38 protein-coding genes and 7 tRNA genes (2 of these 45 running past the window's edge) are annotated in these 57671 nt (G+C 61.3%); 11 read left to right on the top strand and 34 right to left on the bottom strand.

Going from position 1 to position 57671, the window contains the following annotated elements:
* Both aceE and QZ822_RS01520 read left to right on the top strand, forming a co-directional pair.
* Nucleotides 1-2481, top strand: the 3' portion of a protein-coding gene (gene aceE, locus QZ822_RS01515) for a pyruvate dehydrogenase (acetyl-transferring), homodimeric type (RefSeq protein ID WP_294642058.1). 252 nt of this gene lie to the left of the window's left edge; 2481 of the gene's 2733 nt are visible here — the last part of the coding sequence; its start codon lies off the left edge, out of view; it ends in the stop codon at nt 2479-2481.
* 618 nt (nt 2482-3099) lie between these two features.
* Nucleotides 3100-3969 carry a hypothetical protein gene (locus QZ822_RS01520; protein ID WP_294642060.1) on the top strand — a complete coding sequence of 290 codons (870 nt, stop codon included), beginning with the start codon at nt 3100-3102 and terminating at the stop codon, nt 3967-3969.
* Nucleotides 3970-4044: 75 nt separating this feature from the next.
* On the opposite strand, the gene QZ822_RS01525 is transcribed toward QZ822_RS01520, so the two are convergent.
* From QZ822_RS01525 to QZ822_RS01645, 25 genes are all read right to left on the bottom strand, one after another.
* Nucleotides 4045-8370, bottom strand: coding sequence for an amino acid adenylation domain-containing protein (locus tag QZ822_RS01525; RefSeq protein ID WP_294642062.1), 4326 nt, complete (start codon nt 8368-8370; stop codon nt 4045-4047).
* A 256-nt stretch (nt 8371-8626) separates the two neighbouring features.
* A complete protein-coding gene (locus QZ822_RS01530) occupies nt 8627-8854 on the bottom strand; it encodes a phosphopantetheine-binding protein (protein WP_005507422.1) in 228 nt (75 codons plus the stop codon).
* A 66-nt stretch (nt 8855-8920) separates the two neighbouring features.
* On the bottom strand, nt 8921-10621 hold the full coding sequence (locus QZ822_RS01535) for a (2,3-dihydroxybenzoyl)adenylate synthase (protein WP_294642064.1): 1701 nt from the start codon (nt 10619-10621) through the stop codon (nt 8921-8923).
* Nucleotides 10622-10889: 268 nt separating this feature from the next.
* Nucleotides 10890-12278, bottom strand: a complete 1389-nt coding sequence (locus tag QZ822_RS01540) for an enterochelin esterase domain-containing protein (RefSeq protein ID WP_294642065.1) — start codon at nt 12276-12278, stop codon at nt 10890-10892.
* Between the two features lie 546 nt (nt 12279-12824).
* Entirely contained in the window at nt 12825-13667 is an 843-nt protein-coding gene (locus QZ822_RS01545) for an ABC transporter ATP-binding protein (protein WP_070634751.1), read from the bottom strand.
* Entirely contained in the window at nt 13667-14767 is a 1101-nt protein-coding gene (locus QZ822_RS01550) for an iron chelate uptake ABC transporter family permease subunit (RefSeq protein ID WP_294642067.1), read from the bottom strand. Before QZ822_RS01550 ends, QZ822_RS01545 begins: the two co-directional genes overlap by 1 nt.
* On the bottom strand, nt 14767-15834 hold the full coding sequence (locus QZ822_RS01555) for an iron ABC transporter permease (RefSeq protein WP_083303488.1): 1068 nt from the start codon (nt 15832-15834) through the stop codon (nt 14767-14769). The genes QZ822_RS01550 and QZ822_RS01555 overlap by 1 nt, the downstream gene beginning before the upstream one ends.
* A 144-nt stretch (nt 15835-15978) precedes the next feature.
* Nucleotides 15979-17025 (bottom strand): plasmid partitioning protein, encoded by a 1047-nt coding sequence (locus QZ822_RS01560; protein WP_294642070.1) that lies wholly within the window; start codon nt 17023-17025, stop codon nt 15979-15981.
* A gap of 165 nt (nt 17026-17190) precedes the next feature.
* On the bottom strand, nt 17191-19236 hold the full coding sequence (locus tag QZ822_RS01565) for a peptidase (RefSeq protein WP_294642071.1): 2046 nt from the start codon (nt 19234-19236) through the stop codon (nt 17191-17193).
* A 115-nt stretch (nt 19237-19351) separates the two neighbouring features.
* Nucleotides 19352-20431 (bottom strand): iron-siderophore ABC transporter substrate-binding protein, encoded by a 1080-nt coding sequence (locus tag QZ822_RS01570; protein ID WP_294642073.1) that lies wholly within the window; start codon nt 20429-20431, stop codon nt 19352-19354.
* Between the two features lie 412 nt (nt 20432-20843).
* Entirely contained in the window at nt 20844-21545 is a 702-nt protein-coding gene (rpe, locus tag QZ822_RS01575; protein ID WP_294642074.1) for a ribulose-phosphate 3-epimerase, read from the bottom strand.
* 54 nt (nt 21546-21599) lie between these two features.
* Entirely contained in the window at nt 21600-23594 is a 1995-nt protein-coding gene (locus QZ822_RS01580; RefSeq protein WP_294642077.1) for an RsmB/NOP family class I SAM-dependent RNA methyltransferase, read from the bottom strand.
* On the bottom strand, nt 23591-24559 hold the full coding sequence (fmt, locus tag QZ822_RS01585) for a methionyl-tRNA formyltransferase (RefSeq protein WP_294642078.1): 969 nt from the start codon (nt 24557-24559) through the stop codon (nt 23591-23593). Before fmt ends, QZ822_RS01580 begins: the two co-directional genes overlap by 4 nt.
* 6 nt (nt 24560-24565) lie before the next feature.
* The gene (gene def, locus QZ822_RS01590; protein WP_294642080.1) at nt 24566-25162 is read right to left on the bottom strand and encodes a peptide deformylase; all 597 of its coding nucleotides are present in this window, start codon (nt 25160-25162) and stop codon (nt 24566-24568) included.
* Between the two features lie 319 nt (nt 25163-25481).
* Nucleotides 25482-26330 (bottom strand): cytochrome, encoded by an 849-nt coding sequence (locus QZ822_RS01595; RefSeq protein ID WP_294642082.1) that lies wholly within the window; start codon nt 26328-26330, stop codon nt 25482-25484.
* Between the two features lie 108 nt (nt 26331-26438).
* A tRNA-Val gene (locus tag QZ822_RS01600) sits at nt 26439-26513 on the bottom strand.
* A gap of 237 nt (nt 26514-26750) precedes the next feature.
* Nucleotides 26751-26823 (bottom strand) — tRNA-Glu (locus QZ822_RS01605).
* A gap of 22 nt (nt 26824-26845) precedes the next feature.
* Nucleotides 26846-26917, bottom strand: a tRNA-Gln gene (locus tag QZ822_RS01610).
* 564 nt (nt 26918-27481) lie between these two features.
* Nucleotides 27482-27557, bottom strand: a tRNA-Gly gene (locus QZ822_RS01615).
* A 263-nt stretch (nt 27558-27820) separates the two neighbouring features.
* The gene (locus tag QZ822_RS01620; RefSeq protein WP_294642084.1) at nt 27821-28246 is read right to left on the bottom strand and encodes a hypothetical protein; all 426 of its coding nucleotides are present in this window, start codon (nt 28244-28246) and stop codon (nt 27821-27823) included.
* 2 nt (nt 28247-28248) lie between these two features.
* On the bottom strand, nt 28249-29760 hold the full coding sequence (gene gltX / locus QZ822_RS01625) for a glutamate--tRNA ligase (protein WP_294642085.1): 1512 nt from the start codon (nt 29758-29760) through the stop codon (nt 28249-28251).
* A 57-nt stretch (nt 29761-29817) separates the two neighbouring features.
* A complete protein-coding gene (locus tag QZ822_RS01630) occupies nt 29818-30570 on the bottom strand; it encodes a fumarylacetoacetate hydrolase family protein (RefSeq protein ID WP_294642087.1) in 753 nt (250 codons plus the stop codon).
* 169 nt (nt 30571-30739) lie between these two features.
* Nucleotides 30740-31837, bottom strand: a complete 1098-nt coding sequence (locus QZ822_RS01635) for a branched-chain amino acid aminotransferase (RefSeq protein ID WP_294642089.1) — start codon at nt 31835-31837, stop codon at nt 30740-30742.
* A 354-nt stretch (nt 31838-32191) separates the two neighbouring features.
* The gene (locus tag QZ822_RS01640; protein ID WP_294642091.1) at nt 32192-33247 is read right to left on the bottom strand and encodes a 3-isopropylmalate dehydrogenase; all 1056 of its coding nucleotides are present in this window, start codon (nt 33245-33247) and stop codon (nt 32192-32194) included.
* Between the two features lie 270 nt (nt 33248-33517).
* Nucleotides 33518-34948 carry a transcriptional initiation protein Tat gene (locus QZ822_RS01645; protein WP_294642093.1) on the bottom strand — a complete coding sequence of 477 codons (1431 nt, stop codon included), beginning with the start codon at nt 34946-34948 and terminating at the stop codon, nt 33518-33520.
* A gap of 589 nt (nt 34949-35537) precedes the next feature.
* Here QZ822_RS01645 and QZ822_RS01650 point away from each other — a divergent pair.
* Both QZ822_RS01650 and QZ822_RS01655 read left to right on the top strand, forming a co-directional pair.
* Nucleotides 35538-36947, top strand: coding sequence for a sensor histidine kinase (locus QZ822_RS01650; protein WP_294642094.1), 1410 nt, complete (start codon nt 35538-35540; stop codon nt 36945-36947).
* A gap of 41 nt (nt 36948-36988) precedes the next feature.
* Nucleotides 36989-37825, top strand: coding sequence for a response regulator transcription factor (locus tag QZ822_RS01655; protein WP_294642097.1), 837 nt, complete (start codon nt 36989-36991; stop codon nt 37823-37825).
* 156 nt (nt 37826-37981) lie between these two features.
* Here the strand turns inward: QZ822_RS01655 and QZ822_RS01660 are convergent, their stop codons facing one another.
* The 8 genes from QZ822_RS01660 to QZ822_RS01695 all read right to left on the bottom strand — a co-directional run bounded on the left by QZ822_RS01660 (nt 37982) and on the right by QZ822_RS01695 (nt 48342).
* Entirely contained in the window at nt 37982-38299 is a 318-nt protein-coding gene (locus QZ822_RS01660; RefSeq protein WP_005505534.1) for a nucleotidyltransferase family protein, read from the bottom strand.
* A gap of 200 nt (nt 38300-38499) precedes the next feature.
* Nucleotides 38500-41253, bottom strand: a complete 2754-nt coding sequence (locus QZ822_RS01665; protein WP_294642099.1) for an FtsX family ABC transporter permease — start codon at nt 41251-41253, stop codon at nt 38500-38502.
* Nucleotides 41254-41256: 3 nt separating this feature from the next.
* Entirely contained in the window at nt 41257-42024 is a 768-nt protein-coding gene (locus QZ822_RS01670; RefSeq protein WP_005507396.1) for an ABC transporter ATP-binding protein, read from the bottom strand.
* Between the two features lie 327 nt (nt 42025-42351).
* Complete coding sequence (metG, locus tag QZ822_RS01675; RefSeq protein ID WP_294642101.1) at nt 42352-43896, bottom strand: methionine--tRNA ligase; 1545 nt, start codon at nt 43894-43896, stop codon at nt 42352-42354.
* A 593-nt stretch (nt 43897-44489) separates the two neighbouring features.
* Nucleotides 44490-44562, bottom strand: a tRNA-Lys gene (locus QZ822_RS01680).
* A gap of 211 nt (nt 44563-44773) precedes the next feature.
* Nucleotides 44774-45802 carry a ketol-acid reductoisomerase gene (gene ilvC, locus QZ822_RS01685; protein WP_294632917.1) on the bottom strand — a complete coding sequence of 343 codons (1029 nt, stop codon included), beginning with the start codon at nt 45800-45802 and terminating at the stop codon, nt 44774-44776.
* 237 nt (nt 45803-46039) lie between these two features.
* On the bottom strand, nt 46040-46540 hold the full coding sequence (gene ilvN / locus QZ822_RS01690) for an acetolactate synthase small subunit (protein WP_060824598.1): 501 nt from the start codon (nt 46538-46540) through the stop codon (nt 46040-46042).
* Entirely contained in the window at nt 46540-48342 is a 1803-nt protein-coding gene (locus QZ822_RS01695) for an acetolactate synthase large subunit (protein WP_294642102.1), read from the bottom strand. The genes ilvN and QZ822_RS01695 overlap by 1 nt, the downstream gene beginning before the upstream one ends.
* A 461-nt stretch (nt 48343-48803) precedes the next feature.
* Between QZ822_RS01695 and QZ822_RS01700 the strand changes: the two genes are divergently transcribed.
* Nucleotides 48804-49343, top strand: coding sequence for a hypothetical protein (locus QZ822_RS01700; protein ID WP_005505516.1), 540 nt, complete (start codon nt 48804-48806; stop codon nt 49341-49343).
* Between the two features lie 656 nt (nt 49344-49999).
* Here QZ822_RS01700 and QZ822_RS01705 read toward each other — a convergent pair.
* A tRNA-Lys gene (locus QZ822_RS01705) sits at nt 50000-50072 on the bottom strand.
* Between the two features lie 211 nt (nt 50073-50283).
* Here QZ822_RS01705 and bcp point away from each other — a divergent pair.
* The 6 genes from bcp to QZ822_RS01735 form a co-directional block, all read left to right on the top strand.
* On the top strand, nt 50284-50760 hold the full coding sequence (gene bcp / locus QZ822_RS01710) for a thioredoxin-dependent thiol peroxidase (RefSeq protein WP_294642106.1): 477 nt from the start codon (nt 50284-50286) through the stop codon (nt 50758-50760).
* Between the two features lie 199 nt (nt 50761-50959).
* Nucleotides 50960-51041 (top strand) — tRNA-Leu (locus tag QZ822_RS01715).
* A gap of 149 nt (nt 51042-51190) precedes the next feature.
* Nucleotides 51191-53317, top strand: a complete 2127-nt coding sequence (locus QZ822_RS01720) for an ABC transporter substrate-binding protein (protein WP_294642108.1) — start codon at nt 51191-51193, stop codon at nt 53315-53317.
* 326 nt (nt 53318-53643) lie between these two features.
* A complete protein-coding gene (locus tag QZ822_RS01725; RefSeq protein WP_294642110.1) occupies nt 53644-55125 on the top strand; it encodes a malate:quinone oxidoreductase in 1482 nt (493 codons plus the stop codon).
* A 262-nt stretch (nt 55126-55387) separates the two neighbouring features.
* Entirely contained in the window at nt 55388-56755 is a 1368-nt protein-coding gene (locus QZ822_RS01730; protein ID WP_294642112.1) for a YihY/virulence factor BrkB family protein, read from the top strand.
* A gap of 151 nt (nt 56756-56906) precedes the next feature.
* On the top strand, nt 56907-57671 hold the 5' portion of the coding sequence (locus QZ822_RS01735; protein ID WP_294642114.1) for an alpha/beta hydrolase. It continues 276 nt past the right edge of the window; 765 of the gene's 1041 nt are visible here — the first part of the coding sequence; it begins with the start codon at nt 56907-56909; the stop codon falls past the right edge of the window.

Here is a 57671-nt window from a genome sequence, read left to right on the forward strand (position 1 = left end):
GATGAGGAACTCGAGCGCCAGTACCGCGCATGGATTCGTTGGAACGCAGCAATTATGGTTCAGCGTGCCCAGAAGAAGGGCATCGGCGTTGGCGGTCACATCTCCACCTTCGCAGGTGTGGCTGACCTCTACGAAATGGGCCAGAACCACTTCTTCCGCGGCCGTAACCACCCCGGTGGCGGTGACCAGGTCTTCTTCCAGGGTCACTCCTCCCCCGGTGTCTACTCCCGCGCATTCGTTGAAGGCGTCCTGACCGAAGAGCAGATGGACGGCTTCCGCCAGGAGAAGACCAAGGGCGCAAACGGTATTCCTTCGTACCCGCACCCCCGTTGCATGCCCGAGTTCTGGCAGTTCCCGACCGTTTCCATGGGTCTGGGTCCCCTGAACGCTATCCACCAGGCATCCTTCAACAAGTACCTGCACAACCACAAGATCAAGGACACCTCCGAGCAGCACGTCTGGGCATTCCTGGGCGACGGCGAGATGGACGAGCCCGAGTCGCGTGGTGCACTGCAGCTGGCTGCAAACGAGCACCTGGACAACCTGACCTTCGTCGTCAACTGCAACCTGCAGCGTCTGGACGGTCCTGTTCGCGGTAACGGCAAGATCGTTCAGGAGCTCGAGGCATTCTTCCGCGGCGCAGGCTGGCACGTCATCAAGGTCCTGTGGGGCTCCGACTACGACGAGCTGCTCAAGAAGGACAAGAGCGGCAAGCTCATCCAGCTGATGAACGAGACCCTCGACGGTGACTACCAGACCTTCCGTGGCGAAGACGGTGGCTACATCCGCGAGCACTTCTTCGGCAAGTACCCCGAAACTAAGGAACTCGTTGCAGACCTGACCGACGAGCAGATCTTCAACCTGCGCCTGGGTGGCCACGACGACAAGAAGCTCTACGCAGCCTACAAGGAAGCTATGGAGACCAAGGGCAAGCCCACCGTCATCCTGGCACAGTCCATTAAGGGTGCGGAGCTCGGCCCCTACTTCGAGGCACGTAACTCCACCCACCAGATCAAGAAGTTCACCATGGAAGCACTGAAGGGCTTCCGTGACCACCTGAACATCCCCATCTCCGACGAGGAGCTGGAGAAGGATCTGTACAACCCGCCGTACTACCTGCCCGAGGCAAACCACCCGGCACTGCAGTACATGCAGGCACGCCGCAAGGAACTCGGCGGTTACATCCCCGGCCGTGCAAACACCCAGCCTGAGATTATCCTGCCCGAGTCCAAGGTCTACGCACAGACCAAGAAGGGCTCCGGCAAGCAGACCGCTGCTACCACCATGGCGTTCGTCCGCCTGATGAAGGACCTCATGCGCGTGAAGGGCTTCGGTCACCGTATCGCTCCCATCACCCCCGATGAGGCACGTACCTTCGGTATGGACTCCTTCTTCCCCTCGGCTAAGCTGTACAACCCCAACGGTCAGAACTACGTGCCCGTTGACCACCAGCTCATGCTCACCTACACCGAGTCCCCCGAGGGCCAGATCGTTCACGTGGGTATTAACGAGGCAGGCGCAACCGCTGCGTTCATCGCACTGGGCTCCTCCTACGACACCCACGGCGAGCCGATGATCCCGATTTACATCTTCTACTCGATGTTCGGCTTCCAGCGCACTGGCGACGGCTTCTGGGCTGCTGCCGACCAGCTGTGCCGCGGCTTCGTCATCGGTGCAACCGCAGGTCGTACCACCCTGTCCGGTGAGGGTCTGCAGCACAACGACGGCCACTCCCCGATTCTGGCGTCCACCAACCCGGCGTTCAAGATCTACGACCCGGCTTACGGCTACGAGATTGCTCACATCGTGGAGCGCGGTATCGAGCAGATGTACGGCACCAAGGACGAAGACCACAACGTCATGTACTACCTGACCGTGTACAACGAGCCGATTCACCAGCCTGCTGAGCCGGCAAACGTTGACGTTGAGGGCATCATCAAGGGTATCCACAAGATCAGCGAGTCCCCGCTGACCTCCGGTCCCAAGGCACAGTTGCTGGCATCCGGCGTTGCTGTTCCGTGGGCTGAGAAGGCTCAGAAGCTGCTGGCTGAGGACTGGGGCGTCTCCGCAGACCTCTGGTCTGTCACCTCGTGGACCGAGCTGCGCCGCGACGGCATTGCCGCTGAGGAAGAGGCTCTGCTGAACCCGAACCAGCCCGCTCGCGTTCCTTACGTGACCCAGAAGCTGGCAGGCGCTGCTGGCCCGATCATCGCGACCACCGACTTCGCTTCGGAGGTTCCCGACCAGATCCGCCAGTTCGTTCCGAACGACTTCGCAACCCTGGGTGCTGACGGCTTCGGCTTCGCAGACACCCGCCCGGGTGCACGTCGCTTCTTCCACATCGATGCAGAGTCGGTTGTTGTCCGTACCCTGCAGATGCTGGCAAAGCGCGGCGAGGTTGCAGCAGACGTTCCCGCGAAGGCATTCGCTAAGTACGACCTGCTCAACGTGAACGCTAACTCCGAGCTGGAGCAGCACTAGGCATTTGACTGTAGAACCCCGGTTCTGCGTTAGAAGCTAAGCGATGCCCCCGGTTGATGATTCATCAACCGGGGGCATTCGTTTTTAAATGTGAAGGGGTGCAGGATACCCGAGCTGCTTCCTGTTGATATGGTCGTTGACTATGCGTTTCTCATGTAATAAATCAGACGTGACCGGAGTTTTGGTTGCCTGGTGCATCTAGCCGGTGGTAGGCTTTAACCACCCTTCAACTATGATATTCGCCATAGTATCGGTGGATATTCAGGGTGCCCGACCAGCATTACGGGGGGGGGCACGACTCACTCATCTATGAGTATTTGCCCTCCATAACTCATAGGGGTTCATGATGAAGCTCTAGAATACTCTCCCAGCAGTAACGACGCTGCAGAAACACCCTTGTGCGTGGTCTGCCATAGCGTCTTGGCCTTTCGCTATGGGTGCACTCCCAATCTAGCAGGCACTCCCCCGAGATTCTGCTTATCGCTCTGGGATTCACATAGATTCCAGATTCTCTCGACACCCATATTCACCGGGTCATATGCTTTGCAACAATCAGCAAAATACAGCCCCGCTTTCTTTACTGTCACATATTCTTTATCCAATTAAGGAGGGAGAATCATGAACCTCAAGAAAATCTTTCAGCCCGCAATGGCTATAACGTTTGCATTCACGCTAGCCTGCACATCCTGTTCTACAGGCCCGCAACTAGAACGTGATGAAACAGCCCAAGCAACTCTAGACTATAAAAACAACCAAATCATTACTCCACTCGAAGAATACAATGACCATTTAGATGAAAATTCCCAGTATTACGGTCGAGCCTTGGAAATTCTCAGGCAGCGCTGTTTCGCAAAACACGGCCAATCCTACGAAATATATATCCCGGATGTAGAAGATAGGAAATTCTTTTCATCCGGTCGCGAATTTGGTCTCTGGAACCCCGAATACTCCGCCAAATATGGACACTACAAGCGATCCGGGAATGCACCATCATCCGGGGGCTATGACACAAAAATCATGGAACAGTGCATGCCTGAAATCTTAGCCACGTTGAAAGAGATCGCGGGCATCAGCCTCGAAGAGCAAAGTGGCCTCACAGAAGCCTATCGTCGAATCCACGGCGAATCCTATGCAGCTGCCATGAATCATCCCGAATGGAAAAAATACCGTGAAGCATGGTGGAAATGCCTATCGGATAAAGGTCTAACTCCACGAAAAGGCGACTATGAATGGGGTACAAAAGAGCTATCAAATGCAACCCGTGCTAGCGGTGATAATAATGCCCCGGCATCGGAAGAAGAAATTCGACTCAGCGTCATTGAAGCACAATGCAGTAAAGATACAGGAATGGCTCAAGGTCTTGCTAACCTTGTAGCCTCATATCAAAAACCGCTCATTCGAGATAACGAAACAAAACTAGAAGAACAGCGACAGCAGAAATCAGCAGTTAATCTTCGGTATAAAGAATGGGTTCTCAAAAACCAATAAATAGAAGGTCCCCGATTGATAAATCATCAATCGGGGACCTTTATATTTATTAACTACTCTACAAGATAGAGCAGGCTAATCAGCGAAGTGGCCGGTCACCTCCGCCAGACGCGTCGGATTCACCAGGTCAGGGTGCGTACCCTCCAGCAGCACCGCACGGAACGACGACGCATGCGCCGCCCAACCTTCCGCATCCAGGTACGGCTGATCCTCATGCGGCACACCCACCAGCAACACATCACCATCAAAGAACGCCTGCTCAGCACCACGCATGAGTGCCGCCGAAGCACGCATACTACCCAGGCACACGCCCAACTTCTCCTCCGGTAGGTAACCCATCGCCGAACCCGCCTTCTGCAGGCGTTCCAGGGTACTCGGCAGGTCAAGCTGCTCATCGGCGGCAGGCTCCGGCAAACCGCCCATACGCAACAGCGCACGGAAGCTCTCCTGCTCATCCGGCGCAGGCACACCCTGCCACTGCTCCGAAGGATACGCATCCAACAAGATGACGCGCTCAACCTGCGCACCCGCAGCCTGCGCCAACGCCGCAACCTGCACCGCGGCAGTACCGCCTACAGACCAGCCCATCAGGACAAAACGACGCGGCAGCGAACGCTCCGCCAGGGTCTTCTCAATCTGTGCCAGGTAGCCCTCAGCCAACTCCTGCAGGCTCGACGCAAACCCAGCCTGCGGGTCAGAGAACGCCTCAGCCTGCACAGCATACACACCCTGCTGAGCCGGAAGATGCGAAAGGTACCCCGCATAGCACCAGCCCAAACCACCCGCAGGCGGCAGAATAAACAGCGGCGCGGGGGCATCGGTAGCGTCATGCGCGGTAGGTTGTTCTCGCAGCGGCAGAACCGGCGCGAACTCCGCACCCTCGCCACGCTCGCCCGCAATAGACGCCGCCAAAGCCTGCACGGTCGGATGTGCAAAAAGCGCACCGATGCTCACGCTCAGACCCAGCTGTTCCTCAACCGCGGCAATCACCTCAAGAGCCGCCAGCGAATGACCGCCCGAGGCGAAGAAGTCCTCATCCACGCCGAAACGCTCACGACCCAACACACCGGCAATAATCGAGCACAGCTGCTGCTCCAGCAGACCGTGCGGGCCCTCAGCATCAGAAGTCTGCGGGGTCAGGTCCAGGGACGCCAACAGCTTGCGATCCGCCTTACCGGAGGGGCTCACCGGCAGAGCAGGCAGGGTATGCCACAGGGTCGGCACCATGTAGTCCGGCAGAACCTGCGCGCAATGCTCACGCGCCGCCTCCACCAGCTGCTCAGCACGCTCAGCGGGCACGTCGCCGACCTCCAGCACCGCTGCCAGGGCAGGCTCACGCAGGCCGCGGTACAGCAGAGCCACCGAAGCGCTCACACCCTCAACCGCGGCAAGAGCCATCTCAATATCGCCCAGCTCCAGGCGCTGACCGCGCACCTTAATCTGATAATCCGTGCGGCCGCGGTAGCCGATGACGGCACGACCATCGGGAAGAATCTCCCAGCACGCCAAATCGCCCGTACGGTACAGGCGCTGACTCTCACCGTTCAGCAGCGCGAGCGCACCGGCAGGAGCCTGCTCCACGAAAGCCGCCGCGGTCGCCTGCGGGTTGTTCTTGTAGCCGCGCGCCAGCTGCACACCCGACAGGTGCAGTTCACCCGTCACGCCCACCGGCACGGGGTGGCCGGTCGGGTCAAGAATCAGGGTGCCGGTGTTCCAGACCGGCTCGCCAATGGGCACGCTCTCGCGCTGCGGGTCGGTGGAGGTCTCCCAGAAGGTCACGTCCACCGCAGCTTCGGTCGGGCCGTAGAGGTTCAGCGGGTACACGCCCAGAACCTCGCCCGCAGCCTGCACCTGGTCCTTCTGCAGCGCCTCACCCGAGCAGACCACGTAGCGCAGGGGCTGCTCTCGATCCTGCCCGAAGCCGGCATCAGCCAGGATGCGACGCGCAGCCGGCGACGAGGTCAACGCCGACAGCATGGTCGGCACAAAGTGAACCGCCGTGACGGACTGCTCAGCGAACACGCGCGCCAGGTAGGCGGGGTCGCGGTGCCCCTCCGGGGCGGCAATGACCACGGCAGCGCCCTCGGCGAGCGGCCAGTACAGCTCCCACACGTGCACATCAAAGGAGATGGGGGTCTTGTGCAGAACGCGGTCGCCCTCCCCCACCGGAATCTGGTGCTGCTGCCAGCGCAGGCGGTTATCAATCGCGCGATGGCTAATGGCAACACCCTTCGGGCGGCCCGTGGAACCGGAGGTGAAGAGCACGTAAGCGTCCTCGTCCAGGCCGGTTTTTACGCCCGGAAGCTCCTCTGCGGCGGGTGCCTGTACAGGTTCCTCGATGCTCAGCTGCGGCAGGGTGTGCTGCGGCAGGTTCGCGTGACGCTGCGGCTCCTGCGGATTCAGCTCCTCCGCGCTCAGCGGGTGCAAGCCGGGGCCGTGCAGCAGCAGGGAGCACTCGGCGTCCTCCATCATCACGCCCACACGCTCAGCGGGCAGATCCGGAAGCACCGGCACGTAGGTGGCGCCAGCGTACAGCAGGGCGTACAGCGCCACGTACTGCTCGGCGCCGCGGTGCACACGCAGACCCACCGCATCGGAAGGGCGAACGCCCCAGTCCAGCAGTTGCGCGGCAAGCGCACGGGCACGCTCGTCCAGTTCGGCGTAGGTGAGGGCGCGGTCAAAAGCGTAGGCGCGCTCCGACTCGGGGGTGAGCACCTCACCGGGCGCGGGGGCAGAATCCAGCACCGCGAGCGCCTGCGGATGCGCCGCCACCGCCTCACGGAAGCGACCTAGCAGGGTCTTGTACTCCAGCGGGTGCTCGGTGAGCGCCGGGGCGGTCAGCTCGCGCAGGGTCGCAAGCTCCGCCTCGGTTGCCAAACCAAGGTTGTTCAGGGAAGCACCCTCGCGCTGCGCCTCCGCCGCGTAGGCGGGCAGCCACTCGCTCAGGCGGGCGGCATGGCGTTCCAGCTCCTCAGCGGTGTAGAGCGCCGGGTTCATGTCAATCTCGCAGGAGATGCTGTTGCCGCGGCCGGGCATGCCGCGCAGGGTGAAGGTCGCGTCAGCAACGGGACCGGCAGAGATATTGTGAATATGCGCGGTCGGTACCGGGGATCCGGACTCGTCCTTGGAGGGCGCCGCCAGCGGCAACACCGCGTCAAAGGGCACCACGTTAATCTGCGCACCAAACAGCCTGGACTGGGCGTTACGCGCGGTACGCTCGAGGTCTTCCTGACGAGCCAGCGGATGCTCCGCGTTGCGGGCGTACTGTTCCTTCACCGAGTGCAGGGACTCCGCGATGGGGCCGGTCGCCGCAACCTGCACCGGCAGCACGTTCACCGCGGTACAGCCGGTCTGCGCGCTCGCCGTGCCCAGGGCGCGGGTCGCTTCCGGCAGGGTGCGGGCGAACATGCGGTTCATCTGCGGCACGCCGAACGAAGCCTGCGGGTAGCCGCCCACACGCGCCAGGTACGAGCCAACGGCGGCGGTCGCCAGCACGGGCCAGGAGACGGCGTGCTGCTTTGCCGCATCCAGCAGAGCCTGCTGGGTGGGCACGTCAATGCTGAACGCCAGGCGCACAGACTGCGCCGACGGGGAGGCGGTACGACCCGCCAGGGAGGTATCTTCCTGCTCCAGGGCGCCGCTCGCTTCCCAGAAGGTGACGTCTTCGTCACGGGCGGTGGAGGCGGCATCGTCGGCGTCGAGTAGCTGCTGCAGGCTCAGGCGGCGGGTTGCCGGAACCGGCTGACCGGCGGACAGGGCACGGTATATCGCCGCCACGCGGGAGAGGCCGTTGAACGCCGCGAATCCGTCGGCAACCACGTGGGAGAAGGAATGGTACACCCAGAGGAACCCGCCGTAACGCGCCACTGCGCTGCGCACGGTCACGCCCTCATCGGTGGCGAGGGGCTGGGCGAGCAGGCGCTGCGCCCAGGCGCGTACCGGCGCGGGCAAATCAGAGTCAGGCAGGGCTGATTCAGGCAGGTCAGAGGCGTTCTCCTCCTCCGCCTTCGCGGTGTCGCTCAGCTCGCGCTCCTCCAGTTCGTCCTCATCCACGAGCAGATCGATGCCCGCGAGGAACGCCTCCTCGGTCAGAATCTGCTGGGATGCGGAACCATCGGCAATGCGGGTGCGCACGCGGAAGCCCTCGTTCTCGCGGTAGAGCTGTTCAAAAGCCTCACGCAGCAGAGCGAGGTCGGTGTCTGCGGGGCATTGCAGAACCTCCGCGGTGTTGTAGCAGGGGTTCGTCGGGTCAATCGCGGCGGCAAAGTAGATGCCGCGCGCGTTAGTGGTCAGCGGCAGCCAGGGGCTGTCAGCGCTGTGCTGTGCGGAGGGGTTCGCGGCGGTGCGAAGGTCGGAAGCAGTCCCGAAGCTAGCGGGTGCGGTAGTATCAGCTACGCCCATGGTGGCCTCTCAAAGGTCTGGATTAGGGGTCTGGATTAGGGATGATATGCGGTGTGTTAAAGGTAGGTGTGAAAGGTAGGCTACTGCCCCGCCGCTTCACGCTGACAGAAGTGCACTGACAGAAGTGCGCTGACAAGGGTAAACGCAGCTACACAACACGGCGTAAAACCGGCGCAAAGAAAAACGAGGCGAGTAGCAAACACCCCGGGCGCCCGCCTGCATTCGCGGCAGGCGGGCACTCGGGGTGCGGTAACGCTTAGCCCAGGCGGGAGGCGATGAACTCCACGGTCGGGTTCTCCACCAGCTCGGTAAACTCAATCACGGCGCCCTCAGCGGCAAGGTCGTCGAGCAGGGCGAATGCGCCCATAGAGTCCATGCCTAGGGAGAACAGGTCGGTGGTCGGCTCGTCAAAAGCGGTCTGCAGGGAGTCGGGCTCGACGATGTACTTCTCCATGATGGGGCGCAGGGTCTCAAATGCGGACATTTTTCTCCTCAATAGGGGTAGGAATAAGGGCGTACGGTTTAGCTGAAAATGGTCAGCTCAAAGGGTTTAGCCGAAAATTTCGGCAAGCTTGGCGCGCAGTTCGCGGCGAGAAATCTTACCCACGTTCGTGGTGGGCAGCTCCTGCAGAACCTGCACTCGCTCCGGAATCTTGAAGTCGGCGAGCTTCTTCGAGGTGAAGAACTCGTGCATCGTGCGGCGCGGGTTTTCGCCCAAGTCGGCGCCTTCCTGCGGCACAATGACCAGGCCCACGCGCTCACCCACGGTCTCATCCGGGATGCCCAGGACCACGGCGTCAAAAACGTCGGGGTGGGTCAGCGCCAGCTCTTCGATTTCGTCCACGGCAATCTTCTCGCCATTGCGGTTAATCTGGTCCTTCGCGCGGCCGGTCACCTCAAGGTACTTGCCTGCGACCAGTCGCACAATGTCACCGGTGCGGTAGAAGCCGTCCTCGGTGAATCCGTAGCGGTTCGCGTTCTCCTCCAGGTAGTAGCCGCGAATCGTGTACGGGCCGCGGGTGAGCAGGTGGCCGCTCTCGCCGCGCTTGACCGGCTGGTCCTGATCATCAACGATTAGGATTTCGTCGTCGGGGCTAATCGGGTAGCCCTGGGTTCGCAGGCGTAGCTCAATCATGTCGGTCGAGCGGGTGTAGTTCACCAGACCCTCAGCCATGCCGAACACCTGCTGAACGGTGCAACCGAGCACCGACTCGATCTTGCCCGCAACCGCCGGAGCCAGCTTCGAACCGCCCACCTGCAGGGTCTGCAGGGACGGCAGGGACACGCCGCGCTTTTCCGCGGAGGCGACCCACGCCTGAGCCAGCGGAGGCACCAGCGCGGAGGTGGTCACACCCTCCATCTCAATGAGGTGGAACGCGGTCTGCGGGGACGGATCCGCCGCAAACACCAGCTTGCCGGAGGCGCACATGACGCCCAGGATACCGGGCGAGCTCATCGTGAAGTTGTGCGCGGCGGGCAGCACCACGAGCATGGTCGTGTTGTTGTTCAGCTTGCAGATATCGACCGAGCCGCGCACCGAGTACAGGTAGGCGGCGTGGGTGCGAGGAATCAGCTTCGAAATGCCGGTCGTACCGCCGGAGAGCTGCAGGAACGCCACCTGCTCGCTCGCGCGCAGGTTCTCGGTGTTCTGAATGACGCCGGGCACGAACTCTTCAGCGAGTTCCTCTTCGGTCAGCGGGGTCAGCGGCTCCGCAACGTCAATAGCGACCGGCGGCTCCAGGGAGTTCTTGCGCAGCTCGGCGGCAACGTCCTCGTGCAGGGCGGTGAAATCTGCGCCCGGGGTCAGCGAAGAGAACACGTGCGCCGCAGCGTCGGTGCGGGTCGCAAAGTGCACGAGCTCGGTGGTGCGGTGCTGCGGCAGGCAGAACACCGGCAGCGCAGCCGCCCAGAAAATACCCAGCAGGTACACCAGGTACTCGGCGGTGTTACCCAGCTGCAGCAGCACGCGGTCACCGGGCTGCACGCCAGCCTGAACGAGGCGCGCCGCAGCGGCACGGCCTGCCGCCTCCAGCTCACCGTAGGAGAGGCGAATCTGCTGGGGCTTACCGTTCTCATCGAGCTGCGCGTGCGAGAGCGCCACCAGCGCCGGGAAGTGCGGCTTAGCGCGGCATGCATCCAGCAGGAACTCGGGGATGGTCTGGTCAATCCAGTAGCCGGCCTCGCGGTACTTCGCGGCAAAAGACTCGGGGATGAGCGGCGTGGGGGCCAGGGGGCTACGTTCTACGGTCATCTTCTCTCGATTTCTGTGTCGTTTGCGGTTTCTATAGCGCTCACGTGCTGCGTGCGTTCGCAGCGTGATGCCATCTCGTCAATGAGGGCGGGTGCGCAACCTGTGCCGGGTACCCCTCGGCACCCCTCGCGGCGCGGTAGTGTTGCACTTCTCTTAGGCTGTACTTCTCTAGGATACGGGCGCGGCGGTGTTTGCCCTAACGGGGCACCCCGCACGCCCACCATGCGGGGCGGGCTCTACCCGTGCAGGATCCCTAGGCGATCTCTCGCTACTCCTCAGCTAAGCTCCGCTCAGCGCGCTCAGCCTCCCGGCGGGCAGCAATAATACGTTCCAACGCCGGTACAATCGCGCCGCGCCAGCACGCATAATCGTGACCGCCGTTGAAGGTCGTGCAACGCGCATTCTTCAGGCCCAGCTTTTCCAGGCGCGCCTTCAACTCGCGGTGAGGCGGCACCAGAATCCACTCCTGCTCCCCCACCTCAATCTCAAGTTGCAGGTGGCGCAGGCGGTCAATCTCACCCGCCGCCTCCAGCTCGTCCAGGCGGTCCATGACCTGCGGCTGCCACAGCGACGAAGACTGCGCGATCGCGCCGCCAAACGCCTCCGGGCGGCTCAGCACCGCCAGCAGGGAGGACAGGCCACCCAGCGACTGACCGTTAATCACAATGTTCTGCGGGTCGGTCTTAATGCCGTGCACTGCCTCCAGGTGCGGGAATGCAATGTCCACCAGGTAGTCGGCAATCGGGTTGTCGCCGTTCAGCTCCTTCCAGCGGTTCTCACGACCGCCAGAGTGAAGGAAGAACACGTGCATCGCCGGAATACGGCCCGCCTCATGGGCGCGGTTGAGGGTCTGCTCCATGCCCTGGCTGAACCACATCTCACCGTCGAACTGGATGAACAGCGGCGTGTCCGGGGCGGGGTCACCCACGCGGCCGAGTACGTACTGGTGGCCGTCAGAGGTCTGCATCCACTCGGGGGCGGGCAGCGCGTCAATCTCTTCCTGAGTCAGGATGAACTCCTGCACCGGCGCGTGCTCAAGCTGCACTACACCCATGCAACGGCCAATACGGTTGCATACGGTCTCGGGGTTCAGCGGGTCACCCTCGCCGGAGTCCAGGGCGGCACGCAGGCGCACCTGATCGTCGTCACCCAGCCAGGCGGGGCGCTCGCCGGGCAGCGCCGGCAGGAAGTTGTAGGAGGCACGCCAGGTGGTTTCCATCTGCATGCTCAGCTGCCACCAGCCGGTGCCCTCAATGCGGGTCATGAGGGAACGGTCGAGGTTCTTCTCATCGGTCAGGCGGTTGATGAACATGAGCACCTGCTCCGCCTGCTCATTGTGGTACAGGAACGTGACGATGCGCTCGTTCTCGCTGATGCTGCCGTCTTCGCGGTGCACCGGCTCAATAATCGGGGTGCCTTCGGAGACGACCTCAAGGATGCGGGCGTTCAGCTCTTCGGGGCTGACCGCCTCGGCAATGAGGGCGCTGATGAGGGGGCTGTCCACGCGCGGTGCCGGTACGGGGCGCGGGGTCTTAGGAGGGGTCGGGCGCACGGTCGGTGCAACGGTACGCGGCTGCACAGAAGTAGCCTGGGCAGAAGCAGTCTGCACAGAAGTAGCCTGTGCGGGAACGGTCGCGGTGGGTTCGTGCTCGCCCAACGGTTCCTCCTTGGTCTGTGGAAACACTCAATCGGTGAGAATCGGTGAGGAGGCGCATTATCGTTAGTTAGCCTCTACTACCTCACTCTATGGTATCCCCTACCCAAACTCTAGCCAAAGGAAAAAGCGAAAGAACCAAAACATGACAAGATGACAGCGAGCGCGGGCAGCTTTCTCTCTCTCCCCCCCCCCAAAAAAAACGGGGCAAGAATTGGGGCGCCAGAATAGACTGCACGGATAAGCGACACAAACCGGGCGGTTAAATGAGATGAGGCACCGAGACCGTGCATCAAACCTCTCAAGTCGCAACTCTCAAGGTCTCATGCGGCAGTCTCGGTGCCTCATCTGCGGGTTCCCAAAATGGAACCTACCCAGTGCTCGTTTCCGTTCATGCGTCAAAGACGGGCGAGCACCGGGTAGGCGCCCTACGCGCAGGGGATCCTGGGTCCCTCAGATCCTAGCGTTCGCTGCTTGGCGCAATGCCGAGCTTTTCCACCTGTACTGAGACGGGTGGCGCAAACTCCCACGCGGCTTAGGGGCGAAAACTTATTTGCTTTCGCGGGCCGCCGAAATAGCGTCAGCGGCAATATGAATTGTTTGGTTCTCCTTCGGAATCACCAGAGGAGTACCAGTGCATGGATCAGGAATAATGACCGATTGCAGGTCAAAAACTTCCTGAATAAGTTCCGGTGTAATTATCGCACGCGGATCGCCCTGAGCGATAATCCGGCCCTGCTTCATTAACACAACATGAGTAGCATACCTGAAAGCAAGGTTCAGGTCATGCAACACCACGGCTACCGTTCGGCCTTCGGAGTGCAATTTCTTCGTCAGGTTCAGCACCTCAATCTGGTGCGTGATGTCCAGGTAGGTGGTCGGCTCATCCAGCAGAATCAGCGGGGTCTGCTGCGCCAGGGTCATGGCGATCCACACACGCTGACGCTGACCGCCGGACAGCGCCTCAATGGGGCGTTCGGCAAGCTCCAGCACGTTCGCCGCCTGCATCGCCTCCACGCAAGCTTGCTCGTCCTCATCGGACCAGGAGCGCAGCAGCGACTGGTGCGGGTAGCGGCCGCGCGCCACCACATCCGCCACGGTCACGCCGCTAGGCGCCTCCGGGGTCTGCGGCAGCATCGCCAGAATCTTGGCGATAGCGCGGGACTTCATCTGCGGCAGCGGGGTGCCGTCCAGGCGAACCTCACCCTCCTTGAGCGGGTTCACACGGGCAAGAGCCTTCAGGGTGGTCGACTTGCCGCAGGCGTTCGGGCCCAGGATAACGGTCAGCTCCCCCTCCGGCACCTGAAAATCTACCCCGTTGAGCACCGTATGCTCACCGTAGGCAACCACCATGTTCTCGCCTTCAAGGCGGGTCGTCACACTAGTGTTCACTAGCCCTTCTTCCTTTCGAGGTAAATCAGGTAAATCAGGTACAGGCCGCCAATCGCGCCGGTCACCACACCCACCTGAATGATGCGTCCGGGAACGGCGAATCGGCCAATCAAATCCGAGCCGAGTACCATGAGCGCACCCATGAGTGCCGCGGAGGTGAAGCCCACCCCGCCGCTACGGGAGAGGGTCTTCGCGATGTGCGGTGCCGCCAGGGCGACGAAGGCAATCGGGCCGGTCGTCGCGGTCGCCAGCGAAACCAGAAGCACACCAATAAACAGTGCCGCTACACGGTACGCGTTCACGCTCACGCCCAAACCGGATGCCACCTGGTCACCAAAACGAATCGCGCCCAGCGGGCGGACCAGCATCAGCAGCAGCGGAGTCACCACCAGCAGCAGACCCAGCAGCGCGTAGGTACGCTCCCAGGTAATGTCATTCAGCGAACCAGCCAGCCAAGACGCCGCGGTCTGCGCCTGAGTCAGGGAAGCACGCACCACCAGCAGGGCGTTGAACGCCGCCAGGGTCGAACCCACACCAATACCGACCAGCACCAGACGGAAGCCATGCAGACCCGTGCGGCGCGTCAACAGCCACACCAGCACCGAGGTCGCCAAGCCACCAACAACGGCACCCAGAGCAACCTCAACGGGGCCGGAATTGAACACAATAATCTGCAGAAGCGCACCGGTCGCGGCACCATTCGTGAAACCGATAATATCCGGCGAACCCAGAGCATTACCCGAAATCACCTGGAAAATCGCGCCCGACAGACCAAGCGCCGCGCCCACCAGAAGCGCCGCCACAATACGCGCCGCACGCTGCTGAGCGAAAGCCACAGCAATCTGCTTACCCTCACCCATCAACGCCGGAATAACCTTCTCCGGGGCGAGCTTATAGTCACCCTGCAGCATGCCCCAAAACGCCAGCGCCGCAATCAGCGCCACCAGCGCAACATTCAGAATCAGCACACGCCACGGCACCTGAGCACTCAGCGGACCGCGCACAGTCAACACCGGGCGGCCGCCCAAATCGCGGCCGCTACGACGCGCAGAGCGGTTCACGGTGGCGGTTGCAGTCGAAACAGCGGAAGAATTCGACATTAGAGAGCCTCCACCTTACGACGAGTCATCAAGAACAAGAACACCGGGGCACCGGCAAGAGTCGCCACAATACCCACCTGAGTCTCCTGCGGAGCCACCAGCACACGCGCCAACACGTCAGCACACAGCAGCCACACCGGACCCAACAGCGCCGAACCATAATTCACCCAGCGCACATCATTACCGAGCAGAGCACGCACCACAAAAGGCACCGCCAAACCCACAAAACCAATCGGACCCACCGCAGCAGTCGCCGCACCGGCAAGCACCGTCACCGCAAGAAGAGTCAGGTTCTGGGTCGTACGCACGCTCACGCCGAGACTGGTCGCCGCCTCCTCGCCCATGCTCAGAGCATTAATCGCAGGAGCCACAAAGAACGCCACCAGCACACCCAGCACAATCACCGGGCCCACAGTCGACGCGATATCCATGCCGCGGCCCTCCAGCGAACCGGCAACCCACACACGGAACTCGTTATACGCATCCTGATCAGCCAAAATCAGGCCCTGCGCAATCGCCGACAGCGCCGCAGAAATTGCCACACCCGCCAGAGCAAGCTTCACAATCGAGCCATCACGGCCACGACCCAGCGTATACACCAGCACCGCAGCCAACGCGCCACCAATCGTCGCAGCAATCATGTACTGCCAAATACCCATGACGCCAAAAACCACCACGGAAGCAATCACAGCCACCGCAGCACCGGCATTCACACCCATCAGACCGGGCTCAGCCAACGGGTTACGGGTCAGCGACTGCATCAGAGAACCGGCAACAGCCAACGCGGCACCAGCCGCAAGACCCACCAGGGTACGCGGAATACGCTGCTCCATCACAATCGTCTGCGCCTGCTCAGAAGCAGTGCCATTAAAAACAGCCAGAACCTCATCCGGCGGAAGATTATTCGATCCGAACAGCAAAGAAGCAGCCACAGCACCCGCCAAAAGCACCGCAAACAAGAACAGAAAAGCCAGGCGCTTACCCAACTTCTGCCCCTGAATCACAGACCCCTGACGGGACGTACTCTCCTGCTGAACACCTCGGGACAATGAGCTCGTGCGGGCCACTATGCTCCTTATGCTCGATACAAGAAAACAGGGAGGCGCACCCCGGCACCCCGCCGCAAGAGGGGGCACCCGGCACACCGGTAGATAACGAGAGAAACGCCGGAGCGGGCGGGTCACTCCCCCACCCGCATCCGACGTTAAGTCTTAGCGCTTACGGGTCAGCAGCAGCGCAGCGGCACCCACCACGCTCACGCCCAGAACCACCACGCCGACCCACGGGAACGCAGCACCGTAGGTCACGGTCTGCACGGTGGATGCGGTGTTAGCCGCGCCCGAAGCCGAAGCGCTCGGGCTCGACGCAGTACCGCGCGCAACAGCCGCAGAAGATGCGCTCGCCGAAGCGGTCGCCTTCTTCTCGCCCGCAGCCGCAGAAGCCGAAGGCGCAGAGGAAGCGTTAGAAGAACCAGAGGTAGTACCCGAGGAATCAGCCTCCGAGTTCAGACGATCGTACTCTTCCTTGGTGATGGTGTTGCCATCAGCATCGGTGTACACGGTCTCAGCCTCAGCCGCACCGTTTGCAGAACCATTGGAGGAGCCGTTCGAGCCGCCATTGGACGAGGACTCGTTGGAGTCGTTAGAGCCCTGAGCGTCGTCTGCAGAGTCGGAGCTGTTAGAGTTCGAGCCGCCATTCGAGGAACCGCCGTTGCTCTTCGAACTGGAAGAGCCGCGGTTCGAAGAAGAACCCGAAGAGTTCGAGGAGGAGTTATCCGAACCGCCCTCGCCCACCACGGTGAACTCGGGGCTGCGGTTGGTGTACGCCTCGGTACCCAGGTACTTGCCGTCCTTATCGCGCTTCTCGCCGGTCGCGAGGAAACGCAGGGTGTGGGTGCCAGCGCCAACATCCGGCAGAACGAAAGAACCGGAGACGTTGCCGTTGCTGTCGGTCTTCTGGGTGTGCACCACGCAAGCGCCCTGAGCCGCATCGGAGGGGCACAGGTCGCCGTCGTCAACCTTCACGGACACCACGGTGTTCGCGGGGAAACCGCTCACGCTAAAGGAAATCACTCCGTGCTCGCTCACCGAAGAAGAGACGGTCGAGGAGGTGCCGGGGGTAGATGCCTTCGCACCGCCCGGAGGCAGAGCGGAAGCAGTGCCAACGCCCAGGCCCAGCGCCAGGGTTGCGGCGGCGCAGGCGGTCAGCGCCTTAGAGGTCAGGGAAGCCTTCGGGGCTCCCGAAAAAGGTGCACGCATGGTGGTCCTTTCAAAAATTACCGGGGTCGAGCTGAACGCTACGAGGATCGCGTCAGTGCTGTTCAGCGGGTTGTGACCCGAGTGGTTCGTGGGGCACCCGGCCCACGCCCCTGTTCAAGGGTGCGGGGCGTGAACCGGTGCGGTGTGAATGTATGGTCAGAGAGCTTACTTCTTGGAAGTGCGCAGAATCAGAGCCGCAGCCAAAACCACCAGGCCAGCCGCCGAGAGCAGCAGGTTGTTGGCGTTGTTGACCACCCACTTGGTCAGGCCGGTCAGCTCAGTGCCTTCAATGACCGGGCCCTGAGCTTTGGTGCCTGCGGCGGAGTTCTGGGAGCCCTGCGTGTTCTGCGAGTTCTTCGAACCGGATACGCCCGCAGCCTTCACAGCCTTCTTTGCGTTAGCCTCGGTCTTCTGCAGGTTGGTTGCCAGGTTCTTCTGCGCGCTCTGAACCTTCGCCTTAGCCTGCACGCGGTTCACGACCGGAGCGGTGCTCTGCGAGAGCGCGGCGAGGGATGCGTCCACATCGGTGGCGCGGGTGCTGATGCGGCCGCCCGCGTTACGCATGGGAACCGGCGCGGTGGAGGTGCTGGTTGCGGGGTTCTCGTTCAGCTCTTCGACCAGCTGGTCGTTGGCGTCCTGCTCATCGCGGGAAACTTCCTGACGAGGGGTAACAGCACGTTCCACGGTCAGCTCTGCGAAACCGAGCACGGCGTTCTGCGCACCCTGGTTGCCGTTGTGCACGACCACGCGGTAGGTAGCGGCGGGCATGCTCACGCTGGTTTCGTAGCTGAAGCTGCGGTTACCGTCGAGGCGCTTCCAGCCGGAACCGTAGAGAGTCTGCGGGGAGTTACCGAGGTAGGTTGCGGCGTACACCCAGGTGCCCGGCTCGGCGTTCGGCACGGTCACGGTCACGGTGGAGCCCTCGCGGCTCACCTGCACGCCGTTACCGTTGGTCAGCTCGGAGGCGCTAATCGGCTCGGGCGCGTCAACAGGGGCGTATTCGGGAGCCTTGTCGCTGAGCTTAATCAGCTGTCGAATAGACACGCTACGGTCGTAGTTGTTGCCCTGCTCATCCGCTCCGCCCAGGGAGCCGGAGAGAACCTGCACGTTGTGCTCAGAATTTTCGGTAGCCCAGCCTGCCTTAGCCAATTCTTCAGCGCTCAAGCCGGTGTTTTCGGTGGTGGGCAGGGGAACCTCAACCTCGAAGGTGCCGTCTTCATTGGCGATTGCCATGAAGTTCGCGGGCGAGTTGCCGCCCTTCTTGGTCAGGGGGTTAATCGCCTGGTGAGCTTCATCGGGGCGGGCGTCCAAGAACTTGACCGCAAATACGGCACCGCGACCGGGGGCATTACTCACAAAGCCTTCACCGCGCACCACGAGCTTACCTTCGCGCCACTTCTCGGTGGAGATGGTGACATTCGCCTTCACGGGGTTCGCGGGCTTGGGGTCAGCAGGCTTGGGGTCAGCAGGCTTGCTAGGTTCCGGGGTGGGTTCGGGGGTCGGCTCCGCGGTAGGTGCGGGGGTCGGTTCTGCAGTTACGCTGGGGTCCGCAGTAGCAGAGGGGTCTGCGGTAGGCTCGGCAGTCGCAGAAGGCTCAGCGGTGGCGCTGGGGTCAGCAGTGGGCTCAGCGGTCGGTGCCGGGCTCGGAGCCGGGTCGCTCAGCGTAATATTCTGCGCCACAGATGCGCGACGATCGTAGGTGTTACCGTCAGCGTCGGTACCACCCAGGGAACCGGAAAGCACCTGGATACGGTGGCTGGTACCCTCCACGGTCCAGCCCTTGCTCTTGAGATGCTCAGCGGTCAGACCGGTATTTTCGGGGGTCGGCAGAGCAACCTCAACCTCGAAGGTGCCGTCCTCCTTGGCGATTGCCATGAAGTTCGCGGGCGAGTTGCCGCCCTGCTTGGTGAGCGGGTTAATCGCCTGGTGAGCCTCATCCGGCAGGGCGTCGAGGAACTTCACAGCGAACACTGCGCCGCGGCCGGATGCGGTGCTGGTGAAGCCGGTTCCACGTAGCACGAGCTTGCCCTCGCGCCACTTCTCGGTGGAGATGGTCACGGCAGCCTTAGCGTCCTGCTGAGTAGCGGCGGGGGTGTCCGCGAATGCGATGGTGGTGCCGGTCAGTGCCGCTCCGGGGGTGATGAGCGCGCCGGCGAGCGCCACGACGGCACCGTAGCGGGCTGCGGTGCGTGCGGGTCGGGTTTCGGTCATTGTGGTCCTTGAGGATGGGTGTGGTGGGTCGTGCATCCCCTGCCCGCCGCGAGTTTAGGTCGCGGCGGGCTGGGGTTCAGGAAGCCTCGGTGGGTGGTTACTTCACACGGGGCATTTAGAGCGGAAGTGCCTTCTTGACGTCCTCGATAATGCCGTTGAGCAGCAGCGGGCCGCCGGTGGAGGTCCACTTGGAGCCCTCAACCAGGATGACGTGGTCGTCCTTAACTGCCTTCAGGTTGGTGAAGCCGGAGGTTTCCTTCGCCTTCTTCAGTGCCTCTTCGGCGCCCTGCAGGCCCGCGGTACCCTGCGCGTTGGGGTTCTGCTGGCTTGCACCGCCGAGGGTGCCGAGGAACATGTAGTCCGCGTCGATGGTTGCCAGGTTCTCCAGGGAGACGGGCTCGGAGTGGCCCTGACCGTTGCGGTCCTGCGCCTCGGGGCGCTTGAGGCCCAGGTCGGTGAGCACCTGACCGGCGGGCAGTTCCTTCAGAATCAGGGCGGGGCCGTTGCCTGCCCAACGCACGATGGAGAAGGTCTTGTCGCCGTACTTGGGTGCGAGCTGCTCCTTCAGCGTTGCGGCGCTTGACTCGTATGCCTTGATGACTTCTTCGCCCTTGTCGACCATGTTCATGGCGTTAGCGACGTTGCGGAAGTTGATGCGCCAGTCGCCGCCCGCGTAGCCGCAGTAGACGACGGGAGCAATCTTCTTAAGGGTTTCGTAGGCGTCGGAGCGCTTGTCCACGCCGGTGGAGTCGACCAGAATCAGGTCGGGCTCAAGGTTGCCGATCTGCTCGTAGTTGACCTGCGCGACGGTGCCGATAATCTGCACGCCCTTGGCGCGGTCGGCGAGGTAGTTGGGCACGCCGGACTGGCCGCGGCCGGAGACGGAACCGACGGGGGTCACGCCGAGGGCGAGCAGGCCGTCGAGGGTGGGTTCGGAGAGGACGATAACCTTCTGCGGGTTGACGGGAACTTCTACGTTCTCTTCGTCAATATCCTTGATGGTTCGGGTGCCGCCATTACCGGAGCCGCCCGAGGTGGAACCGCCGGAAGTGGTGGTCGTGGTGGTCTCGCTGCTGCATGCTGCGAGGGCGAGAGCTGCCGAGGAGGCGAGCGCCAGGCCGAAGAAGGCGCGGCGGTTAACGCCCGATGCGCCGTGGTTCTCGGCGTCGGTCAGCTCGGATCGGTTGAAAGACATAGTTCCCCCTATAAATGACTAAACTATACCTAACCTTACAGATATCTGAGTGTTACATCAAGGCGCGTTCAGTTTGGCTTCTCTGGCCGTCGCAATGCCCGGTTTTGCCGCGGAATTCCGCGGGTTAACATATTTCACGCTTTGTCATAGTCTTGCTGACATTATGTCACTTAAAAAGGGGTGATTCTCCCCCGCCCTACGCCCTCTCGGCGGTGACTTCACGTATGCGCCCGGGCACGCGCCCAGGCACACACAACACCCGGGCACGCAAAACGCCCCGCCGCGAAGAACCGCGACGGGGCGCAGTCTTCACAACGGGGCGTTGAGGTTTTATAGATGCGTGCACCGTTACTGCCCAGCACCATTATTGGCGGGCATCATTACCGGCGAGTACCCTTACCGGTGAGCACCGCTAGTGGCGGCAACCGCATCCGCCGCCGGAACGCTTGACCGATGCAGCCGCCGCACGCAGGGAGGCGATGGCCGCCTCCGGGCCGCCGAGCGCCTCATCCACGCCGTAGACCGAGCTGCCGGCAACGAAGCAGGTTGCGCCCGCCTCCGCGGCACGCGGGATGGTCTCTTCGGTGATACCGCCGTCCACCTGCACGGTCACCGGCAGGTTCGCGCCCTCAATCGCCTTGGCGGCGCGGGCAATCTTCGGCAGGGTCACGTCCAGGAACGCCTGGCCGCCGAAGCCGGGTTCCACGGTCATAATCAGCAGCATGTCCAGTTCGCTGAGCATGTCCAGGTAGGGTTCCACGGCGGTTGCCGGGCGCAGCGCCATACCCGCCTTCGCGCCCTCAGCACGCAGGGTGCGCGCCAGCTTGATGGGGGCGATAGCCGCCTCCGCGTGGAAGGTCACCGATTCGCAGCCCATGCTGGCGTATTCGGGTGCCCAACGGTCGGCGTCCTCAATCATCAGGTGCACGTCGAACGGCACCGGGGAGATTTCGCGCAGACGCTTGACCACGGGCGGGCCCCAGGTGAGGTTGGGGACAAAGTGGTTGTCCATCACGTCAATATGCGCGGCATCTGCGGTGGAAATGCGCTCCAGCTCGCGCTGCAGGTTCGCGAAATCCGCCGAGAGAATCGACGGGTTAATGGCAATACCCATGGGGTTCCTTTCAAATCCGTGTCGTATGGCGAGTGGTGCTAGGCGGTGAAGCGGCTAGTTCTTACGCAGCAGGGCGAGGAACATGGCGTCGGTTCCGTGCACGTGCGGCCACAGCTGTGCGGTGGTCGGGTTCTCCGAAGCCTTCACGACCGGGGCGCCCTTCTTGACCTTGATTTCGGGGGTGTGGCCGGGGTCCTTCTCCCCCGCCAGCACGCTCACGGGTTCGCCGTTCGCGCCTTCGGTGTGCAGGGCAACTTCGCGCAGTGCGGCGGCGGAGTCGAGCAGGCTGACCGCGCCGCTTTCGAGCACCTCAGCCACAATGTTCTGGGTTTCTGCCGCGTGCGGGGAGCAGGTCACGTAGGCGATGACGCCGCCGGGGCGGGTCGCTTCAATGGCCGCGTCCAGGAGCTGACGCTGCAGGGGCAGTAGCTCTGCAATATCGCGCGGGGACTTGCGCCAACGCGCCTCGGGGCGGCGGCGCAGGGCACCCAGACCGGAGCAGGGCACATCCACCATGACGCGGTCGAACAGCTGACCGGGTTCAATGGATCCGGGCAGGTCGGAGGCGTTCTTGCGCAGGGTCTCGCGGATCTGGCGGCCGTCGCCGGCGAGTACCGTGTAGCTGTCCTCGGGCAGGGGGCGCATGGAGGATTCCACGAGCTGGGCGCGGTGCGGTGCCGCCTCGTTGGCGACCAGGGATGCGCCGCGCTGAACACCGAGCGCGCCAAGCAGCGCCGCCTTACCGCCGGGGCCTGCGCACAGGTCGAGCCAGGCGGTATCGGTGCCGTCCAGGGGTGCAGCGGCGAGCGCGCGTGCCACCAGCTGGGAACCGGCATCCTGCGCACGGACGGTGCCTTCACGCACGGATTCCAGGCGCGCCAAGTCGCCGGAGGCATACAGTGCCGAGCCCTCGACCAGCTCGCCATCGACAGCGCCCTGTTCGCGCGCCTCGTCGAGGCTACCCAGGCCGGGCAGCGCAACCAGGTTCACCACGGGGGCGAGGTTGTCCGCTTCGAGCAGCTGCTCAATTTCGGAGGCGGGGCGGCCGTGCGCGACGAGTGCCTGGCGCATGGAACGCACAATCCAGCCGGGGTGCGAGGCGAGCAGCGCCATGCGCTCGGTGTCGTCCTTCGCGTCCTCGATGATGAGTTCGTACCACTCTTCGGGGGTGCGCTCGGAGACGCGGCGCAGCACCGCGTTAATAAAGCTTGCCGGGCCCGCACCGATCTTTTCGCGTGCCAGGGACACGCTCTGGTTCAGTGCCGCGTGGGCGGGAACGCGCATGTTCAGCAGCTGGTGCACGCCCATGCGCAGCACAATGAGGGTGGTGGTGCCGACCTTCTCGAGGGGGCGGTCTACGCAGCGGCTGAGGATTGCGTCGTAGGTACCCTGGTGGCGCAGCGTGCCGTAGGTCAGCTCGGTTGCGAAGCCTGCGTCGCGGTGGTCGAGGCGGTGACTACGAATCGCCTTGGGCAGCACGAGGTTCGCGTAGGCGTCAGATTCCGCCACGGAGCGCAGTACGTCGAAGACGGTTGCGCGTGCGGTGTCTGCGGTACGCGAGCGTGCGGAGGGTGCCGCCGCGGAGAATTCGCGGGCGGACATGGAGCGGCGGTTGCGTTCGTGGCCGCTCTTATTGCGCTGGGAGGTGCCGCCGCCACCGCGTTTGGTGTCGTCGTGCTCGGTCTTGGCTCGGCGTGCGGCGCGTTCGACGCTGGTCAGGCCGTCAAAGCGGCGGCCGGTGCGCGATTCGGTGCGGGAGTTGTCATCCCACTTCTGCGGGCGGTTCTGAGCACCCTGCCCCTGCGAACGCTGGTTCTGCGAGCGCTGATTCTGCGAACGCTGGTTCTGGGAACGCTGAGAATTCTGAGACTGCTGGCGGTTCTGCTCGCCTGCACCCGAGCCATTACCCGAGCCGGAGCGGCGGCGACGCTTACGCTTCGCACCGCCCTCACCCTGACCGCCGCCCTGGTTGAACTTGCCGTTACCGGCATTACCGGCGTGACCGGGCTTGCCGTGTCCTCCCTTGTAGGGGCGCTTTTCGTTGCTCATGCGAGTACCACCAGGCCTTCCGCCATGTCCTTACCAGCGCCGCGAGCCCACGCGGGCGCATCCATCATTTTCTTACCGGCAGGCTGAACCTGCAGCAGCGTCAGGGGTTCGGTACCGGTTCCGACCAGTACCTTCTTCGCGTGCAGACGCACCGCACCGGGCGCGAGGGGGCCGCCGTTCGCCTCGGTCAGGGACTGCACCAGGCGCTCATCGGCAACCGCCAGACCACCGATCTTGAAGCGGTTTTCGCCCAGTTCGCACCATGCGCCGGGTTCGGGGGTCACGCCGCGGAAGCGTGCCAGGATCTGCTCGGCGGGTTCGGTCCAGGTGAGGCGGCCGTCGGCAATGCTCATCTTGGAGGCGTAGCTGACCGACTCGTCCTCGACCTGCACGGTGCCGCTCTCGCCCGCTTCGAGGCGTTCGAAGGTGCGCTCAAGCAGTGCGCCGCCGCTGGTGGCAAGGCGCATCAGCACGGTGCCTGCGGTGTCGTCGGCGGCTACGGGGGTGGATTCCTGTTCGAAGGTGGGGCCGGTGTCCAGGCCTTCTTCGAGCAGGAAGGTGGTGGAGAAAATTTCCTGCTCACCGGCGATGAGGGCGCGCTGCACGGGGGCGGCGCCGCGCCATGCGGGCAGCTTGGAGAAGTGCAGGTTGACCCAGCCGTAGCGCAGGGATTCCAGCGCGGACAGCGGCAGCAGGGCACCGTAGGCGACCACGGCGGCCGCGTCAGCGTTCAGTTCGGCAACGGCTGCGGCGGCTTCGTCGTTCCAGCGGTTTGCTTTCACGATGGGCAGGCCGAGCTCTTCGGCACGCTGCGCGACCGGGGAGGGGGTGAGCACGCGCTTGCGGCCCACGGGGGCATCTTCGCGGGTGAGCACGCCGACCACGCGCACCTTATCGGAGTTCGCCAGGTAGTCGAGCGGGGGCACTGCAACGTCGGGGGTGCCTGCGTAAATGATGTTGAGCATGTGAGCCTACTTTCCGAAGCTACCGAAGGAGGAACCGGCACCGAATGTGCCACCGCCGCCGAAGGCACCGCCCACGCGGGCTGCACGCTCGGTCACGGTCTTAGCAGCGACCGTGTTGTAGTCTGCGGCGCGCAGGGCACGCATCACGCGCTGGCGGTCTTCGCCCACGAGACGGTCGATGAAGAGCTTGCCGTGCAGGTGGTCGGTTTCGTGCTGCAGCATGCGCGCGAACAGACCCTCACCCTCCAGTACGAGGGGTTCGCCGTGGCGGTCCACGCCGGTCACGCGCGCCCAGTTCTTGCGCGGGGTCGCGGACTTCTGGCCGGGCACGGACAGGCAGCCTTCGCCGCCTTCCTGGTCTTCTTCGCCGACTTCAAGCACGGGGTTAATGATGTAGCCTTCGCGGTCGTCAATGCCGCCGAAGGTGAAGATCTGCTTGGAGATGCCAACCTGCGGGCCGGCAAGGCCCACGCCGCCCACGTCGTACATGGTTTCTAGCATGTCGTCGATGAGTCGTGCCAGGTCGTCGTCGAAGACGGTGATGGGGTCGCAGACGCTGCGCAGCACCGGGTCGCCTACGGTGCGGATGCTCAGGATGGTCATGGTTCTCCTTTGCCGGCTGGTGCCGGGAATGTGCTTACGGATTTCAAAATGGTGGCAGAACTGCGCTGATGGCTTTTCGCAACGGGTTCTTCACAGAAGGTTCTCCCTAGCGGGTTCTTTACAGTGGGCGCGCGGGCGCCGTTCTGCCTATTGTTCTATTGTCGCCGATTCGCTAGCGCGAATCTAGAACGAATCGAGGCGGCAGGGTGAGGGCTGAGCCTCACCTCCCTGCGCTCACCTGCGCGGGCTCACCTCCACAGGGGTTTATGCCTCTCCTCCACGCCCGCTACTCCCCTATGCCACCGGCGGGGGTACTAGCCTATGCCACCGGTGGCGGTACTACGGGCATGAGCGCAGGGTCTTCAAATTCTTGAACCTGGCGGTCGAATTCCCAGACGCGGCGCAGGGCGCAGAACTTGTACCAGTTGCGTTCGAGCACGGCGGGGTTTGCCTGCTGCGGCAACACCTGCGTTTCGCCGAGTGCCACGCCCATGAGGACGGGCGCGTCGCCGTATTTCCAGGGTTCCCAGGTGCCTTCGTCGGGGTCGACGAGGGATTCTTCGGCTTTGAGTCCGGCGACGAGCTGCATGACGACTTTTTCGTCAAGTGCTTTGACGCGGCCACGTTTGTCGGTGCCTTTGGTTTTGTAGTCGATGATGCAGGTTCGGCCTGCGATTTCTGCGACGAGGTCGAGGGTGCCCGCGTAGCCGACGATGTCGTTCCAGATGGTGACTTCGGCGGCGAGGGGGCGGGGTTTGAATGCTTCCCACCATTCGTCGAAGCGGTCGGCGTAGGCTTGTTCGCCGTTGATGATGAGCTGTTCGCGGCTTTCGTCGAGGTTGTGTTCTCGGCCCATGGCGCGTAGGGCGACGGCTTCGGCGTAGTTGTGGACGCGGTCGCCTCGGGCGGCGGCTGCATCGCGGTATCGTTCGGAGGCGCTGGCTGCGTCGCGGATGATGGCGAATTTGAGGCCGTGGGATCCGGTGGCGCGGTAGGCGCGCTGGTCTTCGAGGGCGGCTTTGGCGGCCATGTACCCGTGCCAGCCGCTGAGGTCGTTGGCGTGCTGCCCGATGACGGTGGTGATGGAGGGGACGAGGAGTTCTCCTCCGCGGACGCGCGCGTACATGCGTCCGTAGTCGGTGGCTGCGGCGAGTTCGGGTGTTGTCACGGGGTACCTCATTCTCGGGTGGTTGTGTCCGCGGCTGGGTTTGTACTGCTTGTGGACACAAATACCGGTGGGCATAATAAAACCCCCGTTCCTTGAAACGGGGGTTATTGGTGCGTGATACTGGGTTCGAACCAGTGACCTCTTCGGTGTGAACGAAGCGCGCTACCACTGCGCCAATCACGCTTACGGATAAGACTATACCGAGGCTTGGCGTGAAGGTCAAATTCTGCGCTCCCCTTTTTTTACTGCCGCCGAGAAGCCACTTGTGTTTCGAAAAGCCACAAAAATAGTGGCTTCTCGAAACACTTGTGGCTTTTCGAGGAGTATGCGGCGGCACCATAGAATCTAAAAGATCTTCCGACAGATACAGATATAAATAAAAAAGCCTGGCTTCCGAAGAAACCAGGCTTTTTCCTAGTGTGACCCCAACCGGATTTGAACCGGTGTTGCCGCCGTGAGAGGGCGGAGTACTAGGCCGCTATACGATGGGGCCGCAACCTCCGTTAGGAGGTTAGCTGGGATACCAGGACTCGAACCTAGAACAAAGGAACCAGAAACCTTCGTGTTGCCAATTACACCATATCCCATTACTCTATTGAGTTACCGTTCCGTTTTTCACCTTTCGGCTTTTCACCGGAACGAGTAATAACTATACGGGTCTTTCTGGAGGCGTGCAAGCCGAAATCTGGAGAGCCGCCTCACATTCACGGTTTTATGCCCGCTACTTCCGCGTGTTTCCGGGGTTTTTGGGGTTAAAAAGTTTTTTAAATTTCTTCAAAAAGAGGGTTTTGGGGGCCGATTTTCACCCTTCAAAGCAGCTTCTAGGGGACTTGGAGAGCAGTTTTATCCTCACCCCTGCACGTTTTGCACCCCAAATTTTTTTGAAGATTTTTCCCCTGCACTGTCTCCCGGTCGTCAGATGGCCGGGCAGTCAGGTAGCTAGGTGATCAGATAGCCGGGCAGCCGGTTAACTGACTAGCCAGCTAGCCTGGCGGCCAACTCACCCAAGCAACCACCTCGGGAAAGATCGCAGGACCCCCGCTCTGCACATCCAAAAACTAAAAACCCGGAGACAGCAAAAACCCGGAGGTAATAAAAAAATAAAAACCCAGAGACAACGAAAAGCCCCGAGGCGAACCTCGGGGCTTGAGTGGAGCGGTTGACGAGACTTGAACTCGCGACATCCACCTTGGCAAGGTGGTGCTCTACCAACTGAGCTACAACCGCATGTTTCGCTTTGAACTTTTCAGTTCGTCGCAACAACATGTACTACTATACGAGCCTTTGCCGGGGTGTGCAAACCAAATTCTTGCCACACCCCTCCAAATGGAGCCATATTCACCCATATAAAACATACTGACTAGTAGTTTTACAGGAAATATCCATCACAAAAAATATTCTCAAATTTGCGAAAAAATCCCCTTATCCGCCGGGTTTCTTCAGACCTTTCGGTCGTCTGATTCCCGTTGGATAAGGGGATTCTCTAGAGCTTAGTCGCTGCTACCGCCGGAGTCGCCTCCACCGGAATCGCCGCCGCCAGAGTAGTCGGAGCTGCTGTAGCTACTGTAGTCCGAGCTGCTGGAGCTACTGGAGCTTCCGGCGTCGAAGTCGCCTGCGTCCGGGTCGGGGCCCGGGTCCACGAAGTCGTCTTCTTCCTCTTCTTCGCCCGAAGAGTCCGAAGAATCAACAACAGACGACGAGGTGCTCACGTCGCCGCCGCGAGCCGCGTTCTGCATGGCGCGTGCCTCCAGGAACGCGGTCACGTAGGCGAGCGCCGCACCGGCAATAATGATGACGACCATCCATACGGAGCGGTCAAAACCGGCAATGTAGGCGAACAGCCAGATAATGCAGGCGTTGGTGAGCGCCATGATGGAGCCCTTCAGCAGCGCCTTCCCCATGATCGATTGATTCATGGTTAGCTCAGTTCAGCGGCAAGCTTGCGCAGGCGTGCGAGGGAGGAGTCCTTGCCGAGGATTTCCATGGATTCGAATAGCGGCGGGGAGATGCGCTCACCGGACACTGCGATGCGCACGGGGCCGAATGCGAGGCGCGGCTTGATTTCCAGGCCGTCGACGATTGCGGCGCGCAGGGCTGCTTCGATGTTGGCTGCGGTGAAGTCCTCGAGGGGCTCGAGAGCCTCGATTGCTGCTGCGAGAACCTGCGGTGCGGATTCCTTGAGCTGCTTACGTGCGTCGTCTGCGGTGCTGATTTCTTCGTCAGCTTTGAAGAGGAAAGCGAGCAGGCCGGGTGCTTCGCCGAGCAGCTGCATGCGCTCCTGGACGAGGGGTGCAGCTTCGGTGAGGACCTGCTCTTCACGCTCGGTGAGGGTTTCGCCGAGTACGCCTGCAGCCTGCAGGTACGGCACGAGGCGGTCGCGGAAGTCCTTGGGGTCGAGCGCACGGATGTGGTCGCCGTTGATGGACTCTGCCTTCTTCACGTCGAAGCGTGCGGGGTTGGCGACAACGTCGTGTACGTCGAAGTGCTCGACGAGCTCGTCGATGCTGAAGACGTCCTGGTCTGCGGAGAGGGACCAGCCTAGCAGGGACAGGTAGTTCAGCAGGCCTTCCTTGATGAAGCCGGAGTCGCGCAGCAGGAAGAGGTTCGACTCGGGGTCGCGCTTGGAGAGCTTCTTGTTGCCCTGGCCCATGACGTAGGGCAGGTGGCCGAATTCGGGGATGAAGCTGGTCACGCCGGTGTCGACGAGTGCGCGGTAGAGCGCAATCTGACGCGGGGTGGAGGAAAGCAGGTCCTCACCGCGCAGCACGTGGGTGACGCCCATGAGTGCGTCGTCGACGGGGTTCACGAAGGGGTACAGCGGGTCGCCGTTGGAGCGCACAACCACGTAGTCGGGTACGGTGCCTGCCTTGAAGGTGATTTCACCGCGAACGAGGTCGTTGAAGGTGATGTCCTCGTCGGGCATGCGCAGACGCCACACGGGCTTGCGGCCCTCGGCACGGTAGGCTTCCTTCTGCTCTTCGGTGAGGTTGCGGTCGTAGTTGTCGTAGCCGAGCTGCGGGTCCTGACCGGCTGCCTTGCGGCGCTCCTTCACCTCGTCGGGGGTGGAGAAGTCTTCGTACACGTAGCCGCCCTCAACGAGCTTCTGGAAAATCTCGTTGTAGATGCCGGCGGTCTTACGCTCGGACTGGCGGTAGGGCTCGTGGGGGCCGCCGACGCCGACGCCTTCGTCCCAGTTGATGCCGAGCCAGTGCAGGGATTCGAGCACCTGGTTGAACGATTCTTCGGAGTCGCGTGCCGCGTCGGTGTCTTCGATGCGGAAGATCAGCTTGCCGCCGGTGTGGCGTGCGTATGCCCAGTTGAAGAGGGCGGTGCGGACCATGCCCACGTGCGGGGTGCCGGTGGGCGAGGGGCAGAAGCGCACGCGGGTGTCTGCGGGGCTGTTGAGTACGGGACCGTGGTATTCGGTCATGATGTCTCCTTGACGGTGTGTTTCAGGATGTACGTTACGTTGTGGGGCGCGGGCGGCTTAGTCGCGCACGCGGGTGACGAGGGAACCGACGCCTTCGACCTCGACCTCTACTTCGTTGCCGTCGCGCAGTACGCTGATGCCGGCGGGGGTGCCGGTGAGCAGTACGTCGCCGGGCAGTAGGGTGAAGATTTCGGAGGCTGCGGCAACCTGCTCGGCTACGGAGTAGTGCATTTCGGAGGTGTTGCCTTCCTGCACGACGTCGCCGTCAACCCAGGTGGTGATGTTCAGCGAGTCGGTGTCCAGGTCGGTTTCAATCCAGGGGCCGAGCGGGGTGGAGCCGTCGAAGCCCTTCGCGCGGGTCCACTGGCGGTCTTCGAGCAGGTCGCGGGCGGTGAGGTCGTTTGCCACGGTGTAGCCGAAGATGACCTCGTGCACGCGCTCAAGCGGCACGGACTTGGCGATACGACCGATAATGACCGCGAGTTCACCCTCTGCGCTGACGGCTTCGGAGTACTCGGGCAGGGTCACGGGGTCGCCGGGGCCAATCACGGTGGTGTTGGGCTTGAGGAAGAACTGCGGGGAGGCGGGCGCCTCGGTTCCAGCCCAGTTTGCGATCGCTCCAATCACCTTGGAGCGGGGAATAATCGGGGCGAGCAGGCGCACCTGGTCGATGGGGTAGGTGGTGCCGGTCGGTTCGATACCCGAGTAGAAGGGGTCGCCGGCGAGTACGCGCAGGGTTTCTTCGCCTGCGGCGCCTTCTACCAGCCCGAAGTGGAGCTCATTATTTACGGTAAATCGTGCAATACGCATACTTTCTAGGGTACCAGCCTTCGAGGGTGTGGGCGGCGGGCGGGCTTTAGCGGGGTCGGGTTCGACGGGGTGCGCCTCCCCTCCCCCACAGCATTTACCGGGCACAGCGAATCCCCGCGGGTGTGCGTTCCAGGTGGGAGCGCATCCTGCGGGGATTTCGCGTGAGAGATTAGATGAGGCGGGTCATCCAGCCGTGGCGGTCCTCAACGGTGCCCAGCTGAATGCCGACGAGCTCTTCGCGCAGGCTCTTGGAGATTTCGCCGAAGTGCTCGGTGGGTGCCGGGATTTCGAAGTCTTCTGCCTTGAGCTTGCCGATGGGTGCGACCACTGCTGCGGTGCCGCAAGCAAAGATTTCGGTGATGTCGCCGTTTGCCACGCCTTCACGCCATTCGGTGAGGGTGATGGCGCGCTCTTCGACGGTCATGCCGCGGTCCTTGGCGAGCTGAATCATCGAGGAGCGGGTCACGCCTTCGAGGATGGTGCCGGTCAGTTCGGGGGTGACGATCTTGTTTTCCTTGCCGAAGATGAAGAACACGTTCATGCCGCCGAGCTCTTCGATGGCGTCGCCGCGGTGCGGGTCCTTGAAGATAACCTGCTTGCAGCCGTGCTTTTCACCCTCGGTCTGGGCAATCATGGATGCTGCGTAGTTACCGCCGCACTTTGCCGCACCGGTGCCGCCTTCGCCTGCACGGGCGTAGGTGGTGGAGAGCCAGATGTCTACGGGTTCGGGGGTGCCGAAGTAGTTACCTGCGGGCGAGCCGATCACGTGGTACTGCACGTGGCGTGCGGGGCGAACACCGAGGAACGCCTCGGTTGCAATCATGAAGGGGCGGAAGTAGAAGGCCTCACCGTCGCCGGTGGGTACCCATGCTTCGTCTGCCTTGATGAGTTCGCGCAGGGATTCGATGAAGGTCTCTTCGGGCAGCTCGGGCAGGGAGAGGCGGCGTGCGGAGTTCGCGAAGCGTGCCGCGTTCTTTTCGGGGCGGAAGGTCCATACGGAGCCGTCGGCGTGGCGGTAGCCCTTGATGCCTTCGAAGATTTCCTGGCCGTAGTGGAAGACGGATGCTGCGGGGTCGAGGACGAGCGGGCCGTAGGGGTGAACTCGTGCGTCGTACCAGGTGCCACCGGTCTTGTAGTCGCCTTCCCAGTCGATGGTGACCATGTGGTCGGTGAAGTAGTCACCGAAGCCGGGGTTTGCAAGGATTTCGGCGCGGCGTTCGGCGGTGGCGGGTGACTGGTTTGCTTCGTGGCTGAATTCGATGGCCATCGTTCTGCGTTCCTCTTCGTCTAGTTGCCTCTGTGGGCGTTCTTTGAGTGGCGGTTCTCGCGGCGGGGCGAGGGACCGGTGTGTGCCGCCGGGCGCGTTGTCGTGCGGGGCAGATGGTGCATCTAGCGGTCTGTGCTAGTCGGATGCATCAAAGCTAGTGGTGGATGGTGTCCACCGCCGAGGTGCCGGGCGGGTGTGCCTGACCTGTTTAGAGTACCGGAAAGATGCGTTTGCCGCATGCGCACCTTTTCTCCCATTCAGGATGTGAACAGGTGAAGCCCGGAAGGTGTGTTCCTTCCGGGCTTCGCTAGCGTAGTTCACGTTTTAGCCGAGCCAGTTTTAGCCGGGCAAGTATTAACCGAGGCGTGCGAGCACGTCCGCGCCGACCTGGTCGGTACCACGCACGGTCGCGCCGTTTTCGCGCATATCTGCCTCGACAGCGTCCTCAATGCGGGCTGCGGCGGCGTCGTGGCCGAGGTGGCGCAGCAACATTGCACCGGCGAGGATTGCGGCGGTGGGGTTTGCCTTGTTCTGGCGGGCAATGTCCGGTGCGGAGCCGTGTACGGGCTCGAACATGGAGGGGAACTCGCCGACGGCGTTGATGTTGCCGCTTGCCGCGTAGCCGATACCGCCGGTCACTGCACCAGCGAGGTCGGTGATGATATCGCCGAAGAGGTTGTCGGTGACGATCACGTCGAAGCGGGCGGGGTCGGTGACCATGAAGATGGTGGTCGCGTCAATGTGCAGGTAGTCGGTCTCAACCTCGGGGAATTCAGCCGCGATTTCGGTGAAGTAGCGGTTGTAGAGGCGGCCTGCGTGGGTGAGCACGTTGGTCTTGTGTACGAGGGTGACCTTCTTGCGGCGGGTGGACGCCAGCTCGAAGGCGTAGCGCACCAGGCGCTCCACACCGTGTGCGGTGTTGAGGGAGACTTCGGTGGCGATTTCGTGCGGGGTGCCCTGGCGAATCACGCCGCCGTTGCCGATGTAGGGGCCTTCGGTGCCTTCACGCACAACGACGAAGTCGATGTTGCCGGGGTTGGCGAGCGGGGAGACTGCGCCGGGGTACAGGCGGGAGGGGCGCAGGTTGATGTAGTGGTCGAAAGCGAAGCGCAGCTTCAGGAGCATTTCGCGTTCGATGAGGCCGGAGGGAATCTTGCCGCTGCGCGGGTCTGCACCGATGGCGCCGAAGAGGATCGCGTCGTGCTTCTTGAGGGCGTCCATGGTGGAGTCGGGTAGGGTTTCACCGGTTTCCAGCCAGTGCTCGGCGCCGAGCTTGTAGTGGGTGGGGGTTACGGTGATGTTTTCGAGCTCACAGGCGCGGGTGAGGATGCGCTGGGCTTCGGTAATGATTTCGGGGCCGATGCCGTCGCCGGGGATGACGGCGAGGTCGATGCTACGTGCTTCAGTCATGCCTCTACCGTAATACGCGCCGCGGGTGGGCGGTAGAGTGTGCGGGCGGGTTCTCAGACTCTGGGCTAGACGACGTCTGACTAGCTGTAGCTCCTGCCATGCCACTCCCCTACCCTTCTGCTTCGACCCGGTGCCTCCTGAAATCTGGGGTTCTGGATTCTGCGGTGTTCAGCTTCTGCCGGTTAAAACAATATTCCCCGACTGATAATTCAGCCGGGGAATATCGTTATGAGTTCTCGCTCAGTGTGAGGACCCTAGATGCTACTGCTATTAGGAGCGGGTGCAGAGGGTAACCTTCACGTAACCGGGGTTACGAACGCCGGACTGCTTTGCAGCGTTGTTAGCGGAGGAAATCTCACCATTGGGAACGGTGGGGGAAACGTAGGAGCCACCTGCGCCACCTGCGCCTGCCTGCAGCAGTGCGCTAACGTTCTGGCGGTAACGAGTGGGCTCTTCGTTAGCGTTCCACTTCTGGGAGGTAATGATAGCGGAGAGACCGCGAGCAGCACCGGAGCCACCGCCACCGTAACCTGCGCCACCGCCTGCGGAGACAACGGTCTGGTAACCGTTGAAGGACTTGCGGGTGTCGCTTTCGCTATAGGGGCGCTTTTCGTTGAGGTTAACAGGGTTGGTCTGGTGAACGATTTCCAGCTTGGAAATGTCGTTGTTGTCAATCTGGTAGGAGTATGCGAAGACGCCGTCTGCACCCTTACCGTCGAAGCCGGAGCCACCCTTGTCGCCAGCGGTGGAGGAGCTGAAGAGCTCCTGCTTGTTCTGGCTGGTGAAGCCCAGAACACCGTAGACGTTAGCCTTGTCGTTGTACAGCAGGGGCTGCTCGCCACCTGCGCCACCAACGCCGCCGTTACCACCCTTACCACCGGCAACCTTCATAGCGGTACGCTCAGAGGCGTGCGGCTTCAGAACGGTGTAGTGAGAGACGGAGGTCTCAGCGTCGCCACCGGCTGCTGCGGATGCGCTTGCACCTGCGGGCAGAACGGACTTAACCGCGGTGTCACCCAGGCTGGTGGTGGAAGCGTTGACTGCCTTGGGGTTGTAGAACGGGCTATTTGCGGGCATGTTGTTGGTACCGGGCTGGGTACGGATACCCGCACCGCCACCGCCACCTGCAACAGCAATCGGGGTGCCATCAATAACCAGAGCGGAGGAGCCACCGCCGGAACCACCGTAGAGGTAACGCTTCATATCGGAAGGCATGGGCGCGATAGCTTCAACACGAGCCTTAGCGTCTGCGGGAACGGGCTGTTCGTTGACGTCACCACCGTTACCGTAACCCTTACCACCGGTTGCGGGGCGGGTCTGCCAAATAGCCGCGCTGTCAACGCCGGGCTCGGACGCCAGGTAAGCTACACCACCGGCAGCTGCGACCAGCTCAACAACCTGGCCTGCCTTGACGGGGATTTCACCGGTCACGAGAGCACCGGAACCACCAGCAACCTGAGCGGAGCCGCCACCTGCGCCACCAGCAACCTCGAAGCGGAGCTTGTCGACCTTAGCGGGAATAGTAATCTTCAGAGTGTCGCGTGCACCGGAGGGCTGACCGGAGATGTTGTAGTTTTCGGTGGAGTTCCACTCACATTCGGTGGAGGAAGCAAAAGCGGGAACTGCAGCGGAAGCTGCGACAACCGGAGCAGCCCATGCTGCGCCAGCTACAACCTTGCGGCGAGAAATGTTAGTAGACATGTATGTCCTTCGAGAGTGATGTCATTTTGAGGAATAAAAGTTATCACCCGCCGTCGTGCACGGCGAAGAACGTCACCTGATGAGATTCGAGTGAGCGAAGCAGGTTTGCACCTAACCTCTTGGTGATAACGACATAATGTTGTATCCCGCTCCCCATATACAGGGAGGTGCACTTCAGAGCGCTTGGTGTTCGCTCTGCGAGGCCTTGGGCCATCGGCATAGATTTCGGGTACGGCTAAAACTATACCCATCAAGGACCTGTACCGCAATGGTTCCAAAAATGGTTTGATGAGGGGGTTTCCCTTAAACTCTCCGCATTACTTGAAGGTTTTTCAACCAAAATAGGTTACTTAAGGGAGTTTCAGGTCTCTTAAACCCGAATCCAAACCCCATACAACCCCAAACTCTCAAGTCTTAGTTGAACAAATAATTCACAGAAAAGTAATCAAGGTCACTAAAAATAGCCGTTTTTGGCGTGTCATACTCACCCAAGCACACACCCCCACACACAAACCCACAGAATATTCCTGCAGGTGAGAGCAAAAAAGAGGCTCCCAATCCCTCACAAACACCCCGATACACTGGAAACATGCCCCTCAAACACACCGAACCCCAGCAGAACCCACAGCACAGCGCAGAGACAGCCGAACCCGGCTACGCCGTAACGCATACCCTCGGCATCTCAGAAAGCAGCGACCTGCCCGCCGACGCAATCACCGCCTCCAGCCGCGTACAAACCTACCTCAGAGACAAACGCAGCTGGATGAACGTTATCGTCGTCGCACACCTGCAGTTCTTCTGCGGCGTGCTCTCCGTTGCCTTCGTCAACAGCTACGGCTGGATTCCGATCATCTCCGCGCTCTGCAGCACCACCGCGCTCTACTTCCGCTACCGCTTCCCCTACGGAAGCATCTACGTGGTCATCGCGGCGCTCTGCCTAACCTTCCTGTCTCCCTTCCCCGATTCACTCGCCCTCACCTGCTACCCGCCGGTCAGCCTTGCCGCCTACCACACCGGCAGGCACTGGACCCGTCGCGCCCGCTTCCGCGCCCTCATTCTCGGCTGGGTCGGCGCACTCACCGTCACCGTACAGGCCTCACTCCAACTCCTCTACCATTGGGACGACGTACCCGCCCGCATCTTCATCTCCCTGATGCTCGGCGTGCTCTGCGGATCCATCTTCACCGTCTTCTGGTTCCTCGGCGACTCCCGCCGCATGCGCGAGCTGCGCAGCGAAGAATTCGAAGAACGCGCCCGCCGCCTCGAATACGAGCAGGAACAGGAACGCCGCCTCGCCGCGCAGGATGAACGCACCCGAATCGCCCGTGAAATGCACGATATTGTGGCGCACTCGCTCTCCAGCATTATTTCCCAGGCAGACGGGGCACGCTACGCAGCCGCGAGCGCCCGCACCGCACGCGCGCAGCAGACTGAACAGGCTGAACAGGCGGGTCAGGCTCAGCAGAACACGCCGGATATTGCGGAGCAGACCCTCGAACTCATTGCAGATACGGCGCGCGACTCCCTCACCCAGATGCGCTCCCTCCTCGGGCTGCTCCGCACCGACGAGGCGACCGCCTACGCGCCCGTGCCCACCCTCAGCGATGTGCCCGCCCTCGTGGAGCAGAGCCGCCGCGCCGGGCTACCCGTCACCTTCACCGGAATCACCGGCACCATGGCACGCACCCTACCGCAGGGTGCCGAACTGGCGGCGTACCGCACCGTGCAGGAGGCGCTCACCAACGCGCTCAAGCACTCCCCCGGCGCCGCAACCACCGTCACCATTCACTGGGGCGAGGACGGTCTGCAGTTGCGGGTTCAGAACGACCCGGTTTCCTCTACCGCGGCTCAGCACATTGCCCGCCCGGTACCCGGTAGCGGCAACGGTCTACGCGGCATGAGCGAGCGCATCGCCCTCTACCACGGCACCCTCACCTACGGTCTGCAGCCCGATGGCAGCTGGCTCGTTGAGGCGGCACTGCCCTACCGCGACCTCTAATACCCGTGCCCTCTACCACCTCGTAATCTAGGATTGAAACTATGTACTCTTCCGCGCCACAGACCACCCAGCCGATTCGCGTGATGCTCGTTGACGACCAGCGCCTAGTGCGCGGCGGCTTGAGCATGCTCGTAAATTCCCAGCCGGACCTGCAGGTCGTCATGGAGGCTGACGACGGCCTGGCGGCGATTGATGTTTTTGACCGCATGGTCTCTGAGGGGCAGGCGCCGCAGGTCATCCTCATGGATGTGCGCATGCCGCATTGCGACGGTCTGGAGGCGGCGCGCCGCATCCTGGAGCGTGACGGCGAGCGTGAAGAGGATGAGCGGGTGCGCATTATTATGCTCACGACCTTCGATATTGATGAGTACGTGTATTCGGCGGTGCGTGCGGGTGCGAGCGGTTTCTTGTTGAAGGACACTCCGCCGGAGCAGCTGCTGGAGGCGATTCGTACGGTGCACCGCGGCGATGCGGTGATTGCGCCGTCTGCGACTCGCCGCCTGTTGGAGCATATGATTCCGGTGCTGGACTCCCCCGCCCCTGTTGCTCCTGTTGTTCCTGCCGCCGAGTCTGTTCCTGCTATTCCCCCGGCTGCTGGTTCTGAGCTTCCGAAGGCAACGTTTATTCCGGCTGAGCATGCAAGCTTTGAGACTGTGCAGGATTATCCGCATCGTGAGTTGATTGAGCAGTTGTCGCCGCGTGAGTTTGAGGTGCTGGGCCTGATTGCGCGTGGCTTGTCGAATGCGGAGATTACGCGGGAGCTGGTGCTTTCGGAGGCGACGGTGAAGACGCATGTGTCGCATGTGTTGGCGAAGTTGGGTGCGCGTGATCGTGTGCAGGCGGTCATTATGGCGTATGAGGCGGGTATCGCCCACTAGCGCTCCCTTATATAAGGACACAGCAGAATAAAGGACACAGTGAAGCCCCGGCGGGCGCCTCCTGATTGAGGGCACCCTCCGGGGCTCTTTAGTTAAGTAGTTTCTTGTATCTCGTCGATGATTCGTTCAAAGTCGCTCATCAGCTCAGGCAACTTCTTATAGCGGCAACTCCACCATGTCCGGTTCTGCCTCCGCATAGATGCGGGGGCGCAACCGGGTGACCATATCAACGCTACGGCCGGTCAACTGTTCAATGCGGTGCTGAGCATCGACCATCTGCATGAACTCGTCAAAGGGGGCTACACCCGGCATCTGCACCAAAAAATCCAGGTCGCTGGTTTCGGTCAGCTCACCGCGGGCGGCGCTGCCGAAGAGTCGGGCACGGCGCACACCAGCGTCACGGAGGATCTGAAGAACCTCCGCTTCATGGGGTAGCGTGTACCCGCGACGCAGATTGGGGTGGCTAGTGCTCATACACCCATCATACGCGCAAAGCTAGACTGCAGGTCAGCTCCAAGAATCTGAGAGCACAAGCACAGCAGAATAGAGAGCACGGCAGACTAGAGGACACAGTGAAGCCCCGGCGGGCGCCTCCTCTCGAGGCACCCTCCGGGGCTCTCTCACGCCGAGTATCCGGGTTCGCCGGGTACTGTAACTATGCCAGATACAGCGGGTTAGCCGCGCATACCCTCAACCGGGGACATGCGAGCCGAACGAGCCGCCGGCAGAGCCGAAGCGAGCATCGCGGCGAGCACACCCACCGCGAGGATGACCACGTACCAGACGTACGGCAGGTCAAGCACGAGCGGGGCGGAAGCACTCATGGAAGACATAATAATCTGCGCCGAGAGGCTACCAATCACCGCACCGGAAACCATACCGAGCACCACTGCGGCGAGCGTAATCAGAATCGCTTCAATGGAAATCATGCGGCGCAGCTGCTTGCGGGACAGACCCAGCGAGCGGAGCATCGCGTTCTCGCGGCGGCGTTCGTTGACCGACAGGGTCATCGTGTTCGCCACACCAATGATGGAGATAACCACTGCGAGCATGAGCATCACCAGGGTGAAGGTCAGCATGACGGTCAGCAGCTGGTCGTAGGTCTGACGTTCCTGCAGGCCACCGGTGAAGGAGCTGTCCGGGCTGGCTCGGTTCAGGTCAGCCTGCAGGGTCGCGTTCTCGCTACTGGTCAGCGGGGAGGCGGCGCGCACCAGAACGACGGTGTCGTTACCGGTTGCCTGGCTGGTGACAGTCAGGTGAGCTGCCTTCGTCTGAGCTTCCTTGTCACCGCTGGCGATTGCTTCTTCCATGCGCTTCTGAGCTTCCTCAGCGGCAGGGTTGGCAACCTTCTGCGGGTTCTTGGCGTCCTGCAGCTTGGCGGCGGTGGCAGGGTTGACAATCAGCAGGTTCTGCTTGGTTGCGGACTTGACGGGCTTGAGTTCCACTTCGCCGAGCGGGCCGTGTGCCTTCAGACGGCTGGACTCATTCAATCCAGCGGACTTCCAGAGGCCCTGCGGCACGAGCACGGTGTCATCGGCAAGGTTCGAGTTTTCGCCCGGCAGGATTGCCTTCAAATCGGAGGAGCTCAACGCCACCAGGTCGGAATTCTGGTTGGCGGTCTGGCCTTCGTACTCGACGGTGTAGTCAACCACACCGGCTGCGTAACCGACGGCGGATGCCTGAACGTTCTTAATACCCTTGACCTTGGAGGCGATTTCCTCCGCCTTGGTCACGGTGGAGGCAGCCTCGGACTGGTCATACGAGCTGTACTTTGCCTGCGCAGAAATCGGGTACTGCTGATCCAGGGCCTTGGTCAGCGAGGCGCTCAGCACCGAGTAACCGGTCAGCACAGTCGACACGACCAGGGTGCCGACGAGCACGGCGCGGCCGGTGGAGACGGTGCGCTTGGGCGAACGCAGCGCGTTGGCGAGCGCCAGCTTGCCGGTCTGGGTGCGGGTGACCTTACCGAGGGCACGTACCAGCGGGGGCAGTACCAGCGGGGTGAGGAGGAAAACCGCAATACCGAGCAGCAGCGCGGCCCCCATCATGAGGGCAACGGCCTTATTGCCGGCACCCTCACCGGAACCCTGGTTCTGAGCCAGCATAGCCAGGCCGATACCTGCGGCACCGAAGACCAGACCCAGGATCGGGCCGACCTTACCGGGCTTGCTGACTTCGCGGTTGGTGTGCTCGCTCATCGCGCTAATGGGCGAGATGCGCAGGGCGCTTCGTGCCGGGGAGAGCGACGCCAGAACCGTGACGATGGTGCAGAGGAGCACACTCACCAGGATCGGGGTGATTGAGTACGAAATCATGATGGTGGTGAGGTTTGCACCAACCAGCGCGCCAACCGGGTAGGTCAGCAGTGCACCAATGAGGGAGAACACCACGCCCACGGTAACGGATTCGATGAGTAGCATCCGCACGAGGGAGCCACCACGGGCACCGAGGGTACGCAGCAGAGCCAGTTCACGGATGCGCTGGCCGACCAGCACCGCGAAGGTGTTGGAGATGACGAACGAGGAGACCAGCAGAGCCAGCGCTGCGAAGGCGCCCAGGACCACGCTAATGGAGGTGAAGACCGTGGAGATGGTCTTCTGGTAGTCCTCCAGCAGCTTCTGACCGGTCATCACGCGCGGGTCGTTCTTGGTGTCACCGCTGCTCAGGGAGTCCTGCAGGCTCTTGAGCTTAGCGTCGGTTACGCCGTCCTTGAACTTAAGGTAGATGAGGTTCGCGCCAGCCATGTTTCGGTAACCGGCGGCGGAGCTCTTGTTTTCTGCCTCAGATGCCTTCAGGGCGGCTTCGCCGAGGCTGGTACCACCAATGAAGACAGCCTGGTTGGTGGTGGAGCCTTCAAAGCCGGGGTCGAACAGACCGACGACGGTGTATTCGGCGGTCTTATCGGTACCGGGGGCGCTGACAGATTCCACAACATCGGTGCTGGTGACCTTGCCGTTCAGCGAGAGGTTGTGCTTCTTCGCGAAGTAGGTAGAGACCATGATTTCGTGGTCGTTGCTGGGGATTTTGCCCTGCACCTTGTACGGGAAGAGGCTCGAGTCAGCGGGCAGCTGGTTGTACTGCACGCGGGTTTTCTGGTCGCCGGTGCCGATCGCACCCGTGACGGCGTACTGCACCCAGTAGCCGGAGAGCTGGTCACTCTGCTCTACCTTCTGAATCTGGTCACGAGTCAGGTAGATAGAGGTGCTGTCTTGACCGTCGGAGGTTGTAGCGGCGGAGGCGACGACCGCCTCGGCGCGGGAGAGCACGTCACCAACGGAGGAATTGACGGTCGCTTGCAGCGAGTTAGTGAGCATCATAATGGCGGCGATGAAGAAGGATGAGATCGCGATGCCTATGCCCGTGAGAATGTATTTTCCTTTGGAGGCGCGCAGATTGGAGCGCGCCACCGTGTTCAGTGTGGTTGCCACGGCTTATCGACCTTCCAGCTGTGCCATTGCGCCGAGGACGGCGTCGTAGGTGGGTTCGATCATTTCGCCGGCGACCATGCCGTCCTTGATGAAGACCACGCGATCTGCGTAGGAGGCGGCGTTTGCGTCGTGGGTGACCATGAGGATGGTCTGTGCGTGGTCGGTTGCGGCGGCACGTAGCAGGCGCAGCACCTCGGCGCCGGAGTTGGAGTCGAGGTTACCGGTCGGTTCGTCGGCGAAGACCACTTCGGGGCGTGCGAGCAGGGCGCGCACGATGGCGACGCGCTGCTGCTGACCGCCGGAGAGCTGTTCGGGGCGGTGGTCGAGGCGGGTTTCCAGGCCGAGGGTCTTGACCAGGTAGTCGCGCCACTGCGGGTCCGGCTTCTTACCGGCAAGGCCCAGGGGCAGGTCAATGTTCTGGCCCGCGGTGAGGGTGGGCACCAGGTTGAACGCCTGGAAGATGAAGCCGATGTGTTCGCGGCGGAATTCGGTAAGGGCGTTGTCCTTCAGGCCGAAGAGCTCGGTACCGCCGATACGAATCGAGGTTGCCGGGTTCGGGTCGGGGGTATCCAGGGTTGCGATGGTCTGCATCAGCGTGGACTTACCCGAGCCGGAGGGACCCATAATGGCGGTGAACTTGCCCTGCTCAAAGTCGACGGAGACGTTGTTGAGGGCGTGGACGGTTGCTTCACCCATGCCGTAGGTTTTGGAAAGGTTTCGTGCGGAGACGGCGACCTGTGCCGTCTGTGCGTGAGGAGTTGTCGTAGTCATAGTTCAATTATTTCACGCAGCGTGGCGCTGACTACAGGGTTTTTCTCATCCTCCAGGTTGATTTTGGCGGGTGTTCACCGGGTCTTGACCTGCGGATGCATGGTTTCCCGGTGCTTCCGCAGTATGAGCTGAGCGCGAGGTAGCCGGAACGGGGTACCGGCATCATCCTTAAGTATGAGTGGGGGCTCACTCGGCGTTCTCACCCTGCGTCCTTACCCCGCACCCGTACCTCTAGATAGTGCATGCCAAAAGCCCCCGGCTCCTCCCCCATTCAGGGTTAGGAAGCCGGGAGCTTTCTCACGCTATCCGCTATTGCTGAAGCAGCCGTTATGCCTTGGGTGCTTCGTAGCGGGGGAACACCGGTGCGGGTGCGGGCAGTTCGGTGCCGGGCACGAGCGCGGTGCCGAGGGCTGCGAACTGGCGTGCGTCACCTTCGGGTACGCCGAGCAGGGTCAGCAGCTTGGCGGTTGCGTCGGGCATGACGGGCTGCAGCAGCAGGGCGACCTGGCGTACAACCTCAAGGGTTACGTACAGCACGGTGTTCATGCGGTCGAGTTCGCCATTCTTACGCAGGGTCCAGGGTTCCTGCTCTGCGAAGTAGGCGTTGGTGTCAGCGAGGACGGTCCAGATGCGCTCGAGTGCGCGGTGGAATGCCTGCTCGTCGAAGTCTGCACGGACGGGCTCGTAGAGGGCTGCCGCCTGGTCGAGGATCTGGCGGTCGGCTTCGGTGAATTCGCCGTGGGTGGGGACGGCACCGCCGCAGTTCTTGGCGACCATGGACAGGGAACGCTGGGCGAGGTTGCCAAGGTTGTTTGCCAGGTCGGAGTTAATGCGGTTGATGATGGACTCTTCGGAGTAGGAGCCGTCCTGGCCGAAGGACACTTCACGCATGAGGAAGAAGCGGACCGCGTCCAGGCCGAATGCGTCAACGAGGTTTGCGGGGTCAACGACGTTACCGACGGACTTGGACATCTTCTCGCCGTTGACGAGCAGGAAGCCGTGGCCGAAGACGCGCTTGGGCAGTTCGATTCCGGCGGACCACAGGAATGCGGGCCAGTAGATGGAGTGGAATCGGGTGATGTCCTTACCGATGAGGTGCAGGTCTGCGGGCCAGTACTTGGTGAACAGTTCGTTGTCGGTATCGGGGTAGCCGAGGCCGGTCAGGTAGTTGGTGAGGGCGTCGACCCACACGTACATAACGTGCTTGTCGTTGCCGGGTACGGGTACGCCCCAGTCGAAGGTGGTGCGGGAGATGGACAGGTCGTTGAGGCCACCCTTGACGAAGGAGATCAGCTCGTTGCGGCGGGATTCGGGGTAGACGTAGCCTTCGTTAGCGTAGAGTTCGAGGAGCTTGTCGCCGTACTTGGAGAGGCGGAAGAAGTAGGATTCTTCTTCGGTCCATTCGACTTCGGTGCCGGTGGTGATGGCGTAGCGCTGGCCGTCGCGGACTTCGGTTTCGTCTTCTGCGTAGTAGGCTTCGTCGCGGACGGAGTACCAGCCGGCGTACTTGTCGAGGTAGATGTCGCCGTTTTCTTCCATACGCTTCCAGATGGCCTGGGATGCGACATAGTGGTCGGGGTCGGTGGTGCGGATGAAGCGGTCGTAGCTGATGTTCAGCGCGTCGTTCATTGCTTTGAAGCGTGCGGAGTTCTCGTCGGCGAGTTCCTTAGCGGTCTTACCGAGCTTCTCGGCGGTGGTCTGCATCTTCTGGCCGTGCTCGTCGGTGCCGGTCATGAAGCGCACGTCGAAGCCGTCGAGGCGCTTGAAGCGGGCTAGCACGTCGGCTGCGATGGTTTCGTAGGCGTGGCCGATGTGCGGGTTGCCATTGGGGTAGGAGATGGCGGTGGTGATGTAGAACGGAGTTGCAGTCATAACTTTCAGTTTACCGCAGTCTTAGGCTAGGCTCTCACCGGGGTTACACTCTGATACGCGGTGGCTTATTGCGTGTGGGTGGAGGCTGCCACGCCGCATGTTTCCTCCGCGCCTACGCAGGGGCACCCGTCACCCGGACGCTCCGCCCCTCCTTGCTTCGCTGCGGAGAGCGTCCGTGTGACACCCTGAGGGCGCTTCCGGAAAACACGGCGCACCAGCCCAAACATTCAGCCACCATGCAACACACTAAAAGGCGACGACCCTCCCCGTCCCACAGGCAAAACACCCAACCACCACGCAACGCACTAAACCGCGACAGCCCTCCCCCGCCCCAGTTCGCTAGGCACGGGGCGCACACGAAACCACCGCGCACCCCAACGAACCGGCGGGATAACGCACCCCTGCCAAACCCGCAGAAACCACCTGAGGAATCGGTGTCGTCCGTAGTGACATCAGGGTGTCCGAGCTCTGCGAGGACAGGTCCCCTGTAGGAACGAGGACGAACACCGATTCCTCAACCCATAAAGACTGTATTTCAAGGGGAACGCAAAAATCCCGCCGATTCCGAAGAATCAGCGGGATTTTCTATCAAGTGCGCCCCCTGGGACTCGAACCCAGAACCCATTGATTAAGAGTCAATTGCTCTGCCAATTGAGCTAGAGGCGCTTATTTGTTTTTCAGGGTTTCCCCTGCAACAAGTAAATACTATACGGCATTCTTTGGGTGCCCGCAACTCGAGCAAGCATGAACTGCATCACATATTTGACAGGTGGTGTGCTTTGGCCGGAAAACGCAAGAATCCGGCGCCCCTCCCCTCCCCTATAGCGGGGTGTGGGTGGAACGCCGGATTCTTAGAAAGCTATTGCTGAGCTACCGCTTAGCGAGCGACGGAACCTTCGGTGTAGTCGTCGTCAACGGAGTTCCAGGAGAACAGCTCGCGCAGCTTGCGGCCGGTTGCCTCGATGGGGTGTGCCTCGCCCTTTGCGCGCAGTTCCTTGAACTCGGGTGCGCCTGCAGCCTGGTCTTCCATGAAGCGCTTTGCGAAGTTGCCGTTCTGGATGTCTGCCAGGACAGCCTTCATGTTTTCCTTGACCTCGGGGGAGATCACGCGGGGGCCGGAGACGTAGTCGCCGTACTCTGCGGTGTCGGAGATGGACCAACGCTGCTTAGCGATGCCGCCCTCGATCATCAGGTCAACGATGAGCTTGAGCTCGTGCAGGACCTCGAAGTATGCGATTTCGGGCTGGTAGCCAGCCTCGGTCAGAACCTCGAAGCCGTACTGAACCAGCTGGGAGGTGGAGCCGCAGAGGACTGCCTGCTCACCGAACAGGTCGGACTCGGTCTCTTCGGTGAAGGTGGTCTTGATGACGCCTGCGCGGGTTGCGCCGAGGCCCTTTGCGTAGGACAGTGCCAGTGCGAGTGCTTCGCCGGATGCGTCCTTCTCGACTGCAACCAGGGCGGGAACGCCGCGGCCTGCCTCGAACTCGCGGCGGACGGTGTGGCCGGGGCCCTTGGGGGCGACCATTGCCACGTCAACACCCTCGGGTGCGGTGATGTAGCCGAAGCGGATGTTGAAGCCGTGTGCGAAGAACAGTGCGTTGCCGGGCTTGAGGTTCGGCTCGATGCTCTCTGCGTAGACCTTTGCCTGGACCTGGTCCGGGGTCAGGATCATGATGACGTCTGCTTCTGCTGCTGCTTCTGCAACGGTTGCGACGCGCAGGCCTTCTGCCTCAGCCTTGGCACGGGACTTGGAGCCCTCGGACAGACCGACGATGACCTTCACGCCGGAGTCACGCAGGTTCAGTGCGTGTGCGTGGCCCTGGGAGCCGTAGCCGATAACTGCTACGGTGCGGCCCTGGATCAGGGAGAGGTCTGCGTCGTCGTTGTAGAAAATGGTTGCTGCCATTTCTTCTCCTCAGTAAGTTTGGTATGCGGCCCAGGCTGGGCTCAACATTGACTATTCTACTTGAAAGCTGTTTAGTTGCGGGCTGTCGAGAGTACTTCTCAGCATCTGAAGTATCCGGAAGGTCTGTGAGCCCATAGGGGCGGGTATCGCATCGCCCGCCGGTTTCCCGGTTGATGCGGTGCGATACCCGATACTATTCCCCGCTGGTGCGGGGTTGGCGTGGAACCCTGGTGGGTGTTAGATGCGCTCGCTCATGGCACGGGGGCCACGTGCCAGGCCGATGGTGCCTGCGCGAACGATTTCGCGAACGCCGTAGGGTTCCAGAACGTCCAGCAGTGCGTTGAGCTTCTCCTCGGAACCGGTTGCCTCGATGACAACGGATTCGGGGGAAACGTCGATCACGGATGCACGGAACAGGTCTGCTGCCTGAACGATCTGCAGGCGTGCTACTGCGTCTGCCTTGACCTTGATCAGGATGTGGCCGCGGCGGGTGGAGGAGTCGGCGGGAAGCTCGACGACCTTCAGCACGTGAACGAGCTTGTTCAGCTGCTTGGTGATCTGCTCGATGGTGTGGGCGTCACCCTCGGTCACGACGGTGATGCGGGAGACACCGGGGTTTTCGGTGGGGCCCACAGCCAGGGAGAGGATGTTGAACAGTCGGCGGGAGAACAGACCGGAGACGCGGGTGAGAACGCCCGGCTTATCTTCTACCAGAACGGACAGAGTGTGCTGAGACATTAGTTCTCTCCCTCACGATCGAACTCGGGCGAAGTGTTCTTCGCGACCCAAATCTTGTCATTAGATACGCCTGCCGGGACCATGGGCCAGACGAGGGCGTGGGGGCTGACGGTGAAGTCAATGACCACGGGGCGGTCGTTGATTTCGAGGGCAGCCTTGATGGTTGCGTCCACGTCTTCGTCGCGTTCGCAGCGGAAGGTTGCGCAGCCGTATGCTTCGCCGAGCTTGACGAAGTCGGGGATGCGTACGGTGCCGTGGCCGTCCTTCAGGTCGGTGTTGGAGTAGCGCTCGTTGTAGAACAGAGTCTGCCACTGGCGCACCATGCCGAGGGAGGAGTTGTTGATGATGGCAACCTTGACGGGGATGTTGTTCTGTGCGCAGGTGACCAGTTCCTGGTTGGTCATCTGGAAGCAGCCGTCACCGTCGATGATCCACACGGTGGAGTCGGGGTGTGCAACCTTTGCGCCCATGCCTGCGGGAACGCCGTAGCCCATGGTGCCGAGACCTGCGGAGCTGATGAAGTGGCGGGGGCTTTCCTGCTGGATGTAGTGTGCACCCCACATCTGGTGCTGGCCAACGCCGGTGACGTAGTATGCGTCGGGGCCGGTGAGGGCGCTGATGCGCTCGAGAACGTACTCGGGGGAACCGAGGCCGTCGTTGGGCTTCTCGTAGCCGAGCGGGTAATCCTTGCGGATGACGTTGAGCTCGTTCCACCATTCGGTGAGGTTCGGCAGCTGCTGTGCGAACTCGGTGGAGAGCAGGTCGGTCAGCTCGGGCAGTACGTACTTGAGGTCGCCGACGATCGGCACGTCTGCGAAGCGGATCTTCGAGATTTCTGCCGGGTCAACGTCGATGTGGATGACCTTAGCCTCGGGTGCGAAGGAGTCGAGCTTGCCGGTGACGCGGTCGTCGAAGCGTGCGCCGAGGGTGATGAGCAGGTCAGACTTCTGCATTGCGGCGACGGCGGGGACGGTGCCGTGCATGCCGGGCATGCCGAGGTTCTGGGGGTCGGAATCCGGGAACGCACCGATTGCGTTCAGGGTGGTGACGACGGGCGCGCCGATGAGCTTAGCCAGCTTGTGGAACTCTTCGGAGGCACCGGAGCGTACCAGGCCACCGCCGACGTAGAAGACGGGGCGCTTGGATTCGGTGATGAACTTTGCGGCTTCGTGAATCTGCTTGGAGTGGCCACGGGTAACGGGGGTGTAGCCGCGCAGCTCCAGGTCTTCGGGGATGCCGCGGTATTCCATCATGCCGACCTGTGCGTCCTTGGTGACGTCCACGAGCACGGGGCCGGGGCGGCCGGTGGATGCAATGTGGAATGCTGCAGCCAGTGCGCGGGGGATGTCCTGCGGGTCGGTGATCATGAAGGAGTGCTTGGAGATGGGCATTGCCATGCCGACGATGTCGGCTTCCTGGAATGCGTCGGAGCCGAGCAGTGCGGTGGACACCTGGCCGGTGATTGCGACGAGGGGGACGGAGTCCATGTTTGCGTCTGCGATTGCGGTCAGCAGGTTGGTTGCGCCGGGGCCGGAGGTTGCGATGCACACGCCGGTCTTGCCGCTGGACACTGCGTAGCCCTGGGCTGCGTGGCCTGCGCCCTGCTCGTGGCGGACCAGGATGTGGCGGACCTTCTTGGAGTCGTACAGGGGGTCATAGGTCGGCAGAATAGCTCCACCAGGCAGGCCGAATACGTCAGTCACACCCAGATCTTCGAGGGTGCGGACGATTGCCTGAGAACCGGTCATGCGTTCTGCGGGAGCGTTTGCCGCGTCATCAGAAGTGGAAAATCCCATGGTCATGGAAATGCCTCGTGTCTTAATGGTTCTTCGTTGTACTCAATGTTCTGCGTGGGGTTTGTGTGATTCTCACGCATCCTATGCCCGGGGGTACCAAGCTATAAAAAATGCCCCTCGCTGTTGGTGGTAGCGGTAGGGGCGCTCAGTCGCAGTGAATAGACCCTGCCACTCGCCCTAGGCGACGTCGACAAGGTTTAGAATTCGCTGGAACATTGCTGTCTTCACCCTTCTATGGTGCGCCCCGAGAGGGGGTGAGTCAAATCTCTATCGGCCAACACACCCGTTTTTGTTCATAAAGGCGCAGGTCGAATACTTTCTTTCATGATGTGGACACCTTGTGCGCGTGCGTGCACTCTTGGGCGCTCATTTGAACAGGTGAGAAAAACTCGCATTTTTGGACGTCATGGCGCGTAATATGTGCGAATACTCGTGACCTTCGTTGGTTGCCCCGGTAGACTGAAGCTATGACCGAACCGATTATCACGGTCGCTGATGAGCTGACCGAAGCAAGTAAGTACGCAGAGGTTGTTGACCCCCGTAACTCTGTTGAGAGTAGCGAGTTTTTGACGGGTGAGGAACTGATTCGGGTTCTGCACCCGGTTTTTGACGAGCAGATTATTAATTACGGTGCATACAATTTGGTGTATGCGACGGGCCGTGCGGTTTACCGTAATCCTGATTTGGCGTTGCACCAGTATCCTGATCAGCAGCATTTTATTGTGGGTTATCAGGATGCGCCGGATGAGGTGATTATTGCTCCGGTGAATTTGCCTGCGTTGACGCCTGCGGGTACGGCTACGACGATTGATAATACGAATGCGCTGCATGCTTACCGTGTGGGTGATGATGCGGTGACGATTGAGTCGGTGAATGGCAGCTCGTTTTATTTGTCGTTTGAGGATAATGCTGAGGTTGCGACTCGTTTTGGCACTGGTCTGCTGGAGCAGGGTAAGGATGTTGAGGATTTCCGTGAGTTTGTGACGCGGATTTGGCCGGTCCTGTAGCCGTGTGACTTTTTGAGGTGAATGCCCGCTACTGTCTTGTGACGGTGGCGGGCTTTCGTATGCCTTGAGTCTGCCACATTGCTGGCTTGAGGTGCGGTGCACGTCCTCGCTCCTACAGGGGCACCCGCCCTCGCTTCGCTTCGGGCACCCTGATGTCGCTACGGACGACACCGACACCTCGGCGCGCACTACGCCAACCATCAAGCAGCAGGCTAAAAAGGCGACAGCCCTCCCCCGCCCCACACGTAGGACATTAGCCACCACGCAACACACTAAAAGGCGACAGCCCTCCCCCGCCCCAGTTCGCTAGGCCCGGGGCGCACACACGGAACCACCGCGCACCCCAACGAACCGGCGGGATTCCAAGAGCCCCTGAACCACAGATGCGCAGAGGAGCCGGGGGGGGGGCACGTCGGTAGCGCGCCGTGTTTTCCGGATGCGCCCTCAGGGTGTCACACGGACGCTCTTCCGCAGCGAAGCAAGGAGGGGCGGAGCGTCCGGGTGACGGGTGCCCCTGCGTAGGCGCGGAGGAAACATGCGGCGCGCACCATCAGAAGTGAAGCCGAACCCCGACTCCTCAAGCCTATAAACTGCATTTTCAGAGGGAACGCAAAAATCCCGCCGATTCCGAAGAATCAGCGGGATTTTCTTTCAAGTGCGCCCCCTGGGACTCGAACCCAGAACCCATTGATTAAGAGTCAATTGCTCTGCCAATTGAGCTAGAGGCGCTTGTTTGTTTTTCAAGGTTTCCCTTGCAACAGAAAAATACTATACGCGAGTTTTTGTGGTGTGCGCAAGTTGATTTGGAGTGAACCTGGACACATTGTTTGGGTGGGGTGTGTGGGACACTAGACTGTGTGTATTGCATGGGGCGCGTCCGCCCTTGGTACTGTGTGGGGCGCACCTGCCCCCTCCCCTTTGTTGTTTTGAGGAGTTTTTGATGAGTGTTCGTCTTGAGCCGGGTGTTCCGGCGCCTGCTTTTACCCTTGCTGATGCGTCGGGTGTGGAGCATAGTCTGAGTGATTATGCGGGCAGTAAGGTGATTTTGTATTTTTATCCGAAGGCGTCGACTCCGGGTTGCACTAAGGAGGCGTGCGATTTCCGCGATAATTTGGCGTCGTTGAAGTCGTTGGGTTATGTGGTGTTGGGTGTTTCTCCGGATTCGCCGGCGGCTATTGCGCGTTTTGTGGAGAAGGAGTCGTTGACGTTCCCGTTGCTGTCTGATGCTGATCATGCGGTGGCTGAGGCGTATGGTGCGTGGGGTGAGAAGAAGAATTACGGCAGGGTGTATGAGGGTCTGATCCGTTCGACGTTTGTGATTGATGAGCAGGGTGTTGTTGCTTTGGCTCAGTACAATGTGCGTGCGACGGGTCATGTGGCGAAGTTGCGTCGTGATTTGGGTATTGATCCGAAGTAGGGTCGTGCTTTCTGTGCGCGGGTAGCGCGAGGGGCAGCGGCACTGTGTAGCACCTCCGTGTGGGGTTGCTGTTCGGCGTTTTTGCGGGCTTTTTGCCCTATGGGCGCTTCTTTTAAGGCTTGGAGAACCTTGGTTCCTGGTGTACACTAATTTTTTGTTGCCTCAGACGCATGCATCTTCGGATGTGGGGTGACGCTACGCGCGAGTGGTGAAATTGGCAGACACGCAGGATTTAGGTTCCTGTGCCTTATGGCGTGGGGGTTCAAGTCCCCCCTCGCGCACACACATTCACATTGGGCCCGCCGTCACGGTTTTCGTGGCGGCGGGTTCTCTTGTATGCGCCTTGCCAGGGTGGGTGTGTCTCGCCCGGTTGGGTGTTGAACCGTTATCCTGAGAGATAAGCATCCGCGACGGAAGAGAGGACCCTCCCGTGCAGCATCAGCCTTATGCATCGTCAGCTGTTGGCAGTTCTGATGCGCTGCTGCGAGCCACTGCCGGCTCGAGTGGCTTGAGTCGACGTGCCGTTTTGCGTTTTGGCGCGCTTTTTAGTGCTGGTTTGGCGCTTTCTGCGTGTTCTGGTCAGTCTTCTGCTGGTTCGTCTGCTGGTTCTTCGGCGAGCGCGTCCTCTGCTGATGCGCGTCGTGTGTTTCGTTTTGCGCAGGGTGCGGCGCCGCTGGGTTTGGATCCGGCGTTGTTTCCTGTGGCGAGTACGTATCAGGTGACGGCGCAGGTTTTGCAGACGTTGTTGGTGGCGAATCATTACACGGGTGATCCTGAGGTTCAGGATTCGTTGTGTAGTGAGTGGACGGTTTCTGATGACCGTTTGGTGCATACGTTTGTGTTGCGTGAGGCTCATTTTAGTAACGGTTCTGCGTTGTCTGCGGATGCTGTGGTGCAGAATTTCCAGAGGTGGCAGGCGTTGGCTACGGGTGAGGGTACTGTTGCTTTGGCGGTGCCTGCTCAGCCGTTGTTTGCGTGGGGTTTTGGTGTGCCGAAGCCGGGTTCTATTGATCCTTCGGCGGTGGAGCCTGCGCCTGTTCAGGCGTCTCCGTCGGGTGCGGCGACTCCGTCTGCGAGTGCTTCTGAGACTGCTACCCCAAGCGCGTCTGCTTCTGCATCGGCTTCTGATGCTGCGCATCCGGGTGAGAAGAAGTCGGATTCCGCTCAGTCCTCTGTGGTGCAGTCGTTCTTGCCGTTGGTTTCGTCGGTGGTGGCAAAGGGTAACTCTGTGGTGGTGACGCTGTCGCGTCCTTCTCTGGCATTCCCGCGTATTTTGACGCAGCAGGCGTTTGGCATTATTGATCCTTCGCTTTTTGGTGCGGATCAGAAGCTGACGGGTAACCCGGTGGGTACGGGTGCGTTCTATGTGGAGGCGTTCGAGGCTGGCACGGTTCGCTTGCTGAAGAATACCCATTTTGATGGTCAGGCACCTGAGCTGGATGAGATTCAGATTTCGACCCTCACTTCGTCGGATAAGCGTTATTTTGCGCTGATGCAGGGTCATATTGATGCGTGTGATCAGGTGAATTCGTCTGATCTGGGTCAGTTGGCGCGTGATGGTTATCAGACGCCGGGCCGTGACCCGTTCTCGCTGGTGTATTTGGGTTTGAATACGGCGCATCCGGTGTTGAAGAATATTTCGGTGCGTCGCGCTATTTCGCATGCTGTGGATCGCGGTGCACTACGTCAGTATTATCCGCAGGGCACCTCGGATGCGCAGACGCTGATTTCGCCGTCGTTCCGCATTAAGGCTGATGATGCGAAGGATTACACGGACCGCAATCAGGATATGGCGCGCTCGCTGTTGGCGACTGCTGGGTACGACAATCAGGTGATTGAGTGCTATTACCCTGCCGATGTGTCTCTGCCGTGGATGGATACTCCGCAGAAGGTGTATTCGGAGATGGTGGCTTCGCTGATTGAGGTGGGTCTGAATATTAAGCCGGTGCCTCTGCCGTGGGCTGAGTATCTGTCGAAGAGTCGTGAGGTTTCTTCTGAGCGCGGTATTACGTTGGCTGGTTTCTACGGCATGTACCGTGACCCGTATGCGTTCTTTGGTCCGGTGTTGGCGCCGCTGATTGCTGAGCATCAGGTGCGTTCGTTGATTGCTAATGCGCCGTCGGATATGACGACGGGTTTGACGAAGAAGAGTTCTGATGTGCCGTCGTCGGGTGGTGCGAATTCGAATGTGCGGATTTCTGCGACTCCGAGCCCGCAGCCGAGTTATTCGCCGGATCCGTTGACGCCTGAGGAGGAGGCTTCGGCCTCTGCTTCGCCGAGCCCGTCGGCGTCGCCTTCGCCGTCGCCTACTGCTGTGGCGGTGGCGCCGTCGCCTCGTTTTACGCAGATTTTGGAGGCGATTCGTACCGCGGACTCTGCCGATTCTGTGGATTCGCAGCGCGAGTTGTATGCGAAGGTTGTGTCTCAGTTGGGTCAGTTCATGCCGGCGGTTCCGTTGCTGAATGTGACGTCTAAGGTGGCTGTGAGCCGTGAGGTTCAGGGCTATCAGACGGAGCAGAATGCGATTGAGCTGTTCGGTAAGCTGCGTAAGTCTTAGCCTGTATATTTGATGGCTTGGTGAGGGGTGCATCCCGGTTGGGGTGTGCCCCTTTTCGCTACTTTTGGTGGCTTTCGGGGAGCCGGTGGGCGGGCGTTTCTGAGGGTGCTGTTGAGGGTGCTTTTAGGTTGTTGCCAGTGGGTGTAGCAAATGCGCGCGATTACGGGTCTTTTCGACCCTAAGAGATTTATTGATATGAACTGCAACACTCTCTCTCGTTTTGTGGATTCTGGCTATGCCAACCCCGCTAAAAGGAGTAGGCTAGATGATGTACCCCACATTCACTGTGCCCAGGCCGGGCACCCGCACCCCTAAGGGAGAATTCAGTGGTAGCACGTACTGAACGAACCGACGTCGTCCTGGTCGGCGGCGGCATCATGAGCGCCACCCTCGGTGTGTTCCTCAAGGAACTCGAACCGAGCTGGAACATCATCCTGCTCGAACGCCTCGACAAGGCCGCTCAGGAATCCTCCAACCCCTGGAACAACGCAGGTACCGGCCACTCGGCACTGTGCGAACTCAACTACGCACCCGCTGGCCCCGACGGCACCGTCTCAGCAGCTAAGGCGCTGAACATTAACGAGCAGTTCCAGGTTTCCCGCCAATTCTGGGCTTCCCTGACTGAGAAGAATATTCTGACTGACACCAGCTTCATCAACCCGGTCCCCCACATGTCCCTGGTCTTCGGCGAAGACCACTCCAAGTACCTGGCTGCACGCTACGATTCCTTCCGCAAGGAGAAGCTCTTCGAGCGCATGGAATTCTCCACCGAGCGCGAGAAGATTGGCGAGTGGGCACCGCTGACCGTCAACGGTCGCAAGAGTAACGAACCCATTGCCGCAACCTGGGCTCCCGAAGGTACCGACGTGAACTTCGGCTCCCTCACCGAGCAGCTGGTCGATTACCTGCAGACCAAGGGTGTTGAGGTTCGCTACGGCTACCAGGTCACCAACCTGAACCGCGAGTCCAACGGTTCCTGGACCATTGACGCTATCAACCGCATCAACAAGGAAGAGCCGCTGACCATCAACGCGAAGTTCGTCTTCCTCGGTGCCGGTGGTGGCGCCCTGCACCTGCTGCAGAAGTCCGGCATTGAAGAGGGTAAGGGCTACGGCGGCTTCCCCGTTTCCGGCCTGTTCCTGCGCAACACCCACGAGGCAACCGCAAACCAGCACAACGCAAAGGTGTACGGTCAGGCTTCGGTGGGCGCTCCTCCCATGTCTGTCCCCCACCTGGACACCCGCTACGTGGACGGCAAGCGCGCCCTCATGTTCGGCCCCTACGCAGGTTTCAAGACCAATTTCCTGAAGCAGGGCTCCCTGTTGGATCTGCCGCTGTCCCTGCGCCCGCACAACATCTACCCGATGACCCGCGCAGGCATCGACAACCTGTCCCTGGTCAAGTACCTGCTCTCCGAGCTGGTCAAGGACAAGAACGCACGCCTGGAGTCGCTGTACCAGTACTACCCCGAGGCTGTTGGCGGAGAGTGGGAGCTCATCGAGGCTGGCCAGCGCGTCCAGATCATGAAGAAGGACGCGAAGAAGGGCGGCATCCTGCAGTTCGGTACCGAGGTTGTCTCCGCAGCGGACGGCTCCATCGCGGCTTTGCTGGGTGCATCCCCCGGTGCTTCCACCGCGGCTCCGATTATGCTGAACCTGCTGGCTAAGTGCTTCCCCTCCAAGATTGCCGGTTGGGAGCCTCGCCTGAAGGAGCTCATCCCCGGTTACGGTGTGAAGCTCAACGATAACCACGACCTGGCTGATGAGCTGATGGCTCACACCGCTAAGGTTCTGGGTATTCACAACTAGTTTTCAGTTAGGCTCAGCAGGTAGCTTTATACCCTAGCTGACAAGCCTTTTTTGAGGCTTTTCGGGGCGGTTACCCTATCTAACTGACCGATAGGTCAGCTATCTGCACTCGCAGAAAAATGCGGGAGGGTTAGAAGACCCTATAATGTCACCGCAGGGGCGGGAAGGACAGCTCATTGTTCTCCTCGCCCCTTCTGTGCGCCCACACGCTGAAGCTCATAGGCGCACCACTGTGTACATCCCACTCATTCAAGGAGCCCCATTGGCTGCACACACCGGCTCTTCCACGGACACCTCCTCAACCCAGGTACCCGCCGGAGCTCGACGCGGACTCTTCTCCCGTAAGAAGAAGCCCGCAGCCCCCAAGTACGCAAGCGTGAAACTGCGCGACTTCCCCAAGGGCAGCATCCTCTACATTCTGCGCCGTGCCATCTACAAATTCGGCGCAAACGGCGGCACCGACATGGCGGCAGCACTCACCTACTTCACCGTGCTGTCCATCTTCCCCGCCCTGCTGGCGATTGTCTCCCTGCTGGGCGTATTCGGTCACGGTGAGGAAAGCGCCGCCGTCATCCTCGCCTTCCTCAAGGACAACGCGCCCGCCCAGATGTACGCCATTCTGGAAGACCCCATCAAGCAGATTACCGGCGACCATGGCGCAGGCCTGGTGCTGTTGACCGGTATCCTCAGTGCGCTCTGGTCCGCCTCTGGGTACACCGGATCCTTCGGCCGAGCTCTCAACACGGTCTACAACGTGCGTGAAGGCCGCCCCGGCTGGATTCTCAAGCCGCTGAACGTCTTCGTCACCACCGTGATTATCATCCTCGTGGTACTCATGATGCTCATGATGCTGCTGGGTGTAACCGTCCTGGACATGGTCGGTCGGTATGTACCCGAAACCGTGGACATGGAGCTCATCAAGCTCATCTGGCTCAACGGCCGCTGGGTCCTCATCCTATTCATGGCAATCGCCCTGATTACTCTGCTCTACGCCGCAACCCCGAACGTGCGCCGCTTCAAACAGTGGAAGCTCTCCCCCGGTGCGGCGCTGGCACTCTTCGGCATGGGCCTGGGCGGTTTCGGCTTCACCCTCTACGCCAACAACTTCAGCAAGTACAACGCCACCTACGGCCTCATTGGTGGTGTGATTGTGATGCTGCTGTTCATCTGGATCATGAACAATATGCTCCTCTTCGGCGCGCACCTGGACGCAGAAATCATGCTCATGCGCCAGGTACTCGCCGGCGAAGACGACCACGGACACCTGAAGGTTCAGCCGCGCAGCACCACCGCATCCCGTGCGATGAAAGAACAGCGCGAACGCCTCATGTCCGCCGGACGCGAACTACAGCAGCAGGCGGCAGGCCAGGACATGCTCCCCAAGCCGAAGGGCCCCTCCATTGCCGCTCGCGTGCAGAAGGCGGTGGACACCAACACCACCATGATTCGCACGCTCATTGCCGACGGTAAGGAACGCATCGAAAACGGTAAGGAACAGCTGCAGCAGAAGCAGGCGGAGGCCGACACCAAGACGGAAGCTACCGAATCTGAGGCGAAGGTTGACTCTCAGCAGGAGGCGCTCTTCGACCCGAGTGCCGACAATCCGAACGGCGCAGCAAAGAAGAACTAAGCGGCAGCTCAGCTGAGCGCGTACCGTCTCAACGCATCAAGGGCGCGAGATAGAAAAGGGCGCGAGATAGAAAAGGGCGCGAGATAGAAAAGGGCGCGAGATAGAAAAGGGCGCAGGACAGAAACCCTGCGCTGGTCACTAAGATAGAACTATGACCAGTGCAGAATTCTCTCCCGCGCCCTTTGCCGTACCCAATGCTGTTGTACCCGGCACTACCCTGCCCGACCTCGAGTACACCCTCTACCAGCCGCAGCAGCTCAAAAGCCGCGTCCCCGCCCTCATGATTCACGGCTTCGCCACCCGCGGCGAACAGCTCTACGGCGGCACCAGCTGGATCCGCCAATACCTGCGCGCCGGATACCCCGTGCTGATTGTTACCCTGCCCTACCACTCAGACGAATACCTCAAAGACCCCGAATCCATGCACGCCATCGACTGTAAGCTCCCCAACAACACGAGCGTGCGTAGCGGCACGATTCCGTTCGATTCTGTGCCCTCTGTCGATGCGGTGCCCTCCGTTGATGCGGCGGGCCGGCCGCTGACCCCCATGCACCTATTCACCACTATGCTTGCCCAGCTGCTGCGCACCGTCGCCACCGAGAACGACCTCGGCGTTGAACTGGAGCCCCGCGCGCACGTTATTGGCTTCTCCTTTGGAGCCCGCGTCGGCTGGGAACTCGCCCTCACCCACCCGGAGGCGGTCGCATCCCTCACCCTGGGCGGCCTGCCCCTACACGACCACCTCATCACCCTGCGCGCCATGCTCGAAGCGCACGAGGGAACCAGCGTCACGGCGGATAGTGAAACCCCGGCGGCAGACTCCACCGACGAGGCGATTGCCTCCTTCACCTCGATTATTGACAACTCCCCCATTCAGCCCGACGCACTGCTGAAGTTCGTGCGGATTCCCTTCGGC

It is taken from the genome of uncultured Rothia sp. (assembly GCF_916715725.1).
GTDB lineage: Bacteria > Actinomycetota > Actinomycetes > Actinomycetales > Micrococcaceae > Rothia.

Bases quoted from the DNA above. Each gene is read 5' to 3' on its own strand.
- QZ822_RS01520 (WP_294642060.1), top strand. From the start codon at position 3,100: ATGAACCTCAAGAAAATCTTTCAGCCCGCAATGGCTATAACGTTTGCA.
- QZ822_RS01525 (WP_294642062.1), bottom strand. From the start codon at position 8,370: ATGGGCGTAGCTGATACTACCGCACCCGCTAGCTTCGGGACTGCTTCC.
- QZ822_RS01530 (WP_005507422.1), bottom strand. From the start codon at position 8,854: ATGTCCGCATTTGAGACCCTGCGCCCCATCATGGAGAAGTACATCGTC.
- QZ822_RS01535 (WP_294642064.1), bottom strand. From the start codon at position 10,621: ATGACCGTAGAACGTAGCCCCCTGGCCCCCACGCCGCTCATCCCCGAG.
- QZ822_RS01550 (WP_294642067.1), bottom strand. From the start codon at position 14,767: ATGTCGAATTCTTCCGCTGTTTCGACTGCAACCGCCACCGTGAACCGC.
- QZ822_RS01560 (WP_294642070.1), bottom strand. From the start codon at position 17,025: ATGCGTGCACCTTTTTCGGGAGCCCCGAAGGCTTCCCTGACCTCTAAG.
- QZ822_RS01565 (WP_294642071.1), bottom strand. From the start codon at position 19,236: ATGACCGAAACCCGACCCGCACGCACCGCAGCCCGCTACGGTGCCGTC.
- QZ822_RS01570 (WP_294642073.1), bottom strand. From the start codon at position 20,431: ATGTCTTTCAACCGATCCGAGCTGACCGACGCCGAGAACCACGGCGCA.
- rpe (WP_294642074.1), bottom strand. From the start codon at position 21,545: ATGGGTATTGCCATTAACCCGTCGATTCTCTCGGCGGATTTCGCGAAC.
- QZ822_RS01580 (WP_294642077.1), bottom strand. From the start codon at position 23,594: ATGAGCAACGAAAAGCGCCCCTACAAGGGAGGACACGGCAAGCCCGGT.
- fmt (WP_294642078.1), bottom strand. From the start codon at position 24,559: ATGCTCAACATCATTTACGCAGGCACCCCCGACGTTGCAGTGCCCCCG.
- def (WP_294642080.1), bottom strand. From the start codon at position 25,162: ATGACCATCCTGAGCATCCGCACCGTAGGCGACCCGGTGCTGCGCAGC.
- QZ822_RS01620 (WP_294642084.1), bottom strand. From the start codon at position 28,246: ATGAATCAATCGATCATGGGGAAGGCGCTGCTGAAGGGCTCCATCATG.
- gltX (WP_294642085.1), bottom strand. From the start codon at position 29,760: ATGACCGAATACCACGGTCCCGTACTCAACAGCCCCGCAGACACCCGC.
- QZ822_RS01630 (WP_294642087.1), bottom strand. From the start codon at position 30,570: ATGCGTATTGCACGATTTACCGTAAATAATGAGCTCCACTTCGGGCTG.
- QZ822_RS01635 (WP_294642089.1), bottom strand. From the start codon at position 31,837: ATGGCCATCGAATTCAGCCACGAAGCAAACCAGTCACCCGCCACCGCC.
- QZ822_RS01640 (WP_294642091.1), bottom strand. From the start codon at position 33,247: ATGACTGAAGCACGTAGCATCGACCTCGCCGTCATCCCCGGCGACGGC.
- QZ822_RS01645 (WP_294642093.1), bottom strand. From the start codon at position 34,948: ATGTCTACTAACATTTCTCGCCGCAAGGTTGTAGCTGGCGCAGCATGG.
- QZ822_RS01650 (WP_294642094.1), top strand. From the start codon at position 35,538: ATGCCCCTCAAACACACCGAACCCCAGCAGAACCCACAGCACAGCGCA.
- QZ822_RS01655 (WP_294642097.1), top strand. From the start codon at position 36,989: ATGTACTCTTCCGCGCCACAGACCACCCAGCCGATTCGCGTGATGCTC.
- QZ822_RS01660 (WP_005505534.1), bottom strand. From the start codon at position 38,299: ATGAGCACTAGCCACCCCAATCTGCGTCGCGGGTACACGCTACCCCAT.
- QZ822_RS01670 (WP_005507396.1), bottom strand. From the start codon at position 42,024: ATGACTACGACAACTCCTCACGCACAGACGGCACAGGTCGCCGTCTCC.
- metG (WP_294642101.1), bottom strand. From the start codon at position 43,896: ATGACTGCAACTCCGTTCTACATCACCACCGCCATCTCCTACCCCAAT.
- ilvC (WP_294632917.1), bottom strand. From the start codon at position 45,802: ATGGCAGCAACCATTTTCTACAACGACGACGCAGACCTCTCCCTGATC.
- ilvN (WP_060824598.1), bottom strand. From the start codon at position 46,540: ATGTCTCAGCACACTCTGTCCGTTCTGGTAGAAGATAAGCCGGGCGTT.
- QZ822_RS01695 (WP_294642102.1), bottom strand. From the start codon at position 48,342: ATGACCATGGGATTTTCCACTTCTGATGACGCGGCAAACGCTCCCGCA.
- QZ822_RS01700 (WP_005505516.1), top strand. From the start codon at position 48,804: ATGACCGAACCGATTATCACGGTCGCTGATGAGCTGACCGAAGCAAGT.
- bcp (WP_294642106.1), top strand. From the start codon at position 50,284: ATGAGTGTTCGTCTTGAGCCGGGTGTTCCGGCGCCTGCTTTTACCCTT.